At 38.9% G+C, this 56,948-nt stretch carries 58 protein-coding genes, 1 pseudogene and 1 riboswitch (1 of these 60 running past the window's edge); of the genes and pseudogenes, 31 read left to right on the top strand and 28 right to left on the bottom strand.

From position 1 onward, the window contains the following. Both ACRX5O_RS09420 and ACRX5O_RS09415 read right to left on the bottom strand, forming a co-directional pair. Positions 1-921, bottom strand: the 5' portion of a protein-coding gene (locus tag ACRX5O_RS09420) for a 6-phospho-beta-glucosidase (protein ID WP_433905693.1). The gene continues 396 nt to the left of window position 1, outside the view; only the first 921 of its 1,317 coding nucleotides appear in the window; its start codon is at positions 919-921; its stop codon lies beyond the left edge, outside the window. A 73-nt stretch (positions 922-994) separates the two neighbouring features. Continuing rightward, entirely contained in the window at positions 995-2,365 is a 1,371-nt protein-coding gene (locus ACRX5O_RS09415) for a PTS sugar transporter subunit IIC (protein ID WP_433905692.1), read from the bottom strand. A 183-nt stretch (positions 2,366-2,548) separates the two neighbouring features. Here ACRX5O_RS09415 and ACRX5O_RS09410 point away from each other — a divergent pair, with 183 nt between their 5' ends. The 5 genes from ACRX5O_RS09410 to ACRX5O_RS09390 all read left to right on the top strand — a co-directional run bounded on the left by ACRX5O_RS09410 (position 2,549) and on the right by ACRX5O_RS09390 (position 8,136). Next, on the top strand, positions 2,549-3,286 hold the full coding sequence (locus ACRX5O_RS09410) for a GntR family transcriptional regulator (protein WP_433905691.1): 738 nt from the start codon (positions 2,549-2,551) through the stop codon (positions 3,284-3,286). A gap of 145 nt (positions 3,287-3,431) precedes the next feature. Then, positions 3,432-4,643 carry an MFS transporter gene (locus ACRX5O_RS09405; protein ID WP_433905690.1) on the top strand — a complete coding sequence of 404 codons (1,212 nt, stop codon included), beginning with the start codon at positions 3,432-3,434 and terminating at the stop codon, positions 4,641-4,643. A 185-nt stretch (positions 4,644-4,828) separates the two neighbouring features. Continuing rightward, a riboswitch (purine riboswitch) is annotated at positions 4,829-4,930 on the top strand. 122 nt (positions 4,931-5,052) lie between these two features. Further along, positions 5,053-5,646, top strand: coding sequence for a xanthine phosphoribosyltransferase (locus ACRX5O_RS09400; protein ID WP_433905689.1), 594 nt, complete (start codon positions 5,053-5,055; stop codon positions 5,644-5,646). Then, the gene (locus tag ACRX5O_RS09395; RefSeq protein WP_433905688.1) at positions 5,646-6,953 is read left to right on the top strand and encodes a nucleobase:cation symporter-2 family protein; all 1,308 of its coding nucleotides are present in this window, start codon (positions 5,646-5,648) and stop codon (positions 6,951-6,953) included. Before ACRX5O_RS09400 ends, ACRX5O_RS09395 begins: the two co-directional genes overlap by 1 nt. Positions 6,954-7,038: 85 nt before the next feature. Beyond that, positions 7,039-8,136, top strand: coding sequence for a DNA alkylation repair protein (locus ACRX5O_RS09390; RefSeq protein WP_433905687.1), 1,098 nt, complete (start codon positions 7,039-7,041; stop codon positions 8,134-8,136). A 50-nt stretch (positions 8,137-8,186) separates the two neighbouring features. Here ACRX5O_RS09390 and ACRX5O_RS09385 read toward each other — a convergent pair whose 3' ends face one another. Beyond that, the gene (locus ACRX5O_RS09385) at positions 8,187-11,273 is read right to left on the bottom strand and encodes an efflux RND transporter permease subunit (RefSeq protein ID WP_433905686.1); all 3,087 of its coding nucleotides are present in this window, start codon (positions 11,271-11,273) and stop codon (positions 8,187-8,189) included. A gap of 221 nt (positions 11,274-11,494) precedes the next feature. Here ACRX5O_RS09385 and ACRX5O_RS09380 point away from each other — a divergent pair, with 221 nt between their 5' ends. From ACRX5O_RS09380 to ACRX5O_RS09365, 4 genes are all read left to right on the top strand, one after another. Beyond that, complete coding sequence (locus ACRX5O_RS09380; RefSeq protein WP_433905685.1) at positions 11,495-12,346, top strand: TetR/AcrR family transcriptional regulator; 852 nt, start codon at positions 11,495-11,497, stop codon at positions 12,344-12,346. Positions 12,347-12,446: 100 nt separating this feature from the next. After that, positions 12,447-12,587, top strand: a complete 141-nt coding sequence (locus tag ACRX5O_RS09375; RefSeq protein ID WP_433905684.1) for a hypothetical protein — start codon at positions 12,447-12,449, stop codon at positions 12,585-12,587. A gap of 16 nt (positions 12,588-12,603) precedes the next feature. Then, the gene (locus ACRX5O_RS09370) at positions 12,604-13,728 is read left to right on the top strand and encodes a metallophosphoesterase (RefSeq protein WP_433905683.1); all 1,125 of its coding nucleotides are present in this window, start codon (positions 12,604-12,606) and stop codon (positions 13,726-13,728) included. Positions 13,729-13,862: 134 nt separating this feature from the next. Then, entirely contained in the window at positions 13,863-14,396 is a 534-nt protein-coding gene (locus ACRX5O_RS09365) for a YceI family protein (protein ID WP_433905682.1), read from the top strand. Between the two features lie 455 nt (positions 14,397-14,851). On the opposite strand, the gene ACRX5O_RS09360 is transcribed toward ACRX5O_RS09365, so the two are convergent. From ACRX5O_RS09360 to ACRX5O_RS09350, 3 genes are all read right to left on the bottom strand, one after another. After that, the gene (locus ACRX5O_RS09360) at positions 14,852-15,616 is read right to left on the bottom strand and encodes an IclR family transcriptional regulator (protein WP_433905681.1); all 765 of its coding nucleotides are present in this window, start codon (positions 15,614-15,616) and stop codon (positions 14,852-14,854) included. 29 nt (positions 15,617-15,645) lie between these two features. After that, positions 15,646-17,823, bottom strand: coding sequence for a malate synthase G (locus tag ACRX5O_RS09355; protein WP_433905680.1), 2,178 nt, complete (start codon positions 17,821-17,823; stop codon positions 15,646-15,648). 168 nt (positions 17,824-17,991) lie between these two features. Then, the gene (locus ACRX5O_RS09350; protein WP_433905679.1) at positions 17,992-20,076 is read right to left on the bottom strand and encodes a peptidoglycan D,D-transpeptidase FtsI family protein; all 2,085 of its coding nucleotides are present in this window, start codon (positions 20,074-20,076) and stop codon (positions 17,992-17,994) included. 161 nt (positions 20,077-20,237) lie between these two features. Between ACRX5O_RS09350 and ACRX5O_RS09345 the strand changes: the two genes are divergently transcribed. Further along, positions 20,238-21,011, top strand: a complete 774-nt coding sequence (locus ACRX5O_RS09345) for a TraR/DksA C4-type zinc finger protein (protein WP_433905678.1) — start codon at positions 20,238-20,240, stop codon at positions 21,009-21,011. Positions 21,012-21,036: 25 nt separating this feature from the next. On the opposite strand, the gene ACRX5O_RS09340 is transcribed toward ACRX5O_RS09345, so the two are convergent. Further along, positions 21,037-21,288, bottom strand: coding sequence for a sigma-G-dependent sporulation-specific acid-soluble spore protein CsgA (locus tag ACRX5O_RS09340; protein WP_433905677.1), 252 nt, complete (start codon positions 21,286-21,288; stop codon positions 21,037-21,039). A gap of 149 nt (positions 21,289-21,437) precedes the next feature. On the opposite strand from ACRX5O_RS09340, the gene ACRX5O_RS09335 reads away from it, so the two are divergent. Beyond that, the gene (locus ACRX5O_RS09335; RefSeq protein ID WP_433905676.1) at positions 21,438-22,796 is read left to right on the top strand and encodes a S8 family peptidase; all 1,359 of its coding nucleotides are present in this window, start codon (positions 21,438-21,440) and stop codon (positions 22,794-22,796) included. A gap of 96 nt (positions 22,797-22,892) precedes the next feature. Beyond that, positions 22,893-23,885, top strand: coding sequence for a potassium channel family protein (locus tag ACRX5O_RS09330; RefSeq protein WP_433905675.1), 993 nt, complete (start codon positions 22,893-22,895; stop codon positions 23,883-23,885). Here the strand turns inward: ACRX5O_RS09330 and ACRX5O_RS09325 are convergent. From ACRX5O_RS09325 to ACRX5O_RS09315, 3 genes are all read right to left on the bottom strand, one after another. Beyond that, the gene (locus ACRX5O_RS09325; RefSeq protein WP_433905674.1) at positions 23,882-24,286 is read right to left on the bottom strand and encodes a YugN-like family protein; all 405 of its coding nucleotides are present in this window, start codon (positions 24,284-24,286) and stop codon (positions 23,882-23,884) included. The two genes, ACRX5O_RS09330 and ACRX5O_RS09325, sit on opposite strands and share 4 nt — an antisense overlap. A gap of 89 nt (positions 24,287-24,375) precedes the next feature. Then, positions 24,376-25,722, bottom strand: coding sequence for a glucose-6-phosphate isomerase (locus ACRX5O_RS09320; RefSeq protein ID WP_433905673.1), 1,347 nt, complete (start codon positions 25,720-25,722; stop codon positions 24,376-24,378). A 210-nt stretch (positions 25,723-25,932) separates the two neighbouring features. Next, positions 25,933-27,096, bottom strand: a complete 1,164-nt coding sequence (locus ACRX5O_RS09315) for an iron-containing alcohol dehydrogenase (RefSeq protein WP_433905672.1) — start codon at positions 27,094-27,096, stop codon at positions 25,933-25,935. Positions 27,097-27,272: 176 nt separating this feature from the next. On the opposite strand from ACRX5O_RS09315, the gene ACRX5O_RS09310 reads away from it, so the two are divergent. Beyond that, positions 27,273-27,506, top strand: coding sequence for a DUF378 domain-containing protein (locus tag ACRX5O_RS09310; RefSeq protein WP_119709751.1), 234 nt, complete (start codon positions 27,273-27,275; stop codon positions 27,504-27,506). 184 nt (positions 27,507-27,690) lie between these two features. Here ACRX5O_RS09310 and ACRX5O_RS09305 read toward each other — a convergent pair whose 3' ends face one another. Next, a complete protein-coding gene (locus ACRX5O_RS09305; RefSeq protein ID WP_433905671.1) occupies positions 27,691-28,887 on the bottom strand; it encodes an ornithine--oxo-acid transaminase in 1,197 nt (398 codons plus the stop codon). Positions 28,888-29,027: 140 nt separating this feature from the next. Then, positions 29,028-29,426 (bottom strand): S1 domain-containing post-transcriptional regulator GSP13, encoded by a 399-nt coding sequence (gene yugI / locus ACRX5O_RS09300; RefSeq protein WP_119709753.1) that lies wholly within the window; start codon positions 29,424-29,426, stop codon positions 29,028-29,030. Positions 29,427-29,580: 154 nt separating this feature from the next. On the opposite strand from yugI, the gene ACRX5O_RS09295 reads away from it, so the two are divergent. From ACRX5O_RS09295 to ACRX5O_RS09280, 4 genes and pseudogenes are all read left to right on the top strand, one after another. Further along, on the top strand, positions 29,581-30,927 hold the full coding sequence (locus ACRX5O_RS09295; protein WP_433905670.1) for a sodium-dependent transporter: 1,347 nt from the start codon (positions 29,581-29,583) through the stop codon (positions 30,925-30,927). 95 nt (positions 30,928-31,022) lie between these two features. After that, positions 31,023-31,214 (top strand): annotated as a pseudogene (locus ACRX5O_RS09290) (helix-turn-helix domain-containing protein); the annotation flags it as partial. 128 nt (positions 31,215-31,342) lie between these two features. Continuing rightward, positions 31,343-32,200 carry a DegV family protein gene (locus ACRX5O_RS09285; protein ID WP_433905669.1) on the top strand — a complete coding sequence of 286 codons (858 nt, stop codon included), beginning with the start codon at positions 31,343-31,345 and terminating at the stop codon, positions 32,198-32,200. A gap of 145 nt (positions 32,201-32,345) precedes the next feature. After that, the gene (locus ACRX5O_RS09280) at positions 32,346-32,537 is read left to right on the top strand and encodes a hypothetical protein (protein ID WP_433905668.1); all 192 of its coding nucleotides are present in this window, start codon (positions 32,346-32,348) and stop codon (positions 32,535-32,537) included. A gap of 183 nt (positions 32,538-32,720) precedes the next feature. Here the strand turns inward: ACRX5O_RS09280 and ACRX5O_RS09275 are convergent, their stop codons facing one another. Beyond that, on the bottom strand, positions 32,721-33,884 hold the full coding sequence (locus tag ACRX5O_RS09275) for an aminotransferase (protein ID WP_433905667.1): 1,164 nt from the start codon (positions 33,882-33,884) through the stop codon (positions 32,721-32,723). Further along, the gene (locus tag ACRX5O_RS09270; RefSeq protein WP_433905666.1) at positions 33,884-34,387 is read right to left on the bottom strand and encodes an Lrp/AsnC family transcriptional regulator; all 504 of its coding nucleotides are present in this window, start codon (positions 34,385-34,387) and stop codon (positions 33,884-33,886) included. Before ACRX5O_RS09270 ends, ACRX5O_RS09275 begins: the two co-directional genes overlap by 1 nt. A gap of 169 nt (positions 34,388-34,556) precedes the next feature. Here ACRX5O_RS09270 and ACRX5O_RS09265 point away from each other — a divergent pair, with 169 nt between their 5' ends. Next, positions 34,557-35,381 carry an alpha/beta fold hydrolase gene (locus ACRX5O_RS09265; RefSeq protein ID WP_433905869.1) on the top strand — a complete coding sequence of 275 codons (825 nt, stop codon included), beginning with the start codon at positions 34,557-34,559 and terminating at the stop codon, positions 35,379-35,381. A gap of 41 nt (positions 35,382-35,422) precedes the next feature. Here the strand turns inward: ACRX5O_RS09265 and ACRX5O_RS09260 are convergent, their stop codons facing one another. Further along, positions 35,423-35,683, bottom strand: coding sequence for a DUF1871 family protein (locus tag ACRX5O_RS09260; RefSeq protein WP_433905665.1), 261 nt, complete (start codon positions 35,681-35,683; stop codon positions 35,423-35,425). A gap of 87 nt (positions 35,684-35,770) precedes the next feature. Here ACRX5O_RS09260 and ACRX5O_RS09255 point away from each other — a divergent pair, with 87 nt between their 5' ends. Beyond that, entirely contained in the window at positions 35,771-36,937 is a 1,167-nt protein-coding gene (locus ACRX5O_RS09255; protein ID WP_433905664.1) for a MalY/PatB family protein, read from the top strand. Positions 36,938-37,015: 78 nt separating this feature from the next. On the opposite strand, the gene ACRX5O_RS09250 is transcribed toward ACRX5O_RS09255, so the two are convergent. Further along, complete coding sequence (locus ACRX5O_RS09250) at positions 37,016-37,219, bottom strand: hypothetical protein (protein ID WP_433905663.1); 204 nt, start codon at positions 37,217-37,219, stop codon at positions 37,016-37,018. A gap of 76 nt (positions 37,220-37,295) precedes the next feature. Further along, complete coding sequence (locus tag ACRX5O_RS09245; RefSeq protein ID WP_433905662.1) at positions 37,296-38,012, bottom strand: peptidylprolyl isomerase; 717 nt, start codon at positions 38,010-38,012, stop codon at positions 37,296-37,298. A 95-nt stretch (positions 38,013-38,107) separates the two neighbouring features. On the opposite strand from ACRX5O_RS09245, the gene kapB reads away from it, so the two are divergent. Further along, positions 38,108-38,485 carry a kinase-associated lipoprotein KapB gene (kapB, locus tag ACRX5O_RS09240; protein ID WP_433905661.1) on the top strand — a complete coding sequence of 126 codons (378 nt, stop codon included), beginning with the start codon at positions 38,108-38,110 and terminating at the stop codon, positions 38,483-38,485. 38 nt (positions 38,486-38,523) lie between these two features. On the opposite strand, the gene kapD is transcribed toward kapB, so the two are convergent. Next, positions 38,524-39,147, bottom strand: coding sequence for a 3'-5' exonuclease KapD (kapD, locus tag ACRX5O_RS09235; protein ID WP_433905660.1), 624 nt, complete (start codon positions 39,145-39,147; stop codon positions 38,524-38,526). A gap of 369 nt (positions 39,148-39,516) precedes the next feature. Here kapD and ACRX5O_RS09230 point away from each other — a divergent pair, with 369 nt between their 5' ends. Continuing rightward, positions 39,517-41,334: a transglycosylase domain-containing protein gene (locus ACRX5O_RS09230; protein WP_433905659.1), complete on the top strand. Its 1,818-nt coding sequence runs from the start codon at positions 39,517-39,519 to the stop codon at positions 41,332-41,334. A 638-nt stretch (positions 41,335-41,972) separates the two neighbouring features. Here the strand turns inward: ACRX5O_RS09230 and ACRX5O_RS09225 are convergent. Together ACRX5O_RS09225 and ACRX5O_RS09220 are read right to left on the bottom strand one after the other, a co-directional pair. Continuing rightward, positions 41,973-42,530: a DUF5366 family protein gene (locus ACRX5O_RS09225; RefSeq protein WP_433905658.1), complete on the bottom strand. Its 558-nt coding sequence runs from the start codon at positions 42,528-42,530 to the stop codon at positions 41,973-41,975. A gap of 64 nt (positions 42,531-42,594) precedes the next feature. After that, the gene (locus ACRX5O_RS09220) at positions 42,595-42,807 is read right to left on the bottom strand and encodes a hypothetical protein (protein WP_433905657.1); all 213 of its coding nucleotides are present in this window, start codon (positions 42,805-42,807) and stop codon (positions 42,595-42,597) included. Positions 42,808-43,102: 295 nt separating this feature from the next. Between ACRX5O_RS09220 and ACRX5O_RS09215 the strand changes: the two genes are divergently transcribed. Genes ACRX5O_RS09215 through mnhG form a run of 7 tightly spaced genes read left to right on the top strand, consistent with a single transcriptional unit; the run spans position 43,103 to position 48,848 of the window. After that, positions 43,103-45,508: a Na+/H+ antiporter subunit A gene (locus ACRX5O_RS09215; RefSeq protein WP_433905656.1), complete on the top strand. Its 2,406-nt coding sequence runs from the start codon at positions 43,103-43,105 to the stop codon at positions 45,506-45,508. Further along, positions 45,505-45,927, top strand: coding sequence for a Na(+)/H(+) antiporter subunit B (locus ACRX5O_RS09210; RefSeq protein WP_251516940.1), 423 nt, complete (start codon positions 45,505-45,507; stop codon positions 45,925-45,927). Before ACRX5O_RS09215 ends, ACRX5O_RS09210 begins: the two co-directional genes overlap by 4 nt. After that, positions 45,927-46,268 (top strand): Na(+)/H(+) antiporter subunit C, encoded by a 342-nt coding sequence (locus tag ACRX5O_RS09205; protein WP_119709771.1) that lies wholly within the window; start codon positions 45,927-45,929, stop codon positions 46,266-46,268. Before ACRX5O_RS09210 ends, ACRX5O_RS09205 begins: the two co-directional genes overlap by 1 nt. Next, on the top strand, positions 46,261-47,742 hold the full coding sequence (locus ACRX5O_RS09200; RefSeq protein WP_433905655.1) for a Na+/H+ antiporter subunit D: 1,482 nt from the start codon (positions 46,261-46,263) through the stop codon (positions 47,740-47,742). Before ACRX5O_RS09205 ends, ACRX5O_RS09200 begins: the two co-directional genes overlap by 8 nt. A gap of 5 nt (positions 47,743-47,747) precedes the next feature. Then, positions 47,748-48,224 (top strand): Na+/H+ antiporter subunit E, encoded by a 477-nt coding sequence (locus ACRX5O_RS09195; protein WP_433905654.1) that lies wholly within the window; start codon positions 47,748-47,750, stop codon positions 48,222-48,224. After that, positions 48,224-48,508 (top strand): Na(+)/H(+) antiporter subunit F1, encoded by a 285-nt coding sequence (locus ACRX5O_RS09190; RefSeq protein ID WP_119709774.1) that lies wholly within the window; start codon positions 48,224-48,226, stop codon positions 48,506-48,508. Before ACRX5O_RS09195 ends, ACRX5O_RS09190 begins: the two co-directional genes overlap by 1 nt. After that, entirely contained in the window at positions 48,492-48,848 is a 357-nt protein-coding gene (gene mnhG / locus ACRX5O_RS09185) for a monovalent cation/H(+) antiporter subunit G (protein WP_433905868.1), read from the top strand. Before ACRX5O_RS09190 ends, mnhG begins: the two co-directional genes overlap by 17 nt. Positions 48,849-48,868: 20 nt before the next feature. Here the strand turns inward: mnhG and ACRX5O_RS09180 are convergent, their stop codons facing one another. After that, positions 48,869-49,264: a PaaI family thioesterase gene (locus tag ACRX5O_RS09180; RefSeq protein WP_433905653.1), complete on the bottom strand. Its 396-nt coding sequence runs from the start codon at positions 49,262-49,264 to the stop codon at positions 48,869-48,871. Next, the gene (locus tag ACRX5O_RS09175; protein ID WP_433905652.1) at positions 49,261-49,875 is read right to left on the bottom strand and encodes a DedA family protein; all 615 of its coding nucleotides are present in this window, start codon (positions 49,873-49,875) and stop codon (positions 49,261-49,263) included. Before ACRX5O_RS09175 ends, ACRX5O_RS09180 begins: the two co-directional genes overlap by 4 nt. Before the next feature lie 175 nt (positions 49,876-50,050). Between ACRX5O_RS09175 and ACRX5O_RS09170 the strand changes: the two genes are divergently transcribed. Then, complete coding sequence (locus ACRX5O_RS09170) at positions 50,051-50,479, top strand: YuzC family spore coat inner layer protein (protein ID WP_433905651.1); 429 nt, start codon at positions 50,051-50,053, stop codon at positions 50,477-50,479. Between the two features lie 87 nt (positions 50,480-50,566). Here the strand turns inward: ACRX5O_RS09170 and ACRX5O_RS09165 are convergent, their stop codons facing one another. Next, positions 50,567-50,776, bottom strand: a complete 210-nt coding sequence (locus ACRX5O_RS09165; protein ID WP_433905650.1) for a hypothetical protein — start codon at positions 50,774-50,776, stop codon at positions 50,567-50,569. A gap of 165 nt (positions 50,777-50,941) precedes the next feature. After that, positions 50,942-51,133 carry a hypothetical protein gene (locus ACRX5O_RS09160; protein WP_433905649.1) on the bottom strand — a complete coding sequence of 64 codons (192 nt, stop codon included), beginning with the start codon at positions 51,131-51,133 and terminating at the stop codon, positions 50,942-50,944. Between the two features lie 204 nt (positions 51,134-51,337). On the opposite strand from ACRX5O_RS09160, the gene ACRX5O_RS09155 reads away from it, so the two are divergent. Together ACRX5O_RS09155 and ACRX5O_RS09150 are read left to right on the top strand one after the other, a co-directional pair. Continuing rightward, positions 51,338-51,808: a hypothetical protein gene (locus tag ACRX5O_RS09155; RefSeq protein ID WP_433905648.1), complete on the top strand. Its 471-nt coding sequence runs from the start codon at positions 51,338-51,340 to the stop codon at positions 51,806-51,808. Position 51,809: 1 nt separating this feature from the next. Continuing rightward, positions 51,810-52,883: an alpha/beta fold hydrolase gene (locus ACRX5O_RS09150; protein WP_433905647.1), complete on the top strand. Its 1,074-nt coding sequence runs from the start codon at positions 51,810-51,812 to the stop codon at positions 52,881-52,883. Between the two features lie 138 nt (positions 52,884-53,021). On the opposite strand, the gene ACRX5O_RS09145 is transcribed toward ACRX5O_RS09150, so the two are convergent. From ACRX5O_RS09145 to ACRX5O_RS09130, 4 genes are all read right to left on the bottom strand, one after another. Continuing rightward, positions 53,022-53,858: an undecaprenyl-diphosphate phosphatase gene (locus tag ACRX5O_RS09145; protein WP_433905867.1), complete on the bottom strand. Its 837-nt coding sequence runs from the start codon at positions 53,856-53,858 to the stop codon at positions 53,022-53,024. Positions 53,859-53,904: 46 nt separating this feature from the next. After that, complete coding sequence (locus ACRX5O_RS09140) at positions 53,905-54,516, bottom strand: DedA family protein (protein ID WP_433905646.1); 612 nt, start codon at positions 54,514-54,516, stop codon at positions 53,905-53,907. 123 nt (positions 54,517-54,639) lie between these two features. Beyond that, on the bottom strand, positions 54,640-55,233 hold the full coding sequence (locus ACRX5O_RS09135) for a sulfite oxidase-like oxidoreductase (protein WP_433905645.1): 594 nt from the start codon (positions 55,231-55,233) through the stop codon (positions 54,640-54,642). 79 nt (positions 55,234-55,312) lie between these two features. Then, on the bottom strand, positions 55,313-56,626 hold the full coding sequence (locus ACRX5O_RS09130; RefSeq protein ID WP_433905644.1) for a Na+/H+ antiporter family protein: 1,314 nt from the start codon (positions 56,624-56,626) through the stop codon (positions 55,313-55,315). Positions 56,627-56,948 lie beyond the last annotated feature (322 nt).

Genomic DNA, 56,948 nt, shown 5'->3' with positions numbered 1-56,948 from the left:
TTCTAGCTGTGGAGGTTTGATGTCTAAGCTTGGGTCCTTATATAACTCGAATAAATCATCTTCTAATCTCTTTACCACTTCCGCTCGAATATTTCCTTCACGGAATTTTTTGAGCTCTTCTTCTAGCATGTTACCAGACTTGTAATAATAATTATGATATGGACATGGAAGGACATTTAATGCCTGTAAAAATTCAGGCTCCCATCCCATCGCATGAATATTTTTCATCGTAATCGCCTTGTCTCGATTGGTTAAAAGGGAGATCACTTCCTTTTTCACTGAAATTCCGTCCACAAAGACATCCAATCCATACACTAGATGATTTAATCCAGCAAAATCAATTCTGACTCGGCTGTGATCCACACCTAATAATTTCGCCACTCCCATTTCCATTCCGATTGGAACATTGCAAAGCCCTACTACTTTAATTTTCGTATGTTTTAAAACAGCCTCTGTCACCATACCAGCTGGGTTTGTAAAATTGATGAGCCACGCATTGGGACAAAGTTCCTCCATCTCACGACAAATATCGAGGATCACCGGGATGGTTCGGAAGGCTTTAAACAGTCCACCTGGTCCGTTCGTTTCTTGTCCTAACACTCCATGTTTTAACGGTATGCTTTCGTCAAGTTTACGAGCCTCTAGCAATCCTACTCGTAATTGGGTTGTGACAAAGTCTGCCCCTTCTAATGCTTTTCTTCGATCTAGTGTTAAGTGAACCTCGATTGGAAGCCCTGCTTTTTCAACCATTCGTTTGGCTAAATTCCCAACAATTTCAAGCTTCTCTTTTCCTGCCTCTATATCAACAAGCCATATTTCTCTTATTGGTAGTTCGTCATAATACTTAATAAATCCTTCAATTAATTCGGGCGTGTAGCTAGATCCTCCGCCAATCGTTACAATTTTTAATCCTTTATTCATGGTTTGACCTCCTTATTTTTAAAGAAAAAGAAACTCCCTGGAAAGGTGAATAACCTTGCCCAGGGAATGAGTTTTACATTTTCAAAGTATCAGTTGGAGCTTGAAGTTCTCTTTCTCGGTCTTTTCTTGCTTCTATCTTTCCTTGGGCAATGACGAATGGTAGATAGATAGCAATCGAGACTACTAGGTTTACAGCCGCAAGAACGGCTCCAGAAATATGACCACCCGTAGCTAGTAAACCACCTAGAATGGCTGGTGTTACCCATGGGATATCAGCCACAACTGGATGAACCAGGCCGAAGCTAATCGATAGATACGCGATAATTGTCATAACAATTGGACCTAAGATAAACGGGATGAACCAGATCGGGTTTAATACAATTGGCAGACCAAATAAAATAGGTTCGTTAATTTGGAATACCCCTGGAGGAGTCCCTAGCGCTAACAGCTGTTTATGCCTTCTTCTTCCAGCAATAAACATCGCAATGAGCAAACCTAGCGTCGCTCCCGAACCTCCTAAGTAAACAAAGGCATCCAGGAAAGACCCGGCAAGAATGTTATAGTCACCAAGCTTCTCCACACCTTGTGCATACATATTCAAGTTTTCCTGTCCAAGCTTCGTCATTAATGGTGTTGTGATTCCACCTAAAATATTGGGTCCGTGTAATCCAATGACCCAGAAGCCATGAACCAAAGCAACAATCAATACCGCAAATGGCAATGAATCCACTGCGCCAGTTAAAGGCGTAACAAGAACTTTGTTCAACCAATCATTTAAATACGCGCCGTCACTAATGAATTTTCGTAAAATAAGACCAAATAAACCCATGGTAAAAATGGTCGCCATCCCAGGAAGTAGTTTTGAAAAAGATCGTGCAACTGCTGGTGGCACTCCATCTGGTAACTTAATCACCAAGTACTTGATTTTCGCTAACCGCACAAAAATTTCAGTCGCAATAATAGAAACGATAATACCTGTAAAAAGTGCAGTAGCATTAAAGTAATTCCAACTAATAAAACCCCAGGCGCCACCAGTTACCGCCTCTCCTACTTCAGGTGTGAGAGTCACATTTCCTATTTGAGGAATGAGTACAAAGAAAGCTGCACCAGCAACGAGCATCGCTTCAAATCCATCATCACCATAGGATTTCGCAAGTTTGTAGGCAATTCCAAAGACAGCAAAAACAGTCATGAACGCAAGCGTCCCCCACCATATGTCTCCGCCAAGCGTGTTCCATGTTTCTCCGAATAGAGCAACCATCATTTTTTGGTACGGTTTCCCAATCCCTGGTACAGATCCTAGGTTGTTTAACAGGACGGCCAAAGAACCGACCATCGTAATCGCAATCATTCCAACCAACGCGTCACGAATCGCAAGTAAATGCCTGTTATTCCCCAACTTGTTCGCTACCGGCATGATGTATTTATCAATAAAATTCATCATCTACCAATTCCCCCTTATATTGTTTTTTTGAGAGCGCTTACCAAGATGTACCTCCATTGTAATGACTTTTGTAACATATTTCAATACAAATATTAAATTTGTTACTACAAATTATTCAGTCTATAATTGAAGATACAAATTAATAATAATGTTTGCTATAATGAAACAAGGAGGTTTTCCGATATGAATGAAGAGATAAAAGATGGAAATGCCCTACATTTACAAGTGAAGGAAGCAATTATCCAGCTAATAAAGGATGGAGAATATCCGCCAGATTCGCAGCTTCCAACAGAGGCAGAGTTTTGTGAAACCTATGGGGTTAGCCGTACGACAGTAAGAACAGCCCTTCAGCAGTTAACATCAGAGGGATATATATACCGAAAAAGAGGAAGCGGTACATTTGTATCGAACAATAAAGTGAAGCAAGTGTTGACCACAACAATTGAACGTTTTTCAGATCAGATCTCGATGCAAGGAAAAATACCGTCGATTAAAGTCATTAATTTGGAAGTGATTCCTGCAGACGATTATTTGATGAATCTTCTAAAAGTAAGCGAAGGCGAGCCTGTTAATCTACTCGAGCGAGTTCGTTTCGTGAATGATGAGCCTCTTCAGTATGAGATCTCTTATCTTCCTTGGTATAAAACGCCTGCTATTAGTAAAGAAGGCTGCGAAGATTCACTGTACAAGCTGTTGCAAACTCAATATGACCTTCACATAAGTAAAACAGTTGAGAATTTAGAACTGTATCTTCCGGATGAGGAAGTAGCGAAAAAGCTTCAAATCCCTGTGGGCAGCCCTTGCTTTTCTTTAGATACACATGCGTACTTAGAGGATGGAACCATTATTGAGTACTCAAAAACGATATTCCGTGGAGATTTGACCCATTTTATTATTGAAAGAAATTACACAAGAACGTAAACAACAGAGTGATTAATTCTGTTGTTTTTTTATTTGTTCTTAACTTATCATGACAGAATTTAGAAAAAGTTTTATAATAATCTTCGGGAAACGAAATTTTCTATCATAATAAGAATATATTAAATGAAAAAGAGGATATAAAATCATGTGGAAAAATCGGAATGTATGGATTATTTTAATCGGCGAGTTCATTGCTGGGGTTGGATTATGGACCGGAATTATAGGAAACTTAGAATTTATGCAAGCGAAGGTACCATCAGATTTTCTTAAGTCGCTTATCCTTGCTACTGGCTTATTAGCAGGAATTCTTGTCGGCCCTCTTGCTGGTCGAATGACCGATCAGTATAGTAAAAAAACAATCATGATTTATTCGGGAATAGCCCGTATGTTTAGCGTCATCTTTATGTTCTTCGCTCTTTATACCGGCTCCGTCTGGTGGATGGTCGTGTTTATGATTGGCATTCAGCTCTCTGCTGCTTTTTATTTTCCAGCACTACAATCAGCCATCCCACTAATAGTTGCAGAAAATCAACTTCTCCAACTGAATGGAGTACATATGAATGTTTCGACCATTTCACGTGTACTAGGTACAGCTTTAGCTGGTGCCATGCTGGTCGTTATGCCGTTATCTATGTTGTATGTTGCATCTTTTGTTGCTTACGGCATTTTACTCGTTTTCACTTTCTTTTTAAAAATGGAAGAGCCTGCTCTATCAAATTCATCCCTTAAAAATAACGGATCTAGTGGATTTAAAGACGTCCTTCCTGTTATCAAAGGAATGCCTGTTGTCTTGATGACACTCATCATGGCACTTGTTCCATTGTTGTTTCTAAGTGGTTTCAATTTAATGGTGATCAATATTAGTGAGATTCATGATGATTCCTCGATTAAAGGATTGATTTATACAGCAGAAGGTATTGCCTTTATGTTAGGAACGTTTGTGATTAAAAGGCTCAATGATAAATGGTCTCCTTTTACCATTATTTTCGTTTTTTCAACCGTGATCGGTTTGGGGCAAATCTCCTTGTATTTTGTTGAGATCAAGGCTCTCGCTATTCTTTCCTTTGCAATTGTAGGTTTTGCGGTTGGCTGCTTTTACCCGACCGTCTCTACTTTGTTTCAAACAAAGGTTCCGAAGAGCTTCCACGGTCGCTTCTTTTCGTTCCGAAATATGCTTGACCGAATCATGTTTCAGGTCGTGCTACTAGGAACCGGGTTTTTATTAGATGTGGTTGGACTTCAAATGATGGTACTTATTTTCGGAGCCATTTCGTTACTCACAACAGGAATCTTTTATAATAGACATAAACAGCATCCTGTTGAGTTAGATGTGGAAGCTGCAACAGTTACCAAATAAACAGATCAAGAGGTGTTCATTACGACACCTCTTTGTTCGTATTTTATTGCCTATTAGCTGATTTTTCATATTTATCAGACTAATGAAACCCTTAACACGAATATTTTTTCATCAATTTACCAGTAACTTTCGGAATCATTCGCTATTTCACTATTGAACTACAATATAATGGTGGTATAATAATTACTAACTTCATAGGATTCACTCATATAATAGCGAGAATATGGCTCGCAAGTTTCTACCGAATTACCGTAAATGATTCGACTATGAGTGAGCAATGGGAATTGCTACGATAATTGTTCTATCCATGCAAACCACGCCTTTTAAAGTCTAAGGTCATTGCTTCACTCATTTTGATGTGAATGCAATGAAGTTAGGCTTTTTTATTTTTCTTTCTTAGGGAGGACATATGAAGTTATTACACGATAAGATTTTACAAGAGGGAAAAGTACTTTCCGAGTCTGTATTAAAGGTTGATTCGTTTTTAAACCACCAAATTGACCCTCAGCTCATGCTAGAAGTTGGTGAGGAATTCGCAAGGCTTTTTGCAAATGAAGGTATTACGAAGATTCTCACGCTAGAGTCTTCAGGGATCGCTCCTTCGGTTATGACAGGATTAAAGATAGGCATCCCTGTAATTTTTGCTAGAAAACGCAAGTCTCTTACATTAACAGACGATCTACTAACGGCCACTGTTTATTCATACACGAAACAAGAGTCTAATGAAATCTCTATTTCTAACAAATTTATTGAAAAAGGTGATCATGTTCTTATTATTGATGACTTTTTAGCAAATGGAGAAGCTGCCTTAGGTCTTATTGAGCTTGCTACACAGGCTCAAGCAACGATTGCTGGAATTGGAATCGTTATTGAAAAATCGTTCCAAGCTGGCGGTAAAAAATTAAGAGAACAAGGCTGGAAGGTTGAGTCACTAGCAAGAGTAGAATCCCTTTCAAATGGAAAGGTCGAATTTGTAAAAGACAAAGTGGAGGAATCAGTATAATGAAAACAAATCCGTTCAAACTTACTTCTTTAGGAATTCAACATGTACTTGCCATGTATGCTGGGGCAGTTATTGTTCCACTAATCGTCGGAGGAGCACTTGGATTAACTGGCGAGCAATTAACGTACTTAGTTTCTATCGATATTTTAATGTGCGGTGTGGCAACACTTTTACAAGTTTGGAAAAATAAATTCTTTGGAATCGGCTTACCTGTCGTTCTTGGCTGTACGTTCACAGCTGTTGGTCCAATGATTGCCATTGGTGGAGAATATGGAATTTCAGCCATTTATGGATCAATTTTAGTTTCTGGATTATTTGTCGTTATCATTGCGAAGTTCTTTGGAAAGCTCGTTCGATTTTTCCCACCTGTTGTTACAGGATCGGTTGTTACGATTATCGGGATTACGCTAATCCCTGTTGCTATTAACAATATGGCTGGTGGTCAAGGAAGCCCTGATTTTGGATCTATGACGAACATCTCTTTAGCTTTTGGAACTCTTCTTTTTATTATTGTTTTATACCGCTTTTTCACAGGTTTTGTTCGTTCGATTTCGATTCTTTTAGGCTTACTAGCTGGAACAGTGGTTGCTTCCTTTATGGGAATGGTTAATTTTTCAGCTGTAGCTGAAGCTAGCTGGTTCCACATGGTCAAACCTTTCTATTTCGGGATGCCAACATTTGAAATCACAGCGATTTTAACAATGATTCTTGTTGCGATGGTAAGTTTGGTTGAGTCTACTGGAGTATATTTTGCCTTAAGTGATATTTGTGAAGAGGAAGTCACGGAAAAGGATTTAGCTAATGGTTATCGTGCAGAAGGTTTAGCAATCCTTTTAGGTGGGTTATTTAACTCTTTCCCATATACTACTTATTCTCAAAACGTTGGTCTATTACAGATCACAGGAGTAAAAAGCAAAAACGTCATTTATACAACTGGAGCCATGTTAGTTTTATTAGGATTTATCCCTAAAATCGGGGCCTTAACAACGATTATTCCTACATCTGTATTAGGTGGGGCGATGATTGCCATGTTTGGGATGGTTATCGCGTACGGAATTAAAATGTTAAGTAAGGTAGACTTTGCTTCACAAGAAAACTTATTAATCATTGCTTGTTCGGTTGGAATTGGTCTTGGTGTAACAGCTGTTCCTGACCTTTTTGCTCAAATGCCATCTAGCATTCGCATTTTGACAGACAACGGAATTGTTGCTGGAAGCATTACAGCGATTCTATTAAATATTGTATTTAACGTTGCTCCGAAAGCGGAACGTGTTCAACCGGTTTTGAATGAGCAGAAAGCATCGTAATTTAAACTTTCGGCCATCCCACTGATGTGGGATGGTTTTTTTGTTATTATTTATTTAAGAAACAAAAATGGAAATGAGGATACATATGGCAGAGTTAATTAAAGATCGATATAACCCTTCATTTTTTAACCAATTTATCAAAATCTTGAAGTCAGCTTATCCTAGCTTTGATGAAAACCAGTTTTTAACCTTTATTTATGATGACGAGTGGGAACAGCGGGAATTCAAGCAACGAATTCGCCATATATCAATTGCATTAAGAGAGACCTTACCGCAACCGTATGATTCGTCTATTGAAATATTGCTGACTATCGCTCCACAATGCAAGGGTGTAGAATATTTGTTTTTTCCTGATTTTGTTGAAGTGTACGGTCTAGACAATTGGGAAACCTCAATTTTGGCACTCGAGCAATTCACTAAATATTCAAGTTCTGAGTTTGCGATTCGTCCTTTTATTTTAAAGAATGAACCAAAAATGATGGATCAAATGCATCGTTGGTCATTACATGAGGACGAGCATATACGAAGATTAGCGAGTGAGGGCTGCCGTCCACGTCTCCCTTGGGCAACAGCGTTGACTTCTTTCAAGAAAGACCCAAGCCCTATCTTACCTATCCTTGAAAACTTAAAGATAGATTCTTCTCTTTATGTAAGGAAATCTGTAGCCAATAATTTAAACGATATTTCAAAAGATCACCCCAACCTGTTAAAGCAAATCGTTCGTGAATGGAAAGGACAACATCTGCACACCGATTGGATTTTAAAACATGCTAGTCGCAGTTTGCTTAAAAAAGCGGATGTTGAGATTCTTCAGCTATTTGGATATTCATCTGCGGCTAATATATGTATTCAAAATTTCACTCTTTCATGTGATCAACTGTCACTTGGTGAGACATTATCATTTTCCTTTGATGTTATTAACGAATCCAATGAACCTCAAAATCTTCGGATTGAATTCGGAATTGATTTTATGAAGGCAAACGGAAAACAAGCCCGAAAAATTTTCCATTTATCACAGAAGACCTTTCCAAGCGGAACGACCCATTTGACCCGAGAACATGTATTTAAGAATCTGACTACACGTAAGCATTATGAAGGGTTACACGGAATATGTATTCTCGTGAATGGCGAAGAAAAGGTGAAGGATGAATTCACGCTAATTATGTTAGATAATAGTCAATAGAAAGACCGTTGGATTCATAATATAATTTATGATCCAACGGTCTATTTTCATTAATTCTCTTCGATTTCTCTACGATTTTTCTTCAACATTTTTGAAAGCACTTCATATACAATCGGTACAATCACAAGTGTTAGAAGGGTTGATGATGTTAAACCACCAATTACGGTGATCGCTAAACCTTTTGAAATTAAGCCCGCACCACCAGCTCCAAATACCATCGGTACCATTGCACCAATTGTTGCGATGGCTGTCATTAGGATTGGACGTAATCTAGTAGCTCCTGCTTCAATAATTGCGTCACGGATCGACATTCCTTCACGTTCCATATGAATAATACGGTCGACGAGTACAATTGCGTTCGTAACAACAATACCAATTAACATCAATAGACCCATCATAACGGATACTGAGATTGTCTCTCCAGCTATCCATAGTCCAACGAAGGAACCGATCACCGCAAATGGTAAGGAGAATAGAATTGCAAATGGCGCTAACCCTTCACCGAATGTTACAACTAAGATGAAGTACACAATAAGAATGGCTGCTAACATAGCAACCCCAAGTTGCGTAAATGTCTCTTGCATATCCGCTGCTACACCAGAAACTCCTAGTGTTACTCCCTTAGGTAGATCAAGTTTATCAATCTTTTTATCTGCTGCAGAGGTTGCGGCAGAAACATCATCCGTCGTGACTGTTCCAGAAACGGTAGAGTAGTATTCCCCTTCACTACGAGCTAATGTGTTATAGGTTGTTCCCTCTTCTACAGATACAAGTTCAGACAACGGCATGGTCGTACCCAAAGCAGTTGGTATTTGAGTTTTCAATAGCTCTTCGATCGATTTTGCATCTGTTTTTGCTTCACGTTGAACGATGACATCAATTTTTTCACCGTCATTCTCTACGGTTGTTAACACGTCTTCAGAACCTGTATTTGCTAGTGCTCCAACAATTTGTGCGGTGGTTAGACCGTATTGTAACACATCCTGTTGATCCACTTTTAACACATGCTCCACATATGGGTTTTCCATATCAGATGTAACGTCTTCCAAGTTTTTCACATCTTTTAATGCATCCTCAACTTGGTTTACTGCTTCATTTAAGTCTTCTAAGTCTTCACTGTACAATGTGTAGCTTACTTCGTTTGAACTTATACTACCCATCGCCATGTTTTGCGATTTCCATTCACCAGAATGATCAATGTTAAATACATAATCTTCTACTTCTTTTTTCTCTTCAGGGAAATTTTTCATATCAGGATCAAAGATCAGGTACATTAACGCACCTTTTGCCCCACCCGTCATAATAGACGACATATCTGTAGAAGCACTATCATTATAAGATATTTGAACAATGTCTATATCATCACGTTTCATGAGTTCTTGTTCAACTTCTTCAATATTCTCCAGTGACTCTTCCTCAAGCTCACCAGCAGCTGGTGTGTACGTTAAATAAATTGTTTTTTCTTCTTCAGAACCCATAAAACTAAAACCAATGATCGGAGTTAAAGCTAGAGACCCCGCAAGTAATGCTACCGCGATTACAGATGTAATAATCTTATGATTTAATGCTTTAGCAAGCACACCTTTGTACCATGTGGCTAATCTTCCGACCTCTTTGTGCTCTTTTACTTTCTTGTCTCCGTATAAATTCTTACGGAATAAGAAATGTGATAATGCTGGAACAATCGTAATGGCAACAATTAGTGATGCACCTAAGGCAAATGCCATCGTTAATGCAAACGGTCTAAATAGTTCTCCAACCATCCCACCAACGAACATAAGGGGCGCGAATACCGCAACCGTTACAAGCGTGGATGACAAGATTGGTTTAAACATTTCAATCGTTGCTTCGCGAATTAACGCACGACCTCTAAGCTTTTCATTTTCTAAATGCATCCGTCTGTAGATATTCTCTACGACAACGATCGAGTCATCAATGACACGACCAATCGCTACAGTAATGGCACCTAAAGTCATAATGTTTAATGTGATATCAAGCCAGTTTAATAGCAAGAATGCCATAAAGATAGAAACTGGAATCGATACGATTGATATAAGTGTTGATTTTACATCACGTAAGAATAAAAGAATGATGATGACCGCAAACAAGCCACCAAATAGTGCTTTTTCTACCATTGTGAAAACAGAGTCTTCGATCGGTTTTCCTTGGTCTAACGTGACATCAATGACTAAACCATCAATGGCCTCTTTTTCTTCCTCAATCAAGTCTTTAATTTCATTAACCACTTCAACTGTATTTGCTTGTTGCCCTTTTGTAATTTGTATAGAAATGGCTTCTTCCCCATTTGTACGGGAAATGGATTGTACTTTTCCAACCGTTTCTATAGTAGCAATATCTCCTAATGTGACAAACGGGGTTGGATTTTCCGCCGTTGGTGTAACCGGAATTAGCATTTCTTTTAATTCATCAACGGTTTTTATATCTCCATCAATGGCTACCGCTTCTTCTCCTTCTTCAAACTCTTGAAGACCTAACGATAAAGCCATATCACTTGCTTGAATCATTTGTTTCACGGTGTCTTCCGTTAACCCTAGAGCTTCCAACTTCTCTTGGTTATACGTGAATTGCACTTCTTCAATATGTTGACCCGTAATCGTTGTTGATCCAACACCATCAATATTGTTTATTTTCGGTAAGATGGTTTCTTCTACCGTTGTTGATAAGTCAACAATATCTTCCTCCGTGCTGGCTATTGATAACGCCAATACAGGCATCATATTCATACTAAGCGCCATAATCGATGGCTCTTCAGCAGCTTCCGGTAACGTTATGTTATCTAGTGCTGCTTCAAGTTCGCGTTTTTTCTCATCCATATCAACGCCATATTCGTACTCAATTTGCAATTGTGCTACGTTTGCAGATGAGTTTGAAAAGACCGCCTTAACATCTTCAAGCCCCTCAATCGTCTGCTCCATCGGTATCGATACTTCATCCATTACTTGTTCAGCCGTTGCTCCTGGATACACATCCATGACAATCAAATATGGAATCGATACATCTGGAATACTCTCCATCTTCATTTTTGTCCCAGAGTATATACCAGCAGCTGTTACAATAATGGTTAATAACCACACAGCAAGTTTATTTTTCAGGACGAAATTAACTAAACTTTTCAAACATTGTTCTCCCCTTTTGATTAATTTCCAATGATTTGTTATAATCAAAACTACAAATGACCAAACAGTCATCACTATAACAATATAACTGACTGATTGGTCAGTCGTCAACTTGTTTGTACTCACAATGTGTTAATACGGACTACTCTAATTAAAGATTCAAATTTTATTATAAAAAAATTACAATTAAGATTGGAACTAGGTTTAACGGGGGTTTTTCTATGAATGAAAAAGATAGGCAAATTATCGAAGTGAGCATGAGGCTTTTTGCTAGTAAAGGATTTTCAACAACATCCATCCAAGAAATTGCAACAGAAAGCGGAATTTCTAAAGGAGCCTTTTATTTACACTTTAAATCTAAAGATGACTTACTATTAGCTATTTTGAAATACCATTTTGAGATGATAGAGCAAGCCTTTTCCGAACAGACGATAAACATAGAAAGTCCTCGTGAAAAGCTAATCTGTCAACAGATGGTATTATTTTCACATTTTATTACGCACAGAGACTTTCTTATTATGCTAACAAAGGAGCAAGCGATACCAAGAAATGAAACCATTAAACAGCTTTTATTAGTAAAGCAGATGGAATCTCATCAACACTATCGTAAAAGCATTATCCAAATCTATGGTCCGGATATTGAGCCGTACTCGTGGGATATAACGATCATCCTTGAAGGTATGATTAAATCGTATATGGGTGTTTTATTATTTTCATCACCTGATTTCAATATTAGACAGGTTACTGAGTTTATTCTTAGGAGAACAGATAGTATAGTGAAGGATATTTATGAAGACAGTCCCTTCTTAACAAATAAAAAAGTAGAGGAACTTTTGACCTTTTTCTTTTCGTCTGATCAACCATCTATTTCAAACGTATTAAAAAACTTAGAAGAAGAAATAGAAAAAATAGGAGAAGACGAACTACTTGTAACTTTTCAAGTATTAAGGGAAGAAATAGAAAAAGAGAAGCCTCGAGCTCCTGTCATTCAAGGAATGCTATCAAATTTCAATGAATACCCTAGCCTTGACCATTATAAAAATCTCATTTCAGAATATTATTCCAAAAAATAAACGTTCAGCGATTAAACGTTTATTACATAGATTGACCACTCAGTCATACGAAATGTATAATAATAATGACCATGTAGTCATTATGAAAAGAGGGGTAAACTTGAAGCTAAATGAGGTAGTAAAACAGGCGGTTCGTGAAACTATGACAATAAGTAAACGATTAACGAGTGCGCAAATTGTTGAAAAGCTACAGAAACAAGGAATTCAAGCTTCACTATGTAAGCGCCCTTGTAACACATGAATAGGAGTAGAAACTTTTGAAAACAGCCATGTACAGTAGGCTTGTCCTAACCATTATTTTATATAGTGTCTTTACCTTTTATGTTAGTTGGAATATACATCTATGGCTACAGTCCACTTTTTCAGTAAATATTCTCGGCCTAGTCGTTGCTGTCATTTTTCTATTATCCTACAGCTATGTGCTAGCGAGATTTTTCAAACAATTACTATTTCTAAAATACATAGGTTCGTATTGGTTCGGAATTATTCAATACACCTTGTTGCTTCTCCCGATTGCTGATTTTATTGGTTGGCTATTTATTTTTGCTGGCTTCTCATCTGACACTGTTATTTTTTGGGTTGGTACCATTGTCCTTTTGGTGATGATCAGTATTTTGGGACTTGGTACTTTTAACGCCTATAATCCTGTAATTAGGGAGCATGAGATTGAAATAGATAAGGAAGCTACGTTTTCCTCTCTCCGGGTCGTTATGGCATCAGATATGCACTTTGGCCATTTATCCGGCAAAACTCATGCGAATCGATTGGTTCATGAAGTGAATTCATTACAGCCTGATCTGATTCTGTTACCAGGAGATATTATTGATGATGATCCTGAGCCTTTTATTCAAAAAGGATTCGGTTCGATTTTGGAAAACTTATCAGCTACATATGGTGTATACGGGGTTTTAGGAAATCACGAATATTATGGTGGTGGAATTCCCGTGTATATAAAAGAAATGCAGCGTATTGGAATTCCCATTCTTATGGACGAAACAGTTGTTCTTGAAGGCGGCATACAGCTTGTTGGGAGAAAAGATAAGACCGACCGTAACAGAAAAAACATTGAAAACCTACTTGAGAGTTTAGATGAGACAAAGCCGATTTTTATTATGGATCATCAACCACTTGAACTCGTTCAAGCAGCAGAGCACGGAGCCGATTTAATGCTGTCTGGACATACTCATCGTGGACAGATGGCACCGAATCACTTGATTACTAGAAGAATTTTCGAGCTTGATTGGGGATACTTGAAGAAAAGTCAGCTTCATGCATTTGTCTCCTCAGGCTTTGGCTTTTGGGGTCCACCGCTCCGAATCGGGAGTCGTTCAGAAATACTTTTAATTGATATTACTTTTACAAAAAACAGTTTGCGAACGTAGCGCAAACTGTTTTTATTTTTTCGAAAATTTATTTATTGACAAAGGTTTGAACCATATCATATAATTACTTCGAAATAAAATATATTTAATTCAAGATATATGAACTAAAACAAAATTATTGGAGGTTTGTAAAAATGACAAAAACTAAATGGGCAGTTGACACAGCTCACAGCAACGTAGATTTTTCAATCAAACATATGATGATCGCTAAAACAAATGGTGCATTCCATAAGTTTGACGCAGAAATTGATGCAGATCCAACAGACTTAACAACTGCTAGCATCGTGTTTAATGTAGATGTAGCAAGCATTGACACTCGTAACGAAGATCGCGACAATCACCTTCGTTCGGCTGATTTCTTTGATGTGGAAAACTACCCATCTATGGTATTCAAATCTACCTCAATTGAAAGAAAAGACGAAGATGAGTACAACGTTACTGGGGACCTTACTCTTCACGGAGTCACAAGATCTGAAACTTTTGTTGTAAATTTTGAAGGTCAAGGCAAAGATCCTTGGGGCAATGAAAAGGTTGGTTTCAGTGCCGAGGGTACAGTAAACCGCAGTGATTATGGTCTAACTTGGAACGCTGCTCTTGAAACTGGTGGAGTTCTTGTTGGAGATAAAGTGAAGTTCTCTATTTCTTTAGAAGCTGCTAAAGCTGAGTAATACTTACTGAAGGGTTCCGTTTTCGGGTGCTTTCTTATTTAAGAGATAAGAAAAGATGTATGAATTTGGCATACATCTTTTCTTTTTTTATATGCGTTCTACTAAATTCCATTAACTTTGATATAGCAATTATCGGTTGGGGATTAGGTTAGACGGAGAAATTTCCCTTAATTAATTTTTATTATTAAAAAAGGCTTAAATAGACGGAGAGATTCCGCCTATTATCTCTAAAACTTCGAAAATGCGGGATTTTTCTTTGCATAAGCGGAAATTTCCCCTTATTCCCCCCGAAACGGGCTCCATTCTGCATCTAACCGGAAAATCTCCCCTTATTTTACTTTTGCTAATTACTTGATTAAGTACAAGACATCTTATTTAAAAGGGAGTGAGTTTTATCTCAAAAATCCATGAGAACCTCAAAAGGAACCCTTTAAACATTTCCTGGAGCTCATCTTTTATCGATATCCTAACCGTCTTGAGATGTTTGATCCTGTTTCAAGGACATGTGGTTTCAATTCATCCATACGTTCATCCGTCATTCGAATCGTTGGGCCCGATACACTTAACGCTGCCACTGCATTCCCCTTATTGTCGAAAATGGGTACGGCAATGCACGTTATACCCACCTCATTTTCCTGTAAATCTAAAGCATACCCTCTTTGTTTAACTGCTTCTAATTCAGATAGAAATTTTGCACGATCGGTAATTGTATATTTTGTATGAACAGGCAACCCTTTTCTTTGGATGATGTCCTCAGTGGTGGCAGATGGTAAGTAGGCTAAAATGGCTTTCCCCACTCCTGTACAGTGCATAGGTGCTCGTCTCCCTACCTTTGAGTGCATACGGAGCGTTTCTGTTCCTTCAAATTTTTCAATATAAACGACTTCATCATGATCATAAACCACTAAGTGGATAACCTCATCAGTCACCTTTCCCAGCTCTTGTAAGTATGGCTTTGCTTCCGTTCGGATATCTATGGAATCTAAAAGCTTTGAGCTAATATCCAAAAAGGTATAACCAAGCCGATAACGACCACTATCAGCATCTTGCTCAATATACCCGTATTGCGCTAACGTTGTTAATATACGGTAGACGGAGCTTTTGTTTATATCCATCTGATTGGCGATTTCTGTAACGCCAAGACCTTCTTTTTTCATAGAAACAAGAGTAATAATATCAAGGGCGCGACTCACCGATTTGACCATATTTTCTCTTTCCATTTTCTTCACCTCACGCCCTGATCTGTTGATTATTTTTGATGGGCAAATTTTCTTTTTGCTTCTCTTCTTCGACAATGTAATATGGGTTCGGTATACCCGCTCGGCTGTTCATATCCTTTAAACACCAACTCACATGCTGCTTGGAAGGCAACGGAATCCTCGTATCTTTCAGCCATTGGACGGTAATTTTCGTCTCCCGCATTTTGTTCGTCCACTACTTTTGCCATCCGCTTCATCGTTTCTAGCACTTGTTCCTCTGTACAAATTCCATGATGTAGCCAGTTGGCCATATGTTGACTTGAAATTCGTAAGGTTGCTCGGTCTTCCATTAGGCCGATATGATGGATGTCTGGAACTTTAGAACAGCCGACTCCTTGCTCGACCCAACGCACTACATATCCGAGTATCCCCTGTGCATTATTGTCTAGCTCTGCTTGAATCTCTTCTTTACTCCAGCTACTATCTCCTGCAACTGGAATGCTTAAAATATCAGCTTGATAGCTTTGTAGGTTTTGCTTCAGTTCCTCTTGAACTAAACCTACATGGACTTGATGATAATGAAGAGCATGCAGAGTGGCTGCCGTCGGTGATGGGACCCAAGCCGTGTTAGCACCTGCTTTCAGATGACCGATTTTTTGTTTCATCATTTCAGCCATCAAATCCGGCATTGCCCACATCCCTTTTCCAATTTGTGCTTTTCCTTGAAGACCCGCAGTTAAGCCCGTAGCGACATTGGACTTTTCATAGGCTTGAAGCCAAGTGGACGTTTTCATCTCATTTTTTCGTATCATCGCTCCCGCTTCCATTGATGTATGAATTTCATCTCCCGTACGGTCAAGGAAGCCGGTATTGATAAACACAATTCGTTCCTTTACTTCATGTATGCAATTCTTCAAATTGAGACTCGTACGTCTTTCTTCATCCATTACCCCAATTTTAATCGTGTTTCTTGGAACGTCGATCAAGTCCTCCACCCGGTTAAATAATTCATTAGCAAAAGCTACTTCTTCGGATCCGTGCATTTTTGGTTTCACAATATAGATAGAGCCTTTAGAGGAATTTTGGTATAAGCCATTTCTTAAAAGAGAGTGCTTTGCTATCAAGCTTGTTACTACAGCGTCCATGATCCCTTCTGGCACTTCATTTCCTGCTTGATCTAGGATGGCGTTAGTCGTCATTAAATGGCCGACATTTCTAACGAACATAAGGGAGCGACCTTTTAATGAGAATAGGTCTCCGGCTGGACTTGTATATTCACGGTCAGGTTGCAAGCTACGAGTTAGGGTTTGTGAACCTTTTTGGAAAGTAGCTGTTAAGTCCCCTTTCATTAATCCTAGCCAATTTCGGTACACACGTACTTTGTCTTCAGCATCTACTGCGGCAACAGAATCTTCGCAGTCCATAATGGTGGTTAAGGCCGATTCCATGACAATGTCTTTTACACCAGCAGCATCTGACGCTCCGATTGGTGAATGGCGATCAATCTGGATTTCAAAGTGGAGATCGTTATTTTTCAACAAGATTGCTGATGGATTTTCACTTCCGCCTTGGTATCCGACGAATTGCTGTTGGTTTTTCAGCTGTGTCTTGTTTCCATTTGTTAAGGTAATGTTTAACTGACCCTTTTGAATATGATAATTGGTTACAGCCTTATGAGAGCCTTCCTGAAGAGGAGCCGTTTGATCTAAAAATTGCTTTGCAAAAGAGATTACTTTCTCCCCACGAATTGGATTATAAGCTCCTGTTTTTGATGCTCCCTCTTCCTCACTAATTACGTCTGTTCCATAAAGGGCATCATACAGACTCCCCCATCGCGCATTGGCAGCATTTAATGCATATCGGGCATTGTCGACAGGAACAACGAGCTGAGGACCCGCTTGGAGGCTAATTTCTTCATCCACATTTTCTGTTGTAACTTCAAAGTTAGATACTTCTTGTTCTAGATAACCGATCTCCGTTAAGAAGTTTTTGTAGGGCTCAGGTGTGAAGGATGGTTGTTGTTTATGGAATGTGTTGATTTGCTGCTGGAGAAGGTCTCTTTTTCTTAAAAGTGCTTCATTTTTCGGTGTTAGATCATGGACCAGCTCTGTAAGTCCCTCCCAAAATGATTCTTCATCGAGCTGAGTTTGTGGCAGCGCTTCCTTTTGGATGAAATGGTAAAGCTCTGCTGCAATTTTTAACTTCCCTTTTGTTACATAAATAGACATTGTCTTTCCTCCCTTTGAAAATAGACTGTTTCTTATTACGCAACGCTGTTTGTTATTTTTATGCTTTTATCGTAACACACCATTGTAAGATAATTCAAACAATATTTGATCGGATTTTTCAAACACAAATAAACCTAGATTCTACCGAATCTAGGTCTCTCATAAATATTATTGTGCTTCTGTTAACAATGGCTCTTCGCCCTCAACATCTGTAGGGATTTCTATCGCTCGTTGTTCTTCGTATTTAATAAATGCTTCAATCACACGGTTAGCAATTCGTTTGTTAACAGGATGTTTGTCATTTGACGCCCATGGAACGACTACGGAGAAAGCTACTTTAGGATTCTCAGATGGGTAGTAACCGACGAATGTTAGGTTGTAAGTTGCCTGCCCCCACTTAGAGCGGTCTGGCCCGTAATAATGGGTTTCCGCCGTTCCTGTTTTCCCTGAAACGTCCATGGTGAATGAGCCTTTTGCTGTCCCATTCGATCCATTTACGACTCGGTAAAACCCTTCACGAACACGAGCTAAATCTTCATCTGTGTTTAACACTCGATTTAATACTTCTGTTTTGATGTTCTGAACGACCGGTCCTAGTTCTTGCTCTCTTGAAGGTTCGTGTACACTCGCTACAAGGTGAGGCTTCACACGCATTCCTCCATTTGCAATGGCTGATACATATTGCGCCATTTGAATCGGTGTGTACGTATCGTACTGACCGATAGCCATGTCGAGAAGTAACCCTGGGTTATCTGGTTTTCCTTGAAAACCTGTCGCTTCATTTGGAAGGTCAACTCCAGTTGATACCCCAAGACCAAACTGCTTATAAATATTTCTTAATCTTGTGTAATCCTCTTCCTGAACAGAGATACCTGAATGTGGAACATAGTTCACACCAGCCATTTTCATCACTGTATGGAACATGTACACGTTACTTGAAACTTCTAGTGCCTTTAGATCATTTAAGCTTCCAAAGTTTTTCCATGATGACTTCGGTGGTGTACCTTTTATAATGATCGGTGAGTCATAGAAGTATGAGCCGTGCTTAATAGTATCTGTTTGGTAACCCGCCAGAACGGTTGCTCCTTTGACTGTCGATCCCATTTCATACTGACTCGCAAACGCTCCTACAGAGTAATCGAGTAACTCGCTCTTATTTTCCTGGTTAATCATTTTGCCTGCGATGCTATACACTTCACCAGTATACGGATGCATCATAACCACAAACGCACGGTCAAGGAGGTTATTCCCTCTCCCTGCTTTTGCATCCCATATTTCTTCTTCTAGTATCTTTTCAACTTCTTTTTGCAAGTCGGCATTGATACTTAAGCGTAAATCCATTCCTCTTGATCCTTCAGAGACGATTACTTCATCAACCACGTTACCGCTTCGGTCGGTTACGTATTTCTTTTGACCTTTATTCGGATGGAGTAATTCTTCATATTGATATTCTAAATAGCTTTTTCCAACCCGGTCGTTACGCGAGTAGCCTCTAGATAAGTAATAATTGCTTCTTTCTTCTAATATTCCCTGTTTGGCTGTTGTTACGCTGCCTAATACCGGCTTTAACATTTCACCATATGGGTAAATACGATTCCAATCTGTAATAATTTCTACACCTGGAAGATAACTGAGATTTTCCGATACGGTTGCCATCTCTTCAAGAGTTAGGCCCTCAGATTTAATCGTTTGTATTTCATACATATAGCCACTTGTCATGCGCTTGTAAATAATGGCTTCCTCACGCTCTTTTTCTTCAATTTCCTTCAGAGCAGTTTCAGGAACACGTTCAATTTGCAGGGCATATTGTTCTTTCCCAGTAAGCGAAAGTTCTTTTTCCTTTAGGAGCTTTTCCGCTTCATCTGGATATGCAGCTAACCAGTAATCCTTTAAATCTCTTTCTTTATAACTCTCTTTTTCTAAGCTTAATAGTTTTGCAAGTTTACGCGTTACTTCAATTTTATCTTCAGTTGTCATGCCTGGTTCTTCTGAAAAGGCGACAGCATCCATTCCTTCATTATCGACAATCACTTGTCCATGTCGGTCATACATTTTGCCTCGAGGTACTGGCAAACTAACAACCGTTGCATCAAGTCTTGAAACTTCTTTACTATATGATTCCCCGAATACGATTTGTACTAATCCTAAACGGATAATGAGAAGTGTAAATAGACAAAATATAACAAAGAACAGTAGGTTTAACCGAAATGATCTACTTTTTAAATTCTTTTTTAGTAATTCCCTATTTCCCAATTTTCAGTTCTCCCTTCCACACCCAACTAATTATAACAAACTTTTAGGAAGAACTAGGAGATGAATCGACATTTTTTTCTAAGCACATTTTACCTTTTATGTTCCTACATATATCGGTAAATACTAAAACATGTACCAGACCAGCGAAAGGATTGGTTGAGATGCTATCAAGTCAGCAACTACAGCAATTTAAGCAAGTGTTAGAAGACCGTAAAGCACAGATAGAAGAGGAATTTGAAAACAATGATCATTTCAATTTGCAGCGAAGTCTTTCCGATTCGGTAAGTGAACTTTCTGTTTACGACAACCACCCTGGTGATGCTGGAACCGAATTATATGAACGGGAAAAAGATCTCGCTCTTAACGAGCATTATCGATTGGAATATCGTAATACTCTTGAAGCAATAGAAGCAATCAAAAACGGAACATACGGTACATGCGTTGTTTGTCATAAAGAGATCCCTGTTGAGCGTTTAGAAGCTCTCCCAAATACACTATATTGTATAGAGCACACTCCAGATAAAGTGACCTCTCATGAAAGACCGATCGAAGAAGGTGTATTAATGCCTCCTTTCGGTAAATTTGATATGGATGAGACCGATGAAAATGTCTCGTATGATGCAGAGGATTCCTGGCAGGATGTTGCAAGCTATGGAACATCTGAGAGCCCTTCTGATTTAGTGGAGCAAGTGGATCATTATAATGACATGTATATCGAACCTCAAGAGAATGTTGGCTATGTGGAAGATTACGAAAACTTTGTCGGCGTCGATATTACCGGAAAGCATGTAACTGTCTACCCAAATAAGCAACATGAAAAGTATGAAGAAGAACTCGATGAAGAAGGTATTATGACAACCTTTGGTGACCTACCAGCCGTTGAGCATGACCCTTACGTGGAAGAGGACGAAGAGAAAGACGAAAAAGGACAATGATTCATTGTCCTTTTCTCTGTCTTTTTTAAAACAAAAGCTCGTAGACCTCATTTAATTGTTTGGCACGGGTCTCATCTTGTTCATTGTTGGCATGCTTAATTTCCTCGGGCAGAATACTGTTTAAGAAATTATTCTCTTCATCAGACAGGCTTCGGACAAAGCTTTCTTCCGTTGGAAAATGTCCATGCTCAATCTTTTTAAAAATATATTCGGCTGTGTCAGATCGATCCGTATAGTTCGATAAAATTTCTCTTAAATAAGCTAATGGCTTGTTCATTCAAATCCCTCCTTTTTATGGCACATACGTACATTTTTGCTGTTTTGCTTGAGATTTATGTATGTTTCTCGCTTCCTTAAAATTACCATCAATACTAGGACAGTGACTGAACATCCTAATAGTAGGAAATAAACGATGAGGTGAGAAGGATGTTTCGAAGAACAAGACCGCTTATGCTTATTGGATTAGCATTATTGCTGATTATAGGTGTTGCTCGGATGATGCCCGATCGAGAAGTAAGAACGCTCGACCGAAATACGATAGATATGCGAAATGTAAATTATGAACCTTCTCAAGATCAAACATCTAGACTAATGGATTTAAACAATGATCCATCCAATAACCGCTTAGTTTCAAAACTTAATCATCACTCAGAAATTCAGATTATTAACCATAATGAAGACGATCAAAGTCACTACTACGAGCATGAGGCAACCGTTAAATTTAAAACAGAGATTAGCGATGAACGGCTCGCTCAAATTAATAAAGAGATTGATGCAAGTAGAAGTGAAAAATTAGCAAACCTATATATGTTCCGCTCCAAATCAAAAACTACTCACCAAATGCTCCTTTACTTCCGTGGGTTAGAGGAAGTGGAATATGCAGAGCCTAACTTCATTCTTTTACAAAATGAGGCTGTTTCACCAAATGACACTTATTATCAAGAGCAGTACCAGTGGAATCTTCCCGTAATAGAAACAGAAAAAGGGTGGGATATTTCTAAGGGTGATAAAAATGTCGTTATTGCGGTTGTGGATACAGGTGTAGATCTGGATCATCCAGATTTAAAGCATAAATTGGTAGAAGGATATAACGCGATCGATGAGAAGACAAGCCCAGATGACGATAATGGTCACGGCACCCACGTCGCAGGAATCATCGCTTCGGAGACAAATAATCACGAAGGAGTGGCTGGAATCACATGGTACAATCAAATTATGCCAGTAAAAACATTAGCGAAGGACGGATATGGTTATACGTTCGATATTGCAAAAGGCATTGTCTGGGCCACAGACCATGGAGCCGATGTCATTAATTTAAGCCTAGGGAATTATCAACCAGCTACCGTTTTAAAAGAGGCCATTCAATATGCATATGATAAAGGAGTCGTTCTTATCGCTGCCTCTGGTAATGATAATACGAACCAGCCAAGTTACCCTGCTGCTTTTGACCAAGTTCTAAGCGTATCAGCTATCGGTTATTCAGGGGAACGCGCCTCTTTCTCGAACTATGGAAATTATATCGATGTAGCCGCACCGGGTGTTGATATTCCAAGCACCTATTTCCAAAACCAATATGCCGCCCTTTCCGGAACATCAATGGCGTCTCCACATGTAACAGGATTAGCTGGTTTAATTTTATCTACCAATCCTACTTTATCTAATAAGGAAGTCATGGACATTATTCGTTCTTCAAGCTATGACATTGGAGAAGTTGGGAAAGATGAATTCTTTGGAGAAGGATTAATTGATGTGAATAGAGCATTGGCTGCGGCTAAAAGGAAATAACGTAAGACCCTCGTTTCTGAGGGTCTTTCTTCGAGTTTAACACAAATGGATATGGTCTATACTTTTAGAGAAACTTTTAAGAGGTGAGGGTATGCTATGCACCACCGAATTTATACTGGCTTTTTAAGATTGCCTACGCTTGTACGAATACTAACCATGGCTATATTACTTGTTATTATTTTTGGCGTATGTATTCATCTTGTTGAACCGGAGAGTTTTCCTACAATGTTTGAAGGAATCTGGTGGGCAATCATTACTACATCTACCGTTGGATATGGGGACTACTCTCCAGAAACCTTTCTGGGAAGAATAGTAGGAATTCTCCTAATATTTATAGGCGCTGGGTTTTTATCCACATATTTTATTACCCTTGCTACCACTGCCGTTTCTAGGCAAAACAATTATCTAGAAGGAAAAGTTCATTTTAGAGGAGATAGACATTTGATTATCATTGGATGGAATGAACGGTCTAAAGAAATTATTCAAACGATTCGTACAATCGATCAATTCTCAGATATTATTTTAATCGATGAAACCTTGGAATCAAATCCAATTATGGATGCAAAGGTACACTTTATTAGAGGGAGAGCTTCTCAAGACCATGTGTTACTAAAGGCAAATATTGCAACAGCCGAAAAGGTCCTTATTACAGCTGATCAACATAAGGATGAGCTTGATGCTGATATGAATACGATTCTTGCGCTACTTACCATTAAAGGCTTAAATCCAAACATTACCGCTATTGTAGAAGTTCTTACCCGTGAACAGATGGCAAATGCGAAAAGAGCTGGCGCTGACGAAATCATTCAATCAAACCGAATGATGAGTTATATTATGACAAACTGCATCGCCACCGATAGAATTGTATCCACTTTTGTTGAAGTACTTGATCAACTTCATGGAAGTAGAGTTTACTTCCATCCAGGCAAAGACTATGTCTCTCAATCATTTTATACCGCTAATGGGGAGTTACTTAAAGCTGGAAAGCTTTTAATCGGCATTAAAAGAGGAGAAAACACGTTGGTGAATCCTCCTCAAGAAACGATTATTCATGATCATGATGAGTTACTTATTATTGACAAACTTTAATCGATAAGAATTTGTTCGAGTTCTTGAACGAGTGCCTTACCGATATCTACAAATTTTACAGGAAAGCTTGCGTCCTTATCAATCGGTTCCTGGAACTGGTCAAAGGAAGCAGATGCATTGCCAATATAAGCATGATCGTCTAAGTCATCTTGATATAGATGTGATAGCAATAATGGTCTTTCAATCACTACCGTACAATTTCGTGCGTCTAGTTGCCCATCTACTACTCGAAACGGAACTCTTAAAAATTGATACCCTTTTTCATCATCAATTTTATAATCTAAGTATCCGTGATCGTAATCCCAATTCCCGCCAATAGTATAACCCAGCGGCTTCAATAATTGCTCTAGCTTATACAAATCAAAGTGCTTGCCTTCAATTTGTGAAGGAATTTGAATCATAGCCATCCCCCTTTTTCTTTTAGTTTCTCACAAAAAAAAGAGTGTTAGTCAAAAGAGAGGAAATCTCTAATGACTAACACTTTTTTTAATTATAAACGCTTCTCAAGCTCTGCTTTCTTCTCTTCGAATCCAGGTTTGCCTAATAATGCGAACATGTTTACTTTGTATGCTTCTACACCAGGTTGGTCAAATGGATTTACACCAAGTAGGTAGCCGCTCATTGCACATGCTTTTTCAAAGAAGTATGCAAGGTAACCGAATGTGTAAGCATCCATCTGTGGAATCGTCACCACTAAGTTAGGAACTCCGCCGTCTGTATGAGCAAGCAATGTACCTTCAAAAGCTTTGTTGTTAACAAAATCAACTGTTTGGCCAGCAAGATAGTTTAATCCGTCTAAATCGCTATCAGCTTCTTCAATCGTTAGCTCATGACGAGGATTTTCTACACGTACAACTGTTTCAAATAGGTCACGACGACCTTCTTGAACGTATTGACCTAAAGAGTGTAGATCTGTTGAGAAGTTTGCAGATGAAGGGTAAATTCCTTTTTGGTCTTTTCCTTCGCTTTCTCCAAACAGTTGCTTCCACCATTCTGCAAAGTATTGCAAGCCTGGCTCATAGTTAATAAGCATTTCAATTGTTTTACCTTTGTTGTAAAGGACGTTACGAACTGCTGCATATTGATATGCTAAGTTTTCTTCTAGCTCTGAGCTTCCGAAGTCATCGCGTGCAGCTGCTGCACCCTTCATCATAGCTTCGATATCTGCCCCACTTGCAGCAATTGGAAGTAAACCTACAGCCGTTAGAACCGAATAACGACCACCCACATCATCAGGAATGATGAATGATTCGTATCCTTCTTCAGTAGCTAAAGTTTTTAATGCTCCTCTTGCTTTGTCAGTTGTTGCATAAATACGCTTCTTCGCTTCTTCTACTCCGTACTTTTCTTCTAAAAGCTTGCGGAAAATACGGAAAGCGATAGCTGGTTCTGTTGTTGTACCAGACTTAGAAATAACGTTAAGGGAGAAATCCTTTCCGTCTAAAAGATCCATTACATCTCTCATGTATGTAGAACTAATGTTGTTTCCGATGAAGATAATTTGTGGAGTGCTACGCTTTTCCTTTGGCAATGCATTGTAAAAGCTGTGTTGAAGCATTTCAATGGCAGCGCGTGCGCCTAAGTAAGAACCACCAATTCCACAAACTAAAAGAACATCAGAGTCTTGCTTGATTTTTTCTGCTGCTTTTTGGATGCGAGCAAATTCTTCTTTGTCGTAATTAACTGGAAGGTCAATCCAACCTAAGAAGTCATTTCCTGCTCCTGTTGCTTCATGTAATGAATGATGAGCAACTTTTACAAAATCACGTAAATAAGTAACTTCATGTTCCCCAAAAAAACTAAGTGCTTTTGAGTAATCAAAACGAACGTGTGTCATGAATGATCCTCCAATGATTTGTTGTTTACTATACCACTTTATCGAAAGCTGGTTAAGGAATCAAGAACCGTCTACTTATGTAAGCGCACACATTTCAAACAAATGTGTTAATTGTTAAGAAATGCTCAAAATCCCACCTTCTTACCGTAGTATTTCCACCCGATAAAAAAAGAAACACGTGCAATTACGAAAATTGCACGCAAAATTTTTTTATAAAGAAGCACGGTAAATCGCCATGACGTCTTCTTTGTTTAACTTTGTGAAGTTTCCGAATTCGCCATATACCATTGCTTTGTCAGCCATAACTTCAATTTGACTATCATCAATATCGTAGTCTGCTAAGCGTGCTGGTGCACCGATTGAGTTCCAGAACTCACGAAGTTTATCGATTCCTTCTAGACCCACTTCCTCGTCTGTTTTGCCTTCTGCGTTTACTCCGAATACGCGTACAGCAAGCTTCTTGAAGCGTTCTGGTTTTACTTTTAAGTTATGCTTCATCCAGTTCGGGAATAGAATCGCAAGTCCTCCACCGTGTGGGATATCGTAAACAGCCGAAACCGCATGCTCGATATTATGCGTTGCCCAGTCTCCACGGTATCCCATAGAAAGCATTCCGTTTAGTGCCATTGTTCCACTATAAAGTATGGTTGCACGATGCTCATAGTTTTCTAGGTTTTCAAGAAGCTTAGGTGCTGCCTCCATTACGGTAAGCAATAATCCCTCACACATACGATCCTGAAGTTCTGTATTCTCTGTTAAATGGAAATAATGTTCAAACACATGTGTCATCATGTCGACAATTCCGTACACCGTTTGATCTCTTGGAACCGTATATGTATTGACTGGATCTAGGATAGAAAATTGCGGGAAAGTGACTGCACTGCCCCATCCGTATTTTTCATTTGTTTCCCAGTTAGTAATAACAGAGCCTGAATTCATTTCGGATCCTGTTGCAGCTAATGTTAATACCGTACCAAACGGAAGCGCTTCCTTTGCAACGGCCTTTCGAGTCATCAGATCCCAAGTGTCACCGTCATACTTCGCACCAGCAGCAATTGCTTTTGTACAGTCAATAACACTTCCACCGCCAACGGCTAATAGAAAATCAATTCCTTCATTTCTGCAGATTTCTACTCCCTTTTTAACGGTAGTAAGACGTGGGTTTGGTTCCACACCTGGTAACTCATATACTTCAACATCTACTTCTTTTAATAATGACAAGACCTGGTCATATAGGCCATTTCGTTTAATGCTGCCGCCTCCATACACAAGTAACACTTTCTTACCGTATTGAGGTACTTCCACCTTCAATTGTTCAATAGTATCTTTACCAAAAATCAATTTTGTCGGATTAAAAAATGTAAAATTATCCATACTTCATCCTCCTATTCAATCTTTATTATGTTCCAAAATAGTAGCGAATGCAAAAAATAGACTCCAAAATTCTTCCTATGAAAATGCATAAAAGGGGGGCAAGAATCAAACGATAAGATTGTGTAACTTTATATAGCCAAACTATATAAAAAAACCATCCCAAGGAGGAAATCTGTATGAGTACCATTCAACGTATTGCACTAGTACTTACAATTATCGGGGCTATCAACTGGGGATTAATTGGATTCTTCCAATTTGACCTAGTGGCAGCTATCTTTGGCGGACAAGGTTCTGCTCTTTCTAGAATCATCTACGGCTTAGTTGGTATCGCCGGGTTATTAAATCTAGGCCTACTGTTTAAACCAAATGAACAAACAGTGAGAGATCCTGAACCAAGAGCTACAAGATAAAGCGAAAGCGCCTTGTTCAGCTCCGACAGGCATAAGACGAATCACGCAGGAAGGCCTACCTTCTGGAGAGATTTGGCTTATGACCCCGAGGAGCTAGGCGCTGTAGCTAGACAGTTCTCAAATGTTAAAGAACGTCAAGTTATTAATAAAAAATCCTTGCACCCAAAAAAGTGCAAGGATTTTTTTATGCGCTTAATACTTTCTTAATTCGTTCAATCGCCCAGTCAAGGTCTTCTTTGCTAATTACTAATGGCGGAGCAAAGCGAATAACTGTGTCATGTGTTTCCTTACATAACAGTCCTTCTTCTTTCAACTGCTCACAGTACTTTCTAGCAGGGACCGTTAGTTCGACACCGATAAACAGTCCACGACCACGAACTTCTTTAATGATTGGGTTCTTGATTTCTTGTAATTTTGAAAGAAAATAGCTTCCAAGCTCCTGAGAACGTTCCGCTAACTTTTCTTCTTTCAGTACTTGTAAAGCAGCAATGGAAACCGCACAGGCCATCGGGTTGCCACCGAATGTTGATCCGTGCGACCCTGGATTAAAGACACCGAGAACTTCTTTGTTTGCGACGACGCAAGAGATTGGGAATACGCCCCCACCAAGTGCCTTTCCTAAAATATACATGTCAGGTTCAATGCCTTCCCATTCACAAGCAAACATTTTCCCAGTTCGGGCAAGTCCCGCTTGAATTTCATCGGCAATAAATAGTACATTGTTTTCTTTACAAAGGTCAAAAGCAGCACGCATAAACCCTTCAGGTGGAATAACAATGCCTGCTTCACCTTGGATAGGTTCGATTAAGAAGGCAGCTGTATTTGGAGTGATTGCAGCTTTTAATGCTTCGATGTCTCCATATGGAATCAGCTTAATTCCTGGTAGCATCGGTCCAAATCCGCGCTTATACTCTTCTTCAGAAGATAAAGAAACCGCTGTCATTGTACGCCCATGAAAATTTCCTAAGCATGCAATAATCTCTGCTTGATTTTCTTCTACACCCTTCACATCATACGCCCACCGACGTGCAGCCTTAACCGCTGTTTCCACAGCCTCCGCACCAGTGTTCATTGGCAATGCCATTTCTTTATTTGTCATTTCACAAATCATCTCATACCATGGTCCAAGCTGATCATTATGAAATGCACGTGATGTAAGTGTCACACGATCAGCCTGTTCCTTTAATGCTTCAATAATTTTCGGATGACGATGACCTTGGTTCACAGCCGAATACGCGCTAAGCATATCCATATATTTGTTACCTTCAGGATCCTCCACCCAAACACCTTCTGCTTTAGAAATAACAATCGGAAGAGGGTGATAGTTATTAGCCCCAAACTTTTCCGTTTGCTCAATGACTTCTTGTGACTTACTCGCCATATTATTTACCTCCGATCTCATTCATTCGTGATGAAAAAACTACCTTTTCTTAGTGTATCTTAAAAGAATAACTTATGTCCTTTCTCGGGGAAAAAACATAAAAAAAAGTGGGAGAATTTCTCCCACACTTTGATCATTTATTATCTTTGTGATTGCTCAATCCACTCTTGTAACTTATCTTTTAGCGTGTTAAAGCCTTGTGGTGCTTCTGTATCTTGCTTGATAGCAGCTGCAGCTGTACGCTTTCTTGGCTTCTTCGGAGCAGCCTTTGGTGCAGCTACTGGTGCTTCAGGAGCTTCTACAGTTGCGCGGATAGAAAGACCGATTTTCCCAGCATTTTCATCGATAGAAAGAACCTTTACTTGAACTTCATCTCCTACTTTAAGGTGCTCGTTAATATCTTTAACGAATCCGTGAGTAATTTCTGAAATATGAACTAACCCTTGAGTATTTTCATCAAGTGCAACGAACGCACCGTATGCTTGAATTCCCGTAACTTTACCTGTAACAACACTTCCAACTTCAATTTTCTCTGACATAGAAACACTCCTAAATATAGTTTATTTATCATTTTTATACGCAATATAAGATTATATCACAATGTCACATCTTATTCAAAAAAATTTACTACACAATAGTCCGAAAATATAGTATTATGGGAAAATATCTTTTAAAGTAGGTGTAAAAACTGTAATGAAAACACATGAGCAATGGACATCAAAGATTGGCTTTATTCTTGCAGCAGCTGGCTCTGCAATTGGTCTAGGAGCCATTTGGAAATTCCCATACATGGCTGGAACAAATGGTGGAGGACTCTTTTTCCTTCTTTTTTTATTGTTAACTTTATTTATCGGTGCACCGATCCTTATTGCTGAATTTATTATTGGTAGAAATACACAAAAGGATGCAATCACCGCCTATAAAATTCTTGCTCCAAACTCAAACTGGAAGGTTATAGGCTATTTAGGAGTCATCATTTCTGGACTTATCTTATCGTTTTATAGTGTGGTAGGCGGATGGATCTTATCTTATCTATTTCGTAGCGTTACTGGCAGTTTAACAGGACTCTCTCAAGATCAGTATGGTTCTCTGTTTGGTACGATTATTAGTAATCCTATTGAAGCTATTGTTGCACAAGCAATCTTTATGATTTTAACCATTTTTGTAATCCAAGGCGGGGTTCAACAAGGAATTGAGAAAGCTAGTAAGTACATGATGCCAGCCCTTTTTATTCTTTTTATCATACTAGCAATACGTTCCTTAACTCTTGATGGAGCATCAAAAGGGGTGGAGTTTCTCCTTAAACCGAATTGGAGCAGTCTAACTCCTGACACCATCTTGCTAGCGCTAGGACAATCCTTTTTTGCGTTAAGCGTTGGTATTTCCATCATGGTTACGTATGCATCCTATCTCTCTAAAAAAGAGAACATTACCAAGTCAGCTTTTTCAGTTGTTGCTCTGAATATTTTTATATCTCTACTTGCTGGTATCGTTATTTTTCCAGCGGTATTTGCACTCGGATTTGAACCTGGAGCAGGCCCTGGGTTGGTGTTTGTGGTCCTCCCTGCCGTATTTAACGAAATGGCATTTGGAGCTTTCTTTTTAACGATTTTCCTTGTGTTGCTTTTGTTTGCGACATTAACCTCTGCTTTTTCCATTTTAGAAATTGTTGTAGCGGCAATTGTAAAAGAGAAAACAGAACAGCGCAAACAATGGGCTTGGAAAACAGGGATTGTTATTTTTATCTTTGGAATTCCTAGTGCATTATCTTTTGGAGTTTGGTCTGATGTTCTTATCTTCGGGAAAACTATCTTTGATTTCGCTGATTTTATTGCAAGTAATATTGGGATGCCGTTAGGGGCCTTTTTAATCTCTATTTTTGTTGGGCACCGGCTTCCATACAAGCTATTGAAAAGTGAGTTATCATTAGGAACGTTCGGAAATATGAACAAGCTGTTTACGATTTGGTATTTCATGATTCGATTTATCGTACCCGTTGCGATTATCTTTGTATTTTTACGTTCGATTGGTCTTTTGTAACTGTAACGAAACGTTCACGATTGGGATAAATTCCCCTATCCTAATCGTGATAAAATAAATAAAGAATCGAATCTTTTTCGAAAGGAAGATGAGCCATGAATGCAATTGGGCAAAACATTAAACGCTTTCGGGAAGAACTAGAAATGTCACAGCAGGAGCTTGCTATTAAGATCCGTGTTGGCACTGCTACGATTGACAAATATGAGTCAGGCGTACAAACTCCTGACACACAAACCATTTTAAAAATATCTACTGTACTTGATATACCAGTCTCTGAATTGATGCAAGAGGAAAGTCATATATAAATGGTGATAGGCGAGGGATTTGTTCCTCGCTATTCGTTTGTTTCATTCATTTTATTTGGAGATTATTTTTCATTATCATAGTGCTTATATAACATCTTATGGAGGTCATTATGGCAAAGAAAATTGCTTGGGTAACCGATTCGACGGCTAGCTTCTCAGAAAAAGATCAAGCTTGGTTACAAGACAATCATATATACGTGGTTCCCCTTTCGTTTACGTTTGGAAACGCAACATTTAAAGAAGGGGTAGACATAACCACTGAGGAATTTTATGAGATGATGAGTAACTCAAGTTTTCCGCCAACTAGCTCACAGCCTGCCTTAGGAGACTTTATTGACCTTTATACCCAATTAAAAGAAAGCTACGATGAAGCAATTATCATCCATGTTTCTAGTGAACTATCTGGAACGTACTCCACATCCACACAAGCGGCTGAGATCGTTGGTTTCCCTGTACACCCAGTTGATTCGTGGATTGGTTCTTTTCCGTTAAAGTTCTTACTAGAAGAAGGAATCACCTTGTATAATGAGGGACTAAAGCCCTCTGAAATTGTGAAAGAACTTCTTTCGTTAAGAGAAAAATGCCGCTTGATTTTAATTCCTGCGAACTTAGATCAATTGAGAAAAAGTGGACGAGTCTCCAATTTTGGCTCTATTTTAGGAAATCTACTACAAATAAAACCACTCCTTGCTTTTAAGGAAGGGAAAGTAAATATCGTTGAAAAAATTCGCACGATGAGAAAAGCGGAGCAGGCATTAATTGACCGTTTGCACGAAGCGTACAAGCAGGGAATCTACGATCGAATCGGAATTATGCACGCAGGTGAAAAGGAGATCGTTGAAAGTTTACTCTCAAAAATTGTGGCCGAGTACGAGTCATTGAAGATTGAAGTACTCCCATTAATTCCTGTTGCTGGTGTTCATACAGGCGTCGGAACCATTGCTTTGTCATACATCATGAAGGATTAAATATAAAAGGAAACTGTTTAAATAAGTAAAGGGTTCCGTTTTGAAGTGCTTTTCTGTAACCAGCAAAAGTCAAATAAGCGGAGATTTTTCCGTTAGATGCAGAATGGAGCTCGTTTCGGGGTAAATAAGGGGAGGTTTTCCGCTTATGCAAAGAAAAATCCCCCATTTTGAAATTTTTCGAGCCAATAGGCGGAATTTCTCCGTCTATTTATCAGCTAGGGTGCCTAACCTTTTCCACCAACCGATAGGTGCAGAGGCTCTTGAAGCTAGATGGGAGAATCCGCAGCGAAGAAAAAATGCCACTGCAAATGACAGGAGTTTTGACCCTCTTTTTTAATTGTACAATACTTATAATGATGTCAATTGCTATGTCAAAGTTAAGGGGTTTTCGTAGAAACTTTAATAAATAAAGAAAAGACGTATGTCCACATTCATACGTCTTTTCTTGTGTCTTTTAATAATAAAGCACCCGAAAGCAGAACCCTTGATTAAATAGGTCAGTTGTCCTTTCTTATGGATATTATTTTTCAACAAACCGTTTGATTCGTTTCATCGCTTCTTGTAAATGTTCCATGGATGAAGCGTACGAGCAGCGAATATGTCCTTCCCCGCTACTTCCAAACACATTACCCGGAACAACTGCCACTTTTTCTTCGATCAATAATTGTTCAGCAAATTGCTCTGATGACAGACCTGTACTTACAATGGATGGGAATGCATAGAACGCACCACCAGGGATATGACAGGAAAGCCCAATATCATTTAGTGACTGAACAAAATAGTTTCTTCTTCGACGATAACTTTTTTTCATATCCTCTACGTCTTCTCTGCCGCCTTTTAATGCCTCAAGTGCCGCGTACTGCGCCATCGTCGGGGCACACATCATGGCATATTGATGGATTTTTAACATAGCTGCAGTTAGTTCTTCGTTCGCACAAACAAAACCAAGTCTCCAACCTGTCATCGCAAAGCCTTTCGAGAAACCGTTAATAAGAAGTGTTCTATGCCTCATGCCTTCAATCGCAGCAAAACTTACATATGGTTCATCATAAGCAAGCTCTGCGTAGATCTCATCAGATAACACGAGAAGATCATACTTTTCGATGAATGTGGCAAGCTCTATTAATTCTTTCTCACCCAGCATTGTGCCTGTTGGATTATTGGGAGAACAAATCATAATTGCCTTTGTTCGGTCGGTAATCGCCTTTTCTAACTGATGAGTTTGTATTTTAAAATCGTACTCTTCTGTTGCCTGAACCGCAACCGGCTTTCCACCTGCAAGTGAAACTAGCGGTGCATAGGAGACGAAGCTTGGTTCGATGATAATCACTTCATCACCAGGGTCGAGGATCGCACGCAATGCAATGTCTAAGGCTTGACTCGCTCCAACGGTAATTATTATCTCGCTTTTCGGATTGTAATCAACATGAAATTGCTTTTTCATATACGAGGACACTTCGTTACGAAGCTCTAATAATCCAGCATTGGCTGTATAAGACGTATATCCTTGTTCAAGGGAAAGAATGGCTGCTTCTCTTGCTGACCAAGAGGTGACAAAGTCAGGCTCACCTACCCCTAAGGAAATAACCCCTTCCATCCCAGCTGCAAGATCAAAAAACTTACGAATTCCAGATGGCTTAAGGTCTTCTACCGTTTTTGCCAAATAAGATTTTGTCTGTTTCATTATGGTGACACCACAATTCTCTTATCATCTTCTGCTATTGGTTCAAATATCGTTCCATCATGCTTATATTTCTTCAGGATAAAATGGGTAGTTGTTGATAATACAGAATCAAGAGTAGAAAGCTTATTCGAAACAAATCTAGCTACTTCATTCATGGATTTCCCTTCAATAATGACACTAAGGTCATAGGCACCTGACATAAGATATACGGATTTTACTTCTTTAAACCGGTAGATACGCTCAGCTACTTCATCAAAGCCTACTCCACGCTTCGGTGTTACCTTCACATCAATCATAGCGGTAACGCCTTCATGACCGTCAATTTTAGACCAATCCACTACGGTTGTGTAATGAACAAGAACTTTCTCCTTTTCAAGCTTCTTAATAAGCTCATTTGTTTCTTGCAAGCTTAGGCCGATCATTTTAGCTACATCTTCAGATGAAATTCGGGCATCCTTTTCAAGAATTTCTACAACTTCGAGTTCTTTTTCCGAAAGTTTCATGCGTTAACATCCTTTTCTGCTTTATCGCTTAAAATAGTTACATTATAACAAAAATGCGTAAAAAATAATTTAATTTTCACATTTATCATCACATTTTTTTATGATTGTTTTTGTCATTGATGGGTATTCTATGAAAAAACAAAATGCCGTTAAAGGAGTGAATACGAATATGGATGACGCTAGCATCACCGGTACGATCAATATTAACGGAAACGACCTGTATTATGAACATTATAAACATTCTCATGCAACAGACACGCTATTGCTCATTCATGGTTTTCTCTCATCCACCTTTAGCTTCCGAAGACTGATTCCTCTTCTTCGTGAGGAATTTAACGTCATCGCCATTGATTTCCCGCCTTTCGGCAAAAGCGGAAAATCAAAGAAATTTATTTACTCGTATGAGAATATATCCCGTTCAATTATCTCCTTTGTTGAGCATTTACAGATAAAAAATCTATCAATTATCGGACACTCCATGGGAGGACAAATTGCGTTAAAAATTGCTCACCTACGTCCTGATTTGGTTACACGGACGGTTTTATTATGCAGCTCTGGTTACTTAAAACGAATGAAACTTCATCTTGTTCTATCTAGTTATCTTCCCTTTTTCCACTTGTATGTAAAAAGACATCTAGCTAAATCAGGAGTAAAGAAAAATCTTGTTAATGTCGTGCATGACCATTCGATGATTGATGATGATATGTTAAACGGATATTTAGTCCCTTTTTTAAAAGGAGATATTTTCCCAGCCTTAACTCGGATGATACGGCACAGAGAAGACGAGCTGGATGAGTCTGATTTAAAAAAAATCGAGACTCCGTGTCTACTCATTTGGGGTGAGCATGACAGAGTCGTCCCACTAAGGGTTGGAAAACGATTGAAGCAAGATTTAAAGAACTCCGAGCTCATTGTGTTAAAGGAGACAGGACATCTTGTACCTGAAGAACGACCTGAAATTGTTCACAGGTATATTAAAGAGTTTCTTGTATAAATAAGGCTTCAAGCCAGTATCCGCTTGAAGCTTTTTTAACATTACAACGAGCAGGAGCTTTCGTTTTTAATCGCTAACAATTCTTCAGCCATGGCTGTACATTCAGATAAAGGAATGATTTCTTCAAAAGAAAACTCATATATGCTTTGGATTTTTCGAGCAAGCTCTTTTGCAGATGACAAAACATGTACCGCTTGAATCGTATCCGCAATCTCCGGATCATAGCTGTCTTCCCCATATCCGAGTGGATCCCACTCTATCAGACGCTGTAACAAACTTAAATTCATTTCGAGCATTTCCATGTAAAATCACCTTTTATTTTATCTTTTCGTTCACATATCTTATCATATTACATAGATCAAATAAAATGGAAAAAGGCGAGGTGCTTTATGACTACATATGATTTTGATAAAGTGATTGACCGAAATAATACCGGATCTGTTAAATGGGGGCTCCTCCATGATGTGTTCGGAAGCAGTGATCTTCATCCGATGTGGGTTGCAGATATGGACTTCCCGCCGCCTGCTGAAGTAACAAATGCGATTCGAAATCGATTAGAGCATGAAATATTCGGCTACACCTTTGTTCCCCCATCTGTTGGAAAAGCCATTCAAGCTTGGGTGAAAACAAGACATAATTGGGAGATTCGTCAAGCATGGATTACATACAGTTCAGGAGTTGTCCCTTCTATCAGCACCGCCGTCCAAGCATTTACTTCCGTTGGAGACAAGGTGATGCTTCAATCTCCTGTGTACACTCCGTTCTTTTCCATGGTTGAAAAAAATGAGCGTGTGGTTGTGAATTCTCCATTGAAAAATGTAAATAACCGTTATGAAATCGACTTTGAAGATTTTGAAGCAAAGCTGAAAGAAGGAGTAAAATTGTTTTTATTATGTAATCCTCACAATCCAAGCGGAAGAGTGTGGAAAAAAGAAGAACTCCTTCATATCGGTGAACTTTGCAAAAAGTACAATTGCTTAATTTTATCAGATGAAATTCATTCCGATCTTGTGTTTGAGGGAACTACGCATGTCCCGATTGCGAGCTTAGAGGACTTTGCTGATTTTGTTGTCACTTGTATCGCTCCAAGTAAAACCTTTAATTTAGCAGGCTTACAGGCTTCTGTAGTTATTACTAGCAATCAGAAACTTCGAGAGTTATTCCAAGCTGAACAGCAAAAGCAAGGATTTCATACATTAAATACGTTTGGAATCGTTGGAATGGAGGCAGCTTATCTTCATGGTGAAACGTGGTTAACCGAAGCTCTTGCATACATGGCAGAAAATATTCGCTATGTACAGGAGTTCCTAGAGGCTGAGCTTCCACAAATAAAGATGATGCAGCCGGAAGGTACGTACTTAATCTGGATGGATTGTCGTGAGCTTGGACTTTCAGATGATGACTTAAAGAAAGCACTCATCGAAAAAGGAAAAATAGGACTCGAACCTGGACCAAAATACGGCATGGGTGGAGAAGGCTTTGTCCGCATGAATGTAGCTTGTTCAAAAGAACTTGTGACAGAAGGTTTGGAGCGATTGAAAGCAGCATTTGCTTAATAGTCAGACGGAAGAGTGGAACTCTTCCGTCTTTTTGTTTAAATTAAAAAACGCACACTTTTCAAGAAAAGTGTACGTTTATCCTTTGTTTTGGTGCTCACTCATAATTTGATTTTCTAATTCTTTTGCTTTTGCTTCTTCTTTTCGTGAAATTTTCACGATAAATCGCATCGTGAAAATACAGAGGATTAAGAAGATCGTAAAAGAAATAGCTGCAGGAATGTATTCAGACTTATCTTCAGGAAAATATAGAAACAATGATAATATAAACGAATGGATCATGACGATCTTCCTTTCTGCAAACGAGCAGTCATTCATGCCTATTATATCAAGGTTCTTACCGATCGTCCAAGGACGATTACTTCAGCACAGTAATTTTCTTGATGACAACTTCTTCTTCCGGCTTATCAGCTTCACCTACTGGAGTGGTAGCAATTTTATCAACCACATCCATGCCTTCAACCACTTGACCAAACACAGTATGAGCTTGATCCAGCCATGGAGTACCGCCATCTTCATACTGCTTAATGACCTTTTCGTTGTAACCAGCTTTTTTCATTTGGTCCACTGAACGTGGATCTAATGTTTTATTTTGCACGATAAAAAACTGGCTTCCATTAGTACTAGGACCTGAGTTAGCCATTGATAAGGCGCCTCTGAAATTATAAAGCTGATTAGAGAACTCATCTTCAAATGGCTCTCCATAAATGCTTTCTCCACCCATTCCTGTTCCATCTGGGTCTCCGCCCTGAATCATAAAGTCATTTATTACACGGTGGAAAATGACTCCTTCGTAATATCCCTCTTCACTATGAGTAATAAAGTTTTCTACTGCCTTTGGAGCTTGTTCTGGGAACAGCTTGATTTTGATATTTCCCATGGATGTTTCCATTTCGACTAGTCTCTCCTTTTCACCAACCTCTGTGGTTGCCTGTGGAAGTTCAATATTTTCTTGGTTAGCGGTTTCATTATTGCTTGCATTTCCGTTCGAATTTTCCGTACCTTCTTCATTGCTTGTCCCACATCCAGTGACAAGGAAAACAACGAATATTAAACACGCTAGGAATTTCTTCATGTAATCACCCTCCAAAATACTTTGTTTTTCATAATGCTTACGTCATAATTATTATCATATACAGTTCTAGCCCAATTTGAAAGGAGAAACGAAAAATGTCCGACATTCAAATCGGTGACAAGGTCACAGCTATTTATAAAACCGGAAAGTATATTGGTGAAGTAACAAACATCCGTCCAGAGACCATTCTTGTCCGCGTCCTCGCTGTTGTTACTCATCCGACACAAGGAGATTTACATAGCCATAAGGATGTAGATGTGCCTCTTTTTCATGAAAGACGAGCTCTTTCTTACCGAGAACAAGCCAACATCCCTGCAAAAATGGTAAAGCCCTATACAGAGGAAATTCCTGAATACAAAGAGTCACTAACGAATGCCATTCAAAAATTAAGAGATACGTTGGATAGCGATGACAGCCTTTGGGCAAAAAAGAGCCTTGAAAATATCTCAACACTTGAGAAAGAATACTTCTAACACACAAAAGCCAAATCCAGTTTGAGGGATTTGGCTTTTTATGCGAACTTATTAAGTACTTGGGAGAAATCAATGCGGTCACCAATCGTGGTTGGTGCATGTCCTTGAAGGTACTTTTTATCCTTCTCAACTAAACGAAAAATATTGAATGTGGTTAATGCATCGTCCAACGCCCGGTGGTGCTTGCCTGTTCCTTCCTTGCCATACTCTTGTACCGCTTTCCATAAGCCAGTTTGATTTTGGTCTCCGAAGAATCGCTTGTACTCCATGGATAAATCGAGTTCTTCCCCTTTTAAAGGAAAAGGTAGACCGGCTTGTTCACAGTTATTACGAAGAACCCTCATGTCCATATTGCCCCACGTAACGATTGTAAGGTCTAATGAAGGGGAACTTAACTGCTCAAACTTTTTCACAAGATCTGTAAAACTAATGCCTGCATTGACTTGTTCCTGTGAAATTTTCAAAAATGATTTACAGCGGTCCGATAGCATAGGGAAACGATTAGGAGTGACATACGAAGAAAATTTCTCGCAGATTTGGTCATTTACAACCGACACAATGCCAGCCTCAATGATTTCTGGGTAAAAACCTTTAAACCGCTCAGATCTCTCAGGCATCGTAAACTCAAAATCAATAAATAAATACTGATGCTCCTTCCTCATCTTACGTACCCTCTTTCCTCCTTCGAGTATCACTACCACTATATGAAATAACCATTCCAAAAAATGAACATGAATGTTGCTTTATTATATCATGATTTTTATTAATTTTTTCACTTTTCTGTTTAATTCGTTCAAATAAAGTGTGAAAAGGAATATCAGCTTTAAAATATGTCATAATTTCCACAAATCGGTATTTAGTAAACCGAATAAATACAATACTTATTTCGGGGTGGTATAATATCTCAACTGTCTTTTTTGTCACTAGTGCTTTATTCCTTGCTGCTTTTGCCTTATTATGGTGGAGTATGAGAAAAACAGAAGCACTCCTAACTTCATCATTATTATTCAATTGAAAGGGAAGCGACCGACATGAAAGTAGCAACCGGTTATTTTTTTATTTTTCTGCTTCTCCCCGTTTTTTTCCTGCTTGCCTATTTTTCTAGCAAAGAGGTACGCTCTTTTGATACTTTCGATCATGTGATAGAAAACAAGATACAGTTAGAAAAAACAAATCTATCACAAACAAGCTTGATCAAAGATCGCAATGGGGAAACAGTTTTAGAATGGTACAGCACGGTAAATCGCATCGTTTTACCATCTGAGGACATTCCGGAGCTATTGCGTGAGGTGTTTGTTCTATCAGAGGATCAGCACTTTTATGAGCATATTGGCTTTGACTTAACAGCCATGGGTCGTGCACTTACGATCAATATTCAGTCAAACGGGATTGAACAGGGTGCAAGTACGATTACGCAGCAGCTCGCTCGAAATCTTTATTTAACTCACGAGCAATCCTACAATCGAAAGCTTACTGAAATTCTTTACGCCTACAAGCTGGAGAAAACATACTCAAAAAAGGAAATCATAGATTTATATATTAATTCTATTTATTTTCAAAATGGGGCTTACGGAATTGAAGCGGCGGCTAAGCATTATTTCAACCGTGGAACACTTGAATTGACAAAAGCAGATCTGCTTTTTCTAGCTGCTGTTCCGAATAATCCAACTTATTATGATCCATTAACACATTTCGATCGAACCAAAGCGCGTCAAGAACGTCTCATAGATTTATTAGTTGAAAAAGACAAGCTGACCGCTTCAGAAGCAGAAGAAATAAAAAATTTACCTATCACGCTTACAGTGCATGAACGAATTGACCAAGCACCTGATTACATGGCGTATGTTCAAAATGAATTATCACAATTAATTGCCCTTTCAGAAGGATTAACCGACGAGAAACAGATTGACAATCGGGTAAAAGAAGTGATTGCTTCTGGAATTAGCATTGAAACTTCCTTGGATCAAAGTCTTCAAAATCGAGCAAAAACGGCGGTTAGTGATAATCTACCATTTATCGACGTGGAAGGTTCTGTAGCCGTCATTGATCATACGAATGCACAGATACTCGCACTTGTTGGCGGGAAAAACTATCAAAAGGGTGAATTCAATCGGGCGTTCCAAGCTTATCGTCAGCCTGGTTCATCGATTAAACCATTACTTGTTTACGCTCCCTATTTACAAGAGACACACTCCTCCCTTTCAAAGTCAGTAAATGCAGGAGAGCTCTGTATTGATAACTATTGCCCTGAAAACTATGGTGGAAAAATATATGGGAATGTAACGCTTGAACGTGCGTTTGCCAACTCATATAATACACCTGCTGTACGACTTTTAAACGAAATTGGTGTAGAAACGGGCTTTCAATATCTTACATCATTCCCTTTTAAGAAGTTAGTATCAGAGGATCATGTGTTACCAGCTGCCGTTGGTGGCTTTACGTACGGAATGTCACCATTAGAGCTGACTGGAGCTTACACCTCCTTTTATGATGGAGGGTACCAGCAGCCACGTGCCATTCGTAAGGTTAGCGACTTACAAGGAAAGGTTCTTTACGAGTGGAAGGATGAGAAAAAACAGGTCTGGTCTGCCGAAACCGTCAGCAGCATGCGCAGTCTTTTATCGGAAACGGTCTCTTCAGGAACCGCACGAAAAGCGCATTTATCTCGAGCAACGTACCAAGGCGGAAAAACAGGAACAACGAATAATTACCAAGACTACTGGTTTGTTGGTTTAACTGATACGCTAACAGTTGGGGTTTGGGTCGGAAGAGACATGCCATCCAGCATTGAAAATATTGAGCAATACTCTCCACATCTATATATATGGAAAGCGATCATGTCGTATTAGAAAAGCGGAAGCGCCTTGTTTAGCCCCGACAAGCATAAGACGAATCTCGCAGGAAGACCTGCCTTCTGGAGGGATTTGGCTTATGACTAGGAATAATGGCTTTATATTATTCCATCGAAGGGCTAGGCGCTGGAGCTGGACAACTAACAAAACCCCGGATGAGTTCTTCAAATGAGTTTACATTAGAGGTGCAAGAATTATAAAACACTTATGAAAACGCACTTGAATTCACGATATAATTCACAGTGCGTTTTTTATTGATATTTAAAATAAGCGGAGATTTTTCGGTTAAACTCCAGATTAGAGCTTGGTTCAGAGTAAATAAGCGGAGGTTTTCCGGTTAAGCAAAGCAAAATTACCCATTTTCACGTTTTTCGAGTCAATAGACGGAATCTTTCCGTCTATTTTAGCTATTTTTTGTGCTATTTCCTATTTAAGAGAAATTTCTCCTCTTATTTTTTCATACTCGCTTTAGCGGCTAATAGGGTGCTTTAGTAAATTCAAAAAAGGATTAGAGATATTTGCATCTCTAATCCTTTTTGACTTTGAAATATACTGTGACCGTTTATGTGAGTTGCTGTTTGATTTGGTCTGCTTTTTACCATTTTGCACCTCAAAAGAAAACCCGGATGAGTTCTTTATACTGGTAAACTAGCAACGATGCTGTTGTATACTTTTAACGCAATAAATACGACACCTAACACGAGCGTTGACCATGTAAGTACCTGAAAGAAAATCAGTCCAATAATTCCAGACAGTGACAACTTCGAGCTTACCTTATACACAAAAAAGACAAAGTAACTTATCGTTGTAATGGCAAAAACGATAGCTAGTATGGTTACATGGGCTGAGCCTAAAAGCGATAATACAGAGCCCGCAAAATAAATAATTGCTCCTGCACGAACATCCTTTAAGCTTTCACCATTAAAATCCTTTGAGAAAAAGAGTAAGGAAAGCTCATTGATCGTATCAGCAATCAGCTTTAAAGCCGCAAAAACCATAAAAAAGACAACAAGTAATAAGATAAGCAACGCAAGCTTGATTCCACTTCTAGAAAAGAACTCTAGCATTCCCACATAAATGCCGGTAGCATTTAAAAATTTAAAAAGATGCACCTCAACAAGCATCGCAAAGGACAAGCTAAATAATAAAATAGATACCAAAGGAAAGTAACTTGTTAAATACGTATTTTTCATTGAATTCTCCGCATATATTTTGTCTTTCATTATTATGAAAGATAGGAGAACATATTACAAGTCTTTATGGTCTCTCAATTCTTACATATTCCCTTGCCTTAAACATGCGATACTTCTTTTTCTGAATCTCTAATCCTGGGTCAGTGGTAAAGATTTCAACCACATCGCCCTCCTCATCTGGACTATAAAATTCACGCTTATCTTTTTTATCTAATGCCCATGCCAAGGACACTAAGAGGAGAAAAATGGACAATGAAGTTAGTATTTTCTTTTTCATCCTCACACCTCACTTTAAAATTATTTTGAGGATAAAAGTCTGATTTTATTCAAAAAAAATAAAAATTTTTCACCATTTCTTCTGCGTTTCTACCTATTTATTAGTTTAGTTTCAAATATGGGATGTTGTGCGCTTGGGGCATGCAAGGTCTGTTTTTTTACGTTATACTTTTTTATATGGCTGTTTCGGTAAAAGAAAGAGAAAAGCATGTTCGGAGAAAAATATGGAAATAGTAATAGGCAGTATTACTTTTAAAAAAACAGTTGTTACTTACATATAAAGAGGGGGTTTTGTTTTGTCTTTGCTACACTTGGCCATTGTTTCACCTCTATTGCTCGCGGTCATCATACCTATTTTTTCCAAAAGCATTAGACAAATACATACAGGGTGGTTCGTACTACCATTACCAGTTGTATTATTTAGCTATTTTCTTTCGTTTATTAGTACCACTTCGCACCAAGGTACAGTATATGAAAGCTTTGAGTGGATTCCTTCTCTTGGCATTAATTTTGCGGCTAAAATAGATGGACTTGGATTGCTCTTTGCTTTGCTTATTTCAGGAATTGGGTCTTTAGTTGTTCTTTATTCGATTTATTATTTAGCAAAGGATAAGGAACAGCTCGGCAGCTTCTACGTGTATCTTCTTCTCTTTATGGGAGCGATGCTCGGTGTGGTCCTCTCCGATAATTTAATCGTTATGTACGGCTTTTGGGAGCTGACTAGTATTTCTTCCTTCTTACTTATCGGTTACTGGTATCATCGAGAAAAGTCGAGATATGGTGCACAAAAGTCTATGTTAATTACCGTTTTCGGTGGTCTTGCGATGCTGGGCGGAATCGTCCTGCTATACATCATGACAGGATCGTTTAGCATTTCAGAAATTGTCACACAATCAGACGTTGTGTTAGAGCACACCTTACTTATTCCAGCAATACTCTGCTTTTTACTTGGTGCTTTTACTAAATCAGCTCAGTTTCCATTCCATATTTGGCTACCTGATGCAATGGAAGCTCCAACACCTGTTAGTGCCTATCTCCATTCGGCAACCATGGTTAAGGCGGGTATTTATCTTGTAGCGAGAATGAGCCCCGTCTTTGCTGAATCACCTGTTTGGCTCTGGCTCGTCGGAGGGTTCGGTATCGTCACATTGTTCTGGGGTTCTTTTTCAGCTGTCAAACAGACTGACTTAAAGAGCATACTTGCCTTCTCTACCGTTAGCCAATTAGGGTTGATTATGTCTCTGTTAGGTGTTGGTGCTGCTGCCCTACACTATGATGGAATAGACGATAATGTTTTTACTGTGGCAACGACAGCTGCTGTCTTTCACTTAATTAATCATGCTACCTTCAAAGGAAGCTTGTTCATGGTCGTAGGAATTGTTGACCATGAAACAGGAACACGTGATATACGGAAGCTTGGCGGATTGATGCATTTAATGCCGATTACCTTTACGCTTGCAATTATCGGTGCGTTTTCTATGGCTGGCTTGCCACCATTTAACGGATTTTTAAGTAAAGAAATGTTTTTTACCGGTATGGTAAATATTTTGAAATTGGACCTTTTCTCTCTAAGCACTTGGGGATTATTATTTCCAGTCCTTGCTTGGATCGCTAGTGTATTTACGTTCATATACAGCATGAAGCTCGTGTTTAGAACATTTACGGGCAAATACAAACCGGAAGGATTAAAGAAGAAGCCACATGAGGCACCACTTGGCATGCTCATTTCACCAGTTGTACTCGGCTCTTTAGTCATTATTTTTGGATTGTTTCCGAATATTCTTTCCCATAACTTAATATCACCGGCCATGGCTTCGATTTTACCTAGTCTGCTTTCTCCAGGAGATATGTTTGACGTTCATATTTACTTCTGGCACGGACCAAACATCGAATTATTTATGACCATTGCGGTCGTGATACTTGGGATCATTCTGTATTTGACGTTACCGAAATGGGAAAGAGCCTATGATCTACTGCCTGAAAAATTAACTTTAAACAAGCTGTATGACAGAGGAATTGAATCGATGCAGTCTGGTTCGTTTAAGCTGACAAGATTTTATATGAATGGCTATATACGGACGTATTTGGTTTATATTTTTGCATTTTTCATTCTGATTTTAGGCTACACGCTTTATAAGAAAGACGCGTTTTTGATCGATACAGCATATGTATCAAGCATTGGCTTTTATGAGCTGGTTCTTTCCTTGCTTATAGTCGTAGCCACCATTACTATCCTGTTTGCTAAATCAAGACTCACCTCCATTATCTTGCTTGGAGCAGTTGGTTATACGGTTGCCCTTTTCTTTGTCGTTTTCCGTGCGCCGGATTTAGCACTTACTCAGCTGGTGATTGAAACGGTGTCAGTCGCATTGTTTCTACTTTGTTTCTATCATTTACCGAAATTCAAAAAGGAAGAATCAAAAATTCCTTTTAAGCTCACAAATGCTCTTATTTCTATCGGAGTGGGTGCAATTGTCACCGCTATAGCACTTTCTTCTTATAGTACAAAGCTATTTGATTCAATCTCACAATTTTACGTAGACAATACGTATATCCGTGCTGCGGGGAAAAATATGGTAAACGTCATTCTCGTTGACTTCCGTGGCTTTGATACTCTATTTGAAATTTGTGTACTTGCGATTGCATCACTTGGTATTTTTGCAATGATTAAACTACGTCTAACAAGGGGGAAAGAAGGATGAGAACGAATGACCTCATTCTCCAAACGGTAACAAAAGTGATTTTGTTCATCATTCTCCTCTTCTCTATTCATCTTTTCTTTGCTGGACATTATTATCCAGGTGGAGGATTCATTGGAGGGTTGATGACGGCAGGAGCTCTTGTACTCTTGCTGCTAGCGTTTGATATGAAGACGGTAGCCAATATTTTACCCGTTAATTACCGCATTATGACGGCAATTGGGCTTCTTTTTTCGATTGGAACAGGAGCTGGATCATTGCTTTTTAATGTTCCATTTTTAACTCATGCATTTAATGATGTTTACTTGCCTATCCTTGGCAAAACATCGTTGCACACAGCAGTGTTGTTTGATATCGGTGTGTATCTTGTCGTTATCGGTGTCACAATGACCATTATTCAAACAATAGGGGAGGACGAATAATGGAAATCGTTATGGCGTTTGTAGTTGGTATTATTTTTATGGCAGCCACTTATTTAATGCTTTCTAAAAGTTTACTTCGAATTATTATCGGAACGGGACTATTAAGTCATGGCACACATTTATTGGTTTTAACTATGGGAGGCCTAAAAAATGGCGCTGCTCCCTTACTTGGAGAACATGCTGCCGGGTACAATGATCCATTGCCACAGGCATTAATATTAACGGCTATCGTTATTGCCTTTGGTGTAACTTCCTTTTTTCTAGTATTAGCTTATCGCGCGTACCAGGAGCTAGGAACGGACAACATGGATCGCTTGAGAGGGACGAAAATAAATGAATAATTTGCTTTTATTACCTATACTGATTCCGCTTATAACAGCGGTCATATTAATCTTTTTGAATCGCTTTACGATAGCCTCTAGGTGGGTATCCGTTCTATCTTTATTATCCACCGTATTTGTGTCTATTCTACTTTTTCAGAAGGTTCGAACAGATGGAATTCAAACATTAAACTTAGGAAGTTGGGAAGCACCTTTTGGGATTACGTTAGTATCTGATATGCTTTCTGCCCTTCTTGTTTTGACAACAAGTGTGATTGCATTCGCTTGCTGTCTCTATTCCTTCCGAGCAATTGGAGAGGAAAGAGAAAAGTTCTACTATTATTCTATTTTGCAATTCCTAATTGTCGGGATTAATGGTGCATTTACGACGGGAGATATTTTCAACCTTTTCGTATTCTTTGAAGTGATGCTTATGAGCTCCTACGTGCTATTGGTCCTGGGCGGAACAAAGGCTCAGCTTCGCGAATCGGTGAAATATATTTTAGTGAATATAATCTCTTCTTCGTTGTTTGTTATTACCGTTGCTTATCTTTATTCGGTAGTAGGAACACTAAATATGGCACATATCTCCACAAGGATTGCAGAAGTGGGACAGCCTGGTATTTTAACTGTCATTGCCGTGTTATTTTTAATCGTTTTCGGCTTAAAAGGAGCCATTTTCCCGCTTTATTTCTGGCTACCTGGCTCGTATTACGCTCCTCCGGCACCTGTTTTGGCATTGTTCGGGGCGCTTTTAACCAAAGTTGGGGTTTACTCTATCATGAGGACGTATACACTCTTTTTCCCTCATGACCCTGGATACACTCATGAGCTCTTAGGGATACTTGCCGTCATTACGATTATTGTCGGCATTATCGGAGCTTTAGCGTATTGGGATATTAAGAAGATTATTATTTATAACATTATCGTTGCTGTTGGCGTTATTTTGTTTGGGGTATCGGTAAATACAACTGAATCTTTGACAGGTGCGATTTTTTATTTGATTCATGACATGCTTATTAAAGCCGCATTATTCCTGCTTGTTGGAGTAGTCATTGCGATTACAGGAACGAGCAACTTAAAGAAAATCAGTGGATTGATTAAGAATTATCCCTTATTAGGCTGGATGTTCTTAGTATCTGCCCTTGCTTTAGCTGGAATCCCCCCACTTAGTGGCTTTGTCGGTAAGCTGTTGATTATCAAGAGTGGTTTTGGTGCAGAAGCCTATTGGGGTGCTGGAATTGTGTTAATGTCGAGTCTCCTTGTTCTTTTTTCTGTTATGAAAATCTTTATTAATGGATTTTGGGGCATTCATCGCACATACGAAAAGGAAGAAAAAGCTCCTGTTAGCTGGTTGCTTATCTCTCCCGCTATTTTAGTGATTATTTCTGTGTTGTATGGAGTTGGAGCGGAGCTGGTTTACCCGTATATTTTAGAAGCTGCGGAAACACTTGCTAATCCTTCCACCTACATCAATGCCGTCATGAAGGAGTGATAACAATGGCATTTCAAATTTTATTAAATGTTTTTCTAGCTCTTGTTTGGATGTTTTTAAAGGTCTCTAATGAACCGATAGATTTCTTTGTTGGCTACTTTTTCGGGTTATTGCTCGTCTTTTCCTTTCGACGTTTTTTCCCTTCCCGCTTTTACTTATTAAGAGTGATAGCAGTAATCAACCTGATTGCCATCTTTATTAAAGAGCTTCTTTTATCTAATATTGCTGTTTTAAAGGTAATCATAAAACCAAAGCTTGATATCCAGCCAGGAATTTTTGCTCTTCCTACTGAACTAAAAAAAGATTGGGAAATCACTTTGTTATCCAATCTGATCACATTAACACCTGGGACATTAGTTGTTGATATCTCAGATGATAATCGGACTCTTTATATCCATGCGATGGACGCTTCAGATGTGGAAGCAGCCATTTCTAGCATCAAAAATACATTTGAAAAAGCAATCATGGAGGTGAGCAGGTAATGTTACAGTGGGTCATAACCATTTCTTTAGTATGTATTACCTTATCCATGCTTGCTATGGTATATCGGGTCATTAAAGGTCCTACAACACCTGACCGAGTAGTTGCACTTGATGCACTTGGAATCTGTTTAGTTGCCATCATCGCGCTTGTTTCAATCATGTTAAAATCAAATGCTTTCCTAGAGGTTATCTTGTTGATTGGAATTTTAGCTTTTATTGGTACAGTTGCCTTCTCCAAGTATTTAGAAAAGGGGGTCATCCTTGAACGTGATCGAAATAGTTAAGGTTATTATCGGGATATGCATCGCACTTGGAGCACTCCTAACAGTTGTTACAGCAGTCGGCCTTATCAGATTACCAGATGTGTATACACGCACGCACGCTGCGTCTAAAGCCGCTACATTAGGAGTTATGTTTGTTTTAGCAGGTACCTTTTTATACTTCTACCTATTAGAAGGCCATATGAATTCTCGACTGATTCTTGGAATTGTGTTTATTTTTATGACCTCACCTGTAGCCGGACATCTTATCGCTAGAGCTGCGTACAATACAAATGTAAAGCTTTGGGAAAACAGTGTTCAGGACGATTTAGCTGCAGTGAAAAAAGAACGATCTTCACAGTAGAAAAAATCCATGTGTGACTTTCACACATGGATTTTTTCTCTTTTTTCGATTACTGCTATTGTACAGCGTGAGACACTAATAAGCTGTTCTTGTTCGTCTGTTATTTTAATATCCCACACCATTGTGGTTCGACCTTGATGAAGCACTGTTCCAGTAGCGGTTACGATACCGTCTCTTTTTGCTTTAATATGATTGGCATTGATTTCTAATCCAACGACAACTTCCTTTTCCTTATTAACCAATTCATACGCTCCGATTGAAGCAACGCTTTCTGCAAGTGCAACTGAAGCACCGCCATGGAGAAGGCCGAACGGTTGACGTGTGCGGTCATCTACAGGCATCGTTGCTACGACTCTTCCTTTTTCAATCTGTTTAAATTCAATTCCTAGCGTTTGAATTAATGAGTTTCCCTTCATAAAGTTGAAGACCTCCTGAGCTTTTTTACTTTTTTCCGATTGATCACTTTTATTAAAAGAAACGAACTTACAAAAACGATACTTCCCATTAGAAGTAATTCTGTTTCATACTCGACGAGGATCTCCTTCTGATCACCAAACCAATATCCAAGCGAAAAAACGATACTCAGCCAAATAAAAGCCCCACTGTAGGCAAACAGGGCAAAAACTTTATAGGACAGCTTGCTTAGTCCATAAATAAATGGGACAAAGTTTCGTAATCCAGGGATAAAGTAACTAAACAGAAGGGAAAAAGCATGGTACTTTTCAATGGATTGGAAGGAACGGTCAATGGTTCGAGCCATCCGTTTGCTCTTTTGAAAGAATGGAAGGAGTCTAACACCTATGTACTTTCCTGCGAGGTAGCTTGTAGTTAGTGCAGCGACTATTCCTAGATACGTAGAAAGAAAGATGCATACTGGATTTAAGGTACCTAGGGAAGCCGCTAAACCCACCGTCATGGCGATTACTTCATTAGGTACTGGCATGCCTACTACTCCAAACCATAGCCAAAGGAACAGCCCAATATATCCATTTTCCTCAATTATATCAAGAATAAAATCTAACTCCATTCTTTCACCTCCAAAACCACTTTAACAACATTAATAACTAAGCAAATTAATTATAGCAAAATATAGAACCAACTAGGTCATTTTAACATTTTTGTAATGTTATCATTAGATATTCTTTCAGAACATATATTATGTTGGATATAAACCCCATTTTCTAATAAAGGATGTGAAATGGTTGTATTTCTACGATCCTAGAAGCTTTCAATACTATTCCGTACCCTTTCAAGCCTATCCACACTACTCACCATATTACTCCGTAGGCGCTCGTCAGTCACCTTTCTATTTTCAACCTAATTATTACTTAAGGCCTTTTCAAGAGGTAAATCCACAGTTATTTATGACTTCAGCTAAATATATGCAATCACTGATGAAAGATGCAAGTATACTTCTTGAAAGAATGGCCGATTCAAAGGAGTTTGCCAAACAGCTTATGAGCAACGCACAAGAATCGAAGCAGAAGCTTGTCGAGGATCAAATAAAGCATACGGGAATTCAGAACATCCCTGTTGTAAGCTATACACCAGATGGTTTAAAACTAGACTTCAGCAGGGATATAGATACGATGAATTGCTGCAACTTGACCCTTACAGTCAGGTGGATGTAAGAGTGTGTACACAATAAAAAGGTTGAAATCATTCGTTGTGATTTCAACCTTTTTATTATTGATTTAGTTTTGTAACATAACTTTCAATTAATAGAAGAACGGTCCGCCAAATCCACCGTAACCGCCATATCCATACCCATAGAATGGTGGTGGATAATATGGATAAAATGGTCTTGGGCGATAAAATGCACCACCTAGTAACCCTCCAGCAAAACCACCTAATAATCCAGCCGCAAATGGTGCGCCGAAGAAGAATCTATCTCCACGATGATGTGGTCCAACATAATGATGTTGCATGCGTATACCTCCTTTTCGTGTCTGTACTTCCCTACACTACTTCATATGCAACAAACACCTAGTTGGAATAGGCTAACGTCCATCATGTGGAAAGATATCATCAAACACATTCTACCTTCTACAAAAAAAAACGTGAATTCTATAAGAATTCACGCCTGTACCCCTTTACTCCTGACCTAAAATTCCAGCTGTTTGGTCACATGTTTGTAGGGCTGAGTTTACTTGTTGCAAAGTTTGCTCAATGCGGTCACGGTTAGATCCCTTTTCCACTGTATTTAAAGCATTTTGTAAGCAATCCTTTGCTTCTGATAAGGCACTTACTGAATCTTGAACATATCCTCTAGCATTTTTCTGCATGAAAAAAACCTCCTTATATATGGTACGGAGATATTATTTACCTTTTACAGTAGAATATTCTTTTCCAATGCACAAAGTATTGACATTTTCTTGACAGTTAAGAAATAAGGCAGAGGCAAAAATCCATTTTTCGCACCTTCCCTTAATGCCTGTCTATAATATATAGTGATATTTTTCGTACATTACAAAAGGGAGCTGAGATCATTGCGTAGCGAACAGCTTGATGATTTATATAGCCAAATCAAATTAACTGGATCGAAAGCGGAGACTTTAATAAACGATTGGATAAAAAATCGAGTAAACAAAGAGGACATCGTCGGACTACTAGGCAGAAGAACCCAATGGTACGGCAAGCTCATTAAGGAGCTTCAAGATGCTGTGGAAACAGCTTCGGTCCCATTGAACATTCCTACCAAAAGAGATGTGGCAAGTGTGGCAAAACTGACGATCCAAAATGAGGATCGGCTGGAGGATATTCAGCAAAGATTAGCACAAATAGAAACAACCCTACAGCGTTTAGAAGCTGCAATGGGCACAAAACCTTCTTTTACCAAAGCTCCCATACAAAAAGCAAGCAGAAGACCTCTTGACCGTAAAGAAAGAGCAAAGCTTGTTCAAGAAAACCTTGCAAGGCTCTCAGATGCTTTATTAAATCAGTCAAAGCTTGGTGAGTAATATGGAAGCTGAACGATTTTCACTTGAGAAAACTCGATGGAGTTCACTGTTCCGTGCGTTTACCGACGAAACTTCCATCACAGCATCAACTCCTAGACAAGCACTCTGGAAAAGAAACAAAGCCACTTTATGGTACTATCCTGCACCTGTTAAAAAATATAATACACCGCTTTATTTAATTTATTCTTTAGTGAATCAACCAACGATATTGGATTTATTGCCAAACACCAGTTTGATCGGGTCTCTGACTAATGCTGGCTATGAGGTGTATATGATAGACTTCGGAATTCCAAGATACGAAGATCGCGACATGACCATCGACGATTATGTACTCAAGTATATTCAGCCAGGTGCAAGGGTCGCTCTGAAACACTCAAAAAGCAATAGCATTAGTGTCATGGGATTTTGTCTTGGAGGAACACTCGCTGCTATATACGCAGCCATAGCCCATGAACCGATCGAGAATCTCATTCTCTTTGTTACTCCTGTCGACTTTTCGTATTTTCCAAAGTTTGATCTCCTGTACCAAGCCATCAAGGATGAAGCAATCGACCTATCACCTCTTATAGATGGGCTAGGAATAATACCAGCAACTTTTATCAACTACGGAGTTCGACTGATCACTTCCCCTATTTATATTTCTCCGTATTTATCTTTATTAGAAAAAGGACATAACAAGGAATACGTAAACAGATGGTCATTATTCAATCAATGGACAAAGGAGCATATTGCCTTTCCGGGTGCCGCCCTTAAGCAAATCGTGAATGACCTAATCATCCACAATAAGTTACTGACAGGAAAATTTACGATTGGAGGAGAACCAGCCCGATTGCAACAAATATCCGCTAACCTTTTAGTAATTGCTTCAACAGACGATGAACTTGTACCAATAGAGCAAGCTTTGCCTATGATGACATTAGCAGGTAGCCAAGATAAGGAGCTTATTCAGTTGCCAAATGGACATACTGGTATTGCTTCCGGAGCAGGATTACCCACCAACCTTTTTCACTGGTTAGCAAGCCGTTCTCATCTAGTACACATAGAAAGCGAGGAGGGTAATCTAGATTGGAAATAGGAATGTATGATGGAGTTTATGAGTATTTAGGGTTTGCTTATATTGTATTTCAAATGTTTTTTGAAAAAGGAAATGATGTGTTTTATATGGATTTTTTCGAATAAAAGTAAAAGGCCCCCACATGGAGGCCTTTTACTTTTATAAGATAAATACAACAAAGATAATCGTTGCAAGAACAATTCGATAAATCGCAAATGGAATTAATTGAACTTTATTGATTAACGCCAGGAAAAAACGAATCGAGATAAGTGCGAATACAAATGCACTAATAAAGCCTGCAATAAAGAATGGCAGTGCATCCATTGTGAAGTATTCCCAGCTATTTAAAAGAGAAATTAAGCTTGCACCAGCCATGATTGGAACAGCCATAATGAATGTAAAATCAGCAGCTGCACGGTGGCTTAATCCTAAAATGACTCCACCAGACATTGTCGAGCCCGAACGAGAAAATCCTGGCCATAATGCAATACATTGGAACAATCCAATGATAATGGCTTGCTTGTACGAAATCTGATCGACCGTTTCCACCTTTGGCTTTTTATCCTTTGGCATTAGATCAGCAATAATCATGAGTACAGCACCAGCAACAAGTCCGATTAATACCGTTTCAGTTGTAAAAAGATGCTCATCAATATAGTCGTCAAATAAGACACCAAGAAGACCAGCTGGAAGAAGACCAACGATTACTTGAGAAAGTCTAAGCTTTTTCCCACCATACTCTTGCTTCGTTTTTCTCGATGAAAGTCCTAATAACTGAATAAAACGGTCTTTGAACACAATGACAACTGCCAAAATGGAACCAAGCTGAATGACAACCTTGAACGTGTTAGCCACTTCACTGCCGAACAATTCTTTTGATTTAAAAAGCATATCATCAACAATAATCATATGACCGGTTGAGGAAACTGGAGCAAATTCCGTTAACCCTTCTACAAGGCCTAAAATAATCGCAACAAATATATCCCATACATTCATCAATTACATACCTCTGTTTCTATTAATTCGTTCTAAGCATGAACGCTTACTTTTTATAAAAAATTCTTCTTCCGAAAAAGATAAGCACCGCTAAAATTGCAATAGCACCTACTGCATAAATAATATCGGAATACACTTCTGTGTAACTTAAAATCTGTGTCCAATTTTCTCCGAGCTTTGCGCCAATAACAATAAGAAGCGTGTTCCAAATCGCTGTTCCTAAAAGTGTAAAGAGGAGGAACAACGGCATTTTCATATTAGACATTCCGGCAGGTACAGATATAAGACTTCTTAATAACGGAACCATTCGGCAAAAGAATACAGTCCATATTCCGTAACGGTCAAACCAAGCATCCGCTTTGTATACATCTTCTCTTTTTAGTTGAAGATATTTACCCCAACGGTCCACAATTTTTTCCAGCCGTTCAACATCCAGAATCGTACCAATATAGTATAAAATCGTTCCACCAACCACTGATCCGGCTGTTGACGCAACGATCATCATCGCTACCGACAATTCAGTTTTTGTTGTCATAAATCCACTAAACGGTAAAACAAGTTCAGATGGGATTGGCGGGAACACATTTTCTATTACAATAATTAAAAATACCCCAAGATACCCATAGTTCTCAATAATACTAAAAATCCAATCTTCCATAATTTCCTCCTTGCCAAACAGCCCTTTTCAAATCTATACGTTCTGTCTTCAACTTCATAATTGTAATCATTGGAGCAATGCCCTGTCTACCTTCTTTTTAGAATATGGATGAATTTGCCTCTTCTAATCCCAAGTAAAACGTTCTTCCTTCCATGGGTTCCCATAGTTGTGATAGCCATTTTTCTCCCAAAAACCAGGTTTATCATTTTTGGAAAACTCGATTGCTCGAAGCCATTTGGCACTTTTCCAAAAGTACAAATGTGGGATAACCGCACGTAGCGGATATCCATGCTCAGGTGTGAGCGCCACTCCATTAAAGCTGTGAGCGAGCAAACTTGTCTCTTTTGCAAAGTCTTCAAAAGGAATATTAGCTGACCAGCCTTCTTCCGCATGAAAAATGACATGTTCTACTCCCTCTAATAATTCAACCGCATCCAGCACTGCACGCGTACTTATTCCACTCCATGTATTATCAAGCTTCGACCACCCAGTCACACAATGAATATCGTTTTGATATTCTGTTTGAGGTAACTCCATAAGCTCAGAAAAAGTGAAAACTACTTCCCTTTCCACTTCACCAAATAGGCGAAGAGTCCATTCATTTAAGTTTTTATAATATGGAACATTCCCGTGATGTAATACAGGAAAAGTGGTTGTTACATTTTGATTAGGAGGAACACGGTCGTTTGTCTTCTTGCTTACTTTTCCAAAGTACATACAAGCACTCCCCTATTGTTAATATGTATAAACGAATCAAAAAATGCAGCCTTCATTAAGAAAGCTGCACTTTCACCTATTATAATACCATAGCCGCGATCCAACCAAAAATAACAAGTGGTATATTGTAATGAATAAAGGTTGGCACACATGTGTCCCAAATATGATTATGCTGACCATCTGCATTCAATCCTGCTGTAGGACCGAGCGTACTATCAGAAGCCGGAGAACCTGCATCTCCTAGTGCTGCTGCTGTACCTACTAATGCGATCGTAGCCATCGGACTAAAGCCTAGTTCCATACAAAGTGGCACGAAAATGGTAGCAATGATAGGGATGGTAGAGAAAGAAGATCCAATTCCCATAGTAACTAGCAAACCTACTACTAGCATCAATAAAGCAGCCAGCCCCTGGTTTCCACCAATCACATTCGCAGACTGTTGAACAAGTTCATCCACTGCCCCAGTTGCTTTTAATACTTCGGCAAATCCAAAGGCCGATAACATTACAAATCCAATAAAGGCCATCATTTTCATTCCATCTGTTAGAAGCTCGTCCGCCTCACGCCATTTCACGGAACCACTCAAGTAGATAATGATGATCCCTGCAAGAGCACCGATGATCATTGAATCGAGGAAAATTTGCACCATTAATGCACCAATGATGGCTAGTACGGCAAAAACGATTGCCAACTTACTTTGTTCTTGCTTTTCTACTTTAATTAAGTCGTGTGTCACATAGTTTCTTCCTTTACGGTAAGAGAAGAAAATAGCAATTAATAATCCTACTAAAAGACCCGCTGTCGGGATTAACATTGCCGTCGGAATATCTGCTGGGTCAATCGTTAATCCACTATCAGACATATTAGTAGCTAGTATATCGTGAAATATTTTTCCAAATCCTGCTGGTAGAAGTATATAAGGGGCCGTTAACCCGAATGTTAAAACGGATGCTATTAATCTTCTATCTATTTTCAACTCATTCATCACATTTAATAGTGGTGGAATTAAAATAGGAATAAACGCAATATGGATGGGAATCAGGTTTTGCGAGAAGCAAGCCATTAATAAAATCGCAAAAACAATCAACGCTTTTGAATAAACCTTTGCTTTCGAATCACCATTCTTTTGAACCATTTTTAAGACAGCTTCGACCAAAACATTTGGCAGACCAGTCTTTGAGATGGCAATAGCGAAGCCCCCTAATAAAGCGTAACTTAAGGCAACCTCCGCACTTCCTCCTAATCCTCCAGAGAAGATTTCAATCGTTTCTTCAATCGATAATCCTCCGGTTAGTCCACCTACGATCGCTCCGATAATGAGGGATAACACGACATTTACGCGAAATAAACTTAATAGTAGCATAACAAGCACTGCAAGGATGACTGCATTCATGTTGTATAAGTGCTCCTTTCTATAAATAATCCTTTAGTTTGGTAAATTGGTAGAGTAATAAAACACAAGAATTAAAATAGCACAGAATTTCAAAGCCTGTCAAGGTAATAAAAAAACTCTAAAGACTTTTACTAAGTAGTTCGGTTTTGAAGTACAAAATTAGAACTAACCTTGCTATTTAAACGGTAATTCACACTTAAATTACAGGAAATTTGATAAGCAAAAACGCTTGGAACATTGTGTCTCCAAGCATTTTATACATTGTTTTCACTAAGTTTGAAAAATAAACGGAGAAATTCCGTTATTTCGGGAAATACCAACA

Origin of the sequence: Robertmurraya mesotrionivorans (assembly GCF_050971805.1) — a bacterium.
Taxonomy (GTDB): Bacteria; Bacillota; Bacilli; order Bacillales; family Cytobacillaceae; genus Robertmurraya_A.
The sequence above is the reverse complement of the archived record's forward strand: the minus strand, read 5'-3'. Positions and strand labels throughout refer to the sequence as shown.

Excerpts from the sequence above, each read along its gene's own strand:
- ACRX5O_RS09415 (WP_433905692.1), bottom strand. The coding sequence starts at position 2,365 with ATGATGAATTTTATTGATAAATACATCATGCCGGTAGCGAACAAGTTG.
- ACRX5O_RS09410 (WP_433905691.1), top strand. The coding sequence starts at position 2,549 with ATGAATGAAGAGATAAAAGATGGAAATGCCCTACATTTACAAGTGAAG.
- ACRX5O_RS09405 (WP_433905690.1), top strand. The coding sequence starts at position 3,432 with ATGTGGAAAAATCGGAATGTATGGATTATTTTAATCGGCGAGTTCATT.
- ACRX5O_RS09400 (WP_433905689.1), top strand. The coding sequence starts at position 5,053 with ATGAAGTTATTACACGATAAGATTTTACAAGAGGGAAAAGTACTTTCC.
- ACRX5O_RS09395 (WP_433905688.1), top strand. The coding sequence starts at position 5,646 with ATGAAAACAAATCCGTTCAAACTTACTTCTTTAGGAATTCAACATGTA.
- ACRX5O_RS09390 (WP_433905687.1), top strand. The coding sequence starts at position 7,039 with ATGGCAGAGTTAATTAAAGATCGATATAACCCTTCATTTTTTAACCAA.
- ACRX5O_RS09380 (WP_433905685.1), top strand. The coding sequence starts at position 11,495 with ATGAATGAAAAAGATAGGCAAATTATCGAAGTGAGCATGAGGCTTTTT.
- ACRX5O_RS09365 (WP_433905682.1), top strand. The coding sequence starts at position 13,863 with ATGACAAAAACTAAATGGGCAGTTGACACAGCTCACAGCAACGTAGAT.
- ACRX5O_RS09360 (WP_433905681.1), bottom strand. The coding sequence starts at position 15,616 with ATGGAAAGAGAAAATATGGTCAAATCGGTGAGTCGCGCCCTTGATATT.
- ACRX5O_RS09355 (WP_433905680.1), bottom strand. The coding sequence starts at position 17,823 with ATGTCTATTTATGTAACAAAAGGGAAGTTAAAAATTGCAGCAGAGCTT.
- ACRX5O_RS09345 (WP_433905678.1), top strand. The coding sequence starts at position 20,238 with ATGCTATCAAGTCAGCAACTACAGCAATTTAAGCAAGTGTTAGAAGAC.
- ACRX5O_RS09340 (WP_433905677.1), bottom strand. The coding sequence starts at position 21,288 with ATGAACAAGCCATTAGCTTATTTAAGAGAAATTTTATCGAACTATACG.
- ACRX5O_RS09335 (WP_433905676.1), top strand. The coding sequence starts at position 21,438 with ATGTTTCGAAGAACAAGACCGCTTATGCTTATTGGATTAGCATTATTG.
- ACRX5O_RS09330 (WP_433905675.1), top strand. The coding sequence starts at position 22,893 with ATGCACCACCGAATTTATACTGGCTTTTTAAGATTGCCTACGCTTGTA.
- ACRX5O_RS09325 (WP_433905674.1), bottom strand. The coding sequence starts at position 24,286 with ATGATTCAAATTCCTTCACAAATTGAAGGCAAGCACTTTGATTTGTAT.
- ACRX5O_RS09320 (WP_433905673.1), bottom strand. The coding sequence starts at position 25,722 with ATGACACACGTTCGTTTTGATTACTCAAAAGCACTTAGTTTTTTTGGG.
- ACRX5O_RS09315 (WP_433905672.1), bottom strand. The coding sequence starts at position 27,096 with ATGGATAATTTTACATTTTTTAATCCGACAAAATTGATTTTTGGTAAA.
- ACRX5O_RS09310 (WP_119709751.1), top strand. The coding sequence starts at position 27,273 with ATGAGTACCATTCAACGTATTGCACTAGTACTTACAATTATCGGGGCT.
- ACRX5O_RS09305 (WP_433905671.1), bottom strand. The coding sequence starts at position 28,887 with ATGGCGAGTAAGTCACAAGAAGTCATTGAGCAAACGGAAAAGTTTGGG.
- yugI (WP_119709753.1), bottom strand. The coding sequence starts at position 29,426 with ATGTCAGAGAAAATTGAAGTTGGAAGTGTTGTTACAGGTAAAGTTACG.
- ACRX5O_RS09295 (WP_433905670.1), top strand. The coding sequence starts at position 29,581 with ATGAAAACACATGAGCAATGGACATCAAAGATTGGCTTTATTCTTGCA.
- ACRX5O_RS09285 (WP_433905669.1), top strand. The coding sequence starts at position 31,343 with ATGGCAAAGAAAATTGCTTGGGTAACCGATTCGACGGCTAGCTTCTCA.
- ACRX5O_RS09280 (WP_433905668.1), top strand. The coding sequence starts at position 32,346 with ATGCAAAGAAAAATCCCCCATTTTGAAATTTTTCGAGCCAATAGGCGG.
- ACRX5O_RS09275 (WP_433905667.1), bottom strand. The coding sequence starts at position 33,884 with ATGAAACAGACAAAATCTTATTTGGCAAAAACGGTAGAAGACCTTAAG.
- ACRX5O_RS09270 (WP_433905666.1), bottom strand. The coding sequence starts at position 34,387 with ATGAAACTTTCGGAAAAAGAACTCGAAGTTGTAGAAATTCTTGAAAAG.
- ACRX5O_RS09265 (WP_433905869.1), top strand. The coding sequence starts at position 34,557 with ATGGATGACGCTAGCATCACCGGTACGATCAATATTAACGGAAACGAC.
- ACRX5O_RS09260 (WP_433905665.1), bottom strand. The coding sequence starts at position 35,683 with ATGGAAATGCTCGAAATGAATTTAAGTTTGTTACAGCGTCTGATAGAG.
- ACRX5O_RS09255 (WP_433905664.1), top strand. The coding sequence starts at position 35,771 with ATGACTACATATGATTTTGATAAAGTGATTGACCGAAATAATACCGGA.
- ACRX5O_RS09250 (WP_433905663.1), bottom strand. The coding sequence starts at position 37,219 with ATGATCCATTCGTTTATATTATCATTGTTTCTATATTTTCCTGAAGAT.
- ACRX5O_RS09245 (WP_433905662.1), bottom strand. The coding sequence starts at position 38,012 with ATGAAGAAATTCCTAGCGTGTTTAATATTCGTTGTTTTCCTTGTCACT.
- kapB (WP_433905661.1), top strand. The coding sequence starts at position 38,108 with ATGTCCGACATTCAAATCGGTGACAAGGTCACAGCTATTTATAAAACC.
- kapD (WP_433905660.1), bottom strand. The coding sequence starts at position 39,147 with ATGAGGAAGGAGCATCAGTATTTATTTATTGATTTTGAGTTTACGATG.
- ACRX5O_RS09230 (WP_433905659.1), top strand. The coding sequence starts at position 39,517 with ATGAAAGTAGCAACCGGTTATTTTTTTATTTTTCTGCTTCTCCCCGTT.
- ACRX5O_RS09225 (WP_433905658.1), bottom strand. The coding sequence starts at position 42,530 with ATGAAAAATACGTATTTAACAAGTTACTTTCCTTTGGTATCTATTTTA.
- ACRX5O_RS09220 (WP_433905657.1), bottom strand. The coding sequence starts at position 42,807 with ATGAAAAAGAAAATACTAACTTCATTGTCCATTTTTCTCCTCTTAGTG.
- ACRX5O_RS09210 (WP_251516940.1), top strand. The coding sequence starts at position 45,505 with ATGAGAACGAATGACCTCATTCTCCAAACGGTAACAAAAGTGATTTTG.
- ACRX5O_RS09205 (WP_119709771.1), top strand. The coding sequence starts at position 45,927 with ATGGAAATCGTTATGGCGTTTGTAGTTGGTATTATTTTTATGGCAGCC.
- ACRX5O_RS09200 (WP_433905655.1), top strand. The coding sequence starts at position 46,261 with ATGAATAATTTGCTTTTATTACCTATACTGATTCCGCTTATAACAGCG.
- ACRX5O_RS09195 (WP_433905654.1), top strand. The coding sequence starts at position 47,748 with ATGGCATTTCAAATTTTATTAAATGTTTTTCTAGCTCTTGTTTGGATG.
- ACRX5O_RS09190 (WP_119709774.1), top strand. The coding sequence starts at position 48,224 with ATGTTACAGTGGGTCATAACCATTTCTTTAGTATGTATTACCTTATCC.
- ACRX5O_RS09180 (WP_433905653.1), bottom strand. The coding sequence starts at position 49,264 with ATGAAGGGAAACTCATTAATTCAAACGCTAGGAATTGAATTTAAACAG.
- ACRX5O_RS09175 (WP_433905652.1), bottom strand. The coding sequence starts at position 49,875 with ATGGAGTTAGATTTTATTCTTGATATAATTGAGGAAAATGGATATATT.
- ACRX5O_RS09165 (WP_433905650.1), bottom strand. The coding sequence starts at position 50,776 with ATGCAACATCATTATGTTGGACCACATCATCGTGGAGATAGATTCTTC.
- ACRX5O_RS09160 (WP_433905649.1), bottom strand. The coding sequence starts at position 51,133 with ATGCAGAAAAATGCTAGAGGATATGTTCAAGATTCAGTAAGTGCCTTA.
- ACRX5O_RS09150 (WP_433905647.1), top strand. The coding sequence starts at position 51,810 with ATGGAAGCTGAACGATTTTCACTTGAGAAAACTCGATGGAGTTCACTG.
- ACRX5O_RS09145 (WP_433905867.1), bottom strand. The coding sequence starts at position 53,858 with ATGAATGTATGGGATATATTTGTTGCGATTATTTTAGGCCTTGTAGAA.
- ACRX5O_RS09140 (WP_433905646.1), bottom strand. The coding sequence starts at position 54,516 with ATGGAAGATTGGATTTTTAGTATTATTGAGAACTATGGGTATCTTGGG.
- ACRX5O_RS09135 (WP_433905645.1), bottom strand. The coding sequence starts at position 55,233 with ATGTACTTTGGAAAAGTAAGCAAGAAGACAAACGACCGTGTTCCTCCT.
- ACRX5O_RS09130 (WP_433905644.1), bottom strand. The coding sequence starts at position 56,626 with ATGAATGCAGTCATCCTTGCAGTGCTTGTTATGCTACTATTAAGTTTA.